Source organism: Amycolatopsis plumensis, assembly GCF_042652605.1.
In the GTDB taxonomy this organism is placed as follows: Bacteria; Actinomycetota; Actinomycetes; order Mycobacteriales; family Pseudonocardiaceae; genus Amycolatopsis; species Amycolatopsis plumensis.
Window position 1 is genome coordinate 3894721 of record NZ_JBHSJY010000001.1, and the last position, 55386, is coordinate 3950106.

The following is a 55386-nucleotide window of genomic DNA, read 5'->3' on the forward strand; positions in this document are numbered from 1 at the left end:
GGCCAAGGCGAGGAGGGGGACCGCCGCGGCGGCGTCGGTGATGAGCGTGGAGACCATGCCTGAGCGGAGGACCGCGTCGACCGCGGCCGCTTTCGGGCGGCTGTAGCCGAGGGCGATCACCTCCGGGACCGCCATCAGCTCTTCGTGGCTGATCGCCAGGACGTGGTGGGCCAAGCCGGTGGAGAGAGCGTTTCCCGACGCGTCGAAGAGGCGGGCCGCGACCTCCGCCGTCGCCCCGCGGGCCGCGATCGCCGCCCGCTCGGCCTCGTCCAGGGCGTCGTACACCGTCGACTCGCCCGGCTGCCACGCGCCGATGCTGACCACCGCCTTGGTCAGGTTCTTGAACTGGCCGAACGTCTCCGCGATCCCCGGCTGACGCCGCAGCGTCTCCGTCGTGCGGCGGTCCGGCAGCACCAGCGGGCCGAAGATCGGGTACGCGTCGCCGCCGGACACCGACGTCACGCGGCTGACCGTCTCCACCGAGCGACCGCGCATGTCCATCCCGGCCTGAACCCCGCAGAGCTGCACGATCGGGCAGCGCGGCAGCGACCGCACCGCCTCCGCCATCGCGTTCACCGACCGCGCCCACGACAGCCCGATGACGTCCGACGGGACTGCGATCTCCTCCAGCAACCGCGCCGCCAGCGAGCCGATCTTCGCCCGGACGACCTCCTTCGGCTCGCGCTCGGTTGAGCGTTCGAGCACGAGGGCCCGCTCCAGGCCGTACGCCGAGCGCACCTCGTCCGACAGCGCCAGGTCCACCGGCGCCGGCAGCGAGAACTCCACCCTGACCAGGCCGGACTCCGTGGCCGTGTCGAGCATCCGCGCCACCTTGAACCGGCTGACGCCGAACTCGCCGGCAATCTCCAGCTTGGAGCGTCCCTGCACGTAGAAGCGCCGGGCGACGGTGGCGAGCAGCATCGCTTCAGTGAGCGAAGCGCTCTTACGAGATGCGCTCATCTGAGCATAGTAGCGCGAATTCCAGCCGAAAGGTTGACGTAATACCGACGTCAGACCTGTAATGCCTTCACATGTTCTCGACGCGATAGGTCAATGTTGCTCATATGAGCGGCGAGGAAGGGGTAAGGCATGCGTGCCGCCATCGTCGACCGGCCCGGTGAGATCAGGGTCGGCGAGGTGCCCGATCCGAAACCCGGGGAACGTCAGGTCGTCGTCAAGGTCGGAGCGTGCGGCATCTGCGGCACCGACCTGCACATCGCGGACGGGCACTTCCCGCCCACCCCGTACCCCATCGTCCCCGGGCACGAGTTCGCCGGGGAGATCGTCGAGCTCGGCGCGGACGTGCCGGGCGAGTGGAAGGTCGGCGACCGCGTCGCCGTCGACCCGTCCCTGTTCTGCGGCTACTGCGGCCCGTGCCGCGCCGGCCACGGCAACCTCTGCGCGAACTGGGGCGCCACCGGGGACACCGTCAACGGCGCCTTCGCCGAGTACGTCGCCGTCCCGTCGTCCACCTGCTACCGCATGCCCGACGCGATGACGTGGGAACAGGGCGCGCTGGTCGAACCCGTCTCCTGTGCCGTGCACGGTGTCCGCCGCGTCGGCGTCGAGGCCGGCGAACGCTTTCTCGTCGTCGGCGCCGGCACCATGGGCCTGATCATGCAGCAGCTGCTGCAGCGTTCGGGCGCGCAGGTCACGGTGGTCGACCGCAACGAAGCCCGGCTGCCGCGCGCGACGAGTCTCGGCGCGGTCGCCACGGCCGCCGACGTGAAAGACCTGAACGACGAGAAGTTCGACGTCGCCGTCGACTGCACCGGCGCCGCCCCCGCCATCGAAGCCGCCTTCGACGCGATCCGCCGCGGCGGACGGCTGCTCGTCTTCGGCGTCGCCCCGGCCGAAGCCCGCGTCGCGCTTTCGCCGTTCCGCATCTACAACGACGAGATCACCGTCGTCGGCTCGATGGCCGTGCTGCACAGCTTCGGCGCCGCCCTCGACCTCGTCGCGTCCGGCGCGATCGACACGGACGCGCTGCTCACCGACACCCTGCCGCTCGAGCAGTACCCCGAGGCGCTGGCCAAGATGCGCAGCGGCGCGGGCCTCAAGGTGCAAGTCCTCCCCGGAGGTGGCCGTGCGTAAGCTCCTCACCCTCTTCGCGGCGACGTCGCTGCTGGTCACCGGCTGCGCGGGCGCCGGCTCGCTCGGCACCGGCAGCAGCACGCTCGTCATCGCGATCGTGTCCAACCCGCAGATGAAGGACGCGATCGCGCTCGCGCCGGAGTTCGAGAAGGCCACCGGCATCGGGCTGAAGTTCGTGTCCCTGCCGGAAAACCAGGCCCGGGCGAAGATCACCGCGTCGACCGCCACCGAGGGCGGCGAGTTCGACGTCGTCATGATCAGCAACTACGAGGCCCCGCAGTGGGCGGCCAACGGCTGGCTCGAGAACCTCGAACCGCACATGGCGTCGACGCCGGGCTACGACGAAGCCGACTTCATCCCCAGTATCAAGACGTCGCTGTCGTACCGGAACCAGATGTACGCGGTGCCGTTCTACGGCGAATCGTCGTTCCTGGCCTACCGCAAGGACCTCTTCGAGAAGGCCGGGCTGACCATGCCGGCCAAGCCGACGTGGCAGCAGATCGCCGACTTCGCCGCGAAGCTCGACGACAAGGCCAACGGCGTCGCGGGCATCTGCCTGCGCGGCAAGCCCGGCTGGGGCGAGAGCCTCGCGCCGTTCACGACGGTGGCCAACACCTTCGGTGCCCAGTGGTTCGACCAGGGCTGGAACGCCAAGCTGACGTCGCCGGAGTTCACCGAGGCCGCGAAGTTCTACGTCAACCTCATCCGCGAGCACGGCGAGGTCGGCGCCTCCAGCGCCGGGTTCTCCGAATGCGGCACGCGCTACACGCAAGGCAACGCGGCGATGTGGTACGACGCGACGGTCATGGCGGGCACCAACGAGGACCCGTCGAGCAGCAAGATCGTCGGCAAGTCCGGCTACGCGCCCGCGCCCGTGGTCAAGACGCAGGCCAGCGGCTGGCTCTACACCTGGGCGCTCGGTATCCCGAAGGTGGCCAAGGACAAGGACGCGGCCTGGAAGTTCATGGCGTGGATGACCGACAAGGCGTACGTGCAGAAGGTCGGCCACACCTACGGCTGGAACCGTGTCCCGCCGGGCGTCCGCCAGTCGACGTACGCGATCCCCGAGTACGCCGACGCGGCGAAGGCGTACGCGAAGCCGACGTTGGACGGCATCGCGGACGCGAACCAGCAGAAGGTGATGGCGAACCCGGTGCCCTACCCCGGCATCCAGTTCGTCGGCATCCCCGAGTTCCAGGACCTGGGCACCCGGGTGAGCCAGCAGCTGTCGGCCGCGATCGCTGGCCGCGAATCCGTCGAAGACGCGCTGAAGCAGTCCCAGGACTACGCGCAAACCGTGGGTGACTCGTACAAGGCGGTGCAGTGATGTCCACGCTCTCCGTATCCACCCCCACCTCGACCTCGCGGACGCAGGTCGAAGAGAAACGCGGCCTGAGCACCGCGGCCAAGCGGCGGCTGCCGCTGCTGCCCGCGCTGATCTTCGTCATCGCGGTGACGCAGCTGCCGTTCCTGCTCACCGTGTTCTACTCGTTCCAGTCGTGGAACCTGGTGCGGCCCGGCTCGCGGCACTTCGTCGGCCTGCAGAACTACGTCGACGTCTTCAGCGACACGACGTTCCTGGTCGCGCTGCTCAACACGGTGCTGCTGACCGTGGTGTGCGTGTTCGTCGCGCTGCTGCTCGGCCTCGGCCTGGCCATCCTGCTCGACCGGAAGTTCCTCGGCCGCGGCGTCGTCCGGACGCTGCTGATCACGCCGTTCCTGATCCTGCCGGCGGCCGGCGCGCTGCTGTGGAAGACGACGATGTTCGACCCGACCTACGGGCTGCTGCACTTCGTCTTCGGCACCGACGTCGACTGGCTTTCGGAGTTCCCGCTGGCGTCGGTGATGGCCCAGATCGTGTGGCAGTGGACGCCGTTCATGATGCTGCTCATTTTGGCCGGCCTGCAGAGCCAGGCCAAGGACGTCCTCGAAGCGGCCAATGTGGACGGTGCGGGCCGGTGGCGGACGTTCGTCTCCATCACGCTGCCGCACCTGTCCCGGTTCCTGCAGCTGGCGACGCTGCTGGGCGCGATCTACATCGTGAACAGCTTCGACGCGATCTTCCTGATGACCCAGGGCGGTCCGGGCACGGCGAGCACCAACCTGCCGTACTACATCTACCAGCGCGCGTTCGAGGGCTTCGACGTCGGCCAGTCGTCGGCGATGGGCGTGGTCGTGGTCATCCTGACGATGATCGTCGCGACCTTCGCGCTGCGCCTGATGTTCCGGACGTTCTCGGTGAGCGGAGGGATCAAGTGACCACGGTGGCGCCCCGCAAGCGGGCTTACGGCAAGGGGTCGCTGACCGTCGCGACCTGGGTGATCGCGATCCTGTTCGTCTTCCCGCTGCTGTGGATGATCCTCACGGCGTTCAAGCAGGAGGCGGACGCCTACACGGACCCGCCGAAGCTGTTCTTCACCCCGACGTTCGAGCAGCTCGGCAACGTCCTGAGCGGCGGGTTCCTGCCGTACCTGTCGAACTCGGCGTTCGTGACCATCCTGTCGACGGTGCTGGTGCTGCTCTTCGGCGTCCCGGCGGCGTACGCGCTGTCACTGGCGCCGGTGAAGGGCACGTCGAACGCGCTGGGGTTCTTCCTGTCGACGAAGATGCTCCCGATCGTGGCGGCGATCATCCCGCTGTACGTGATCTCGCAGAACACCGAGCTGCTGGACACGGTGTGGGCGCTGGTCATCCTGTACACGTCGATGAACCTGCCGCTGGCCATCTGGATGATGCGGTCGTTCTTCCTCGAGGTGCCGCACGAGATGATCGAGGCGGGCCGCATCGACGGCGCCAACCTGCCGACGCTGCTGCGCAAGATCATCATGCCGGTGGTCGCGCCCGGAATCGCGGCGACGGCGCTGATCTGCGTGATCTTTTCGTGGACGGAGTTCTTCTACGCGGTCAACCTGACGGCGGCGCGGGCGGGGACGGTGCCGGTGTTCCTGGTCGGGTTCATCACCAGCGAGGGTTTGTACTGGGCCCAGCTTTCGGCGGCGGCTCTGCTGGCTTCGCTGCCGGTGATGATCGTGGGGTGGATCGCGCAGAACCACCTGGTCCGCGGCCTCTCCATGGGCGCGGTCAAGTAACGGGTGAAGGCCACCTCGAGCACCTCGAGGTGGCCTTCACGCCGGGTTACTCCTGGAGGGAGAGGGCCTGGCTGGGGCAGATGTGCACCGCTTCGCGGGCCTTCTCGACCAGTTCGCCCTCCGGCTGGTCGTTCAGCACGATGACCGTGCCGTCGTCCTCGCTCTGGTCGAACAGGGCGGGCTCGGTGAGCACGCACTGACCGGCGCCGACGCACTTGCCGGTGTCCGCGATGATCTTCATGGTCCTTCTCTCCTGTGGTGGGATGGCAGTTCGTTCTCTACCAGGTCACCGGCAGCCGGTACAGGCCGTAGATGTTCGCGTCGTCCTTGAACGGCAGGTCGTCCACCGGGGTGGCCAGCTGCAACGACGGCACCCGGCGGAACAGCGTGTCGAAGACGATCTGCAGTTCCATCCGGGCGAGGTTCTGGCCGAGGCACTGGTGCGGCCCGAAGCCGAAGGCGACGTGGTTGCGCGCGCCGCGGTCGATGTCGAGGTCGTCCGGGTTCGCGAACACCCGCGGGTCGCGGTTGGCCGAGTACCCCAGCGCCAGCACGCCCTCGCCCGCGCGGATCAGCTGGCCGCCGATCTCGATGTCCTCGACGCACAGGCGCGCGGTCGCCGCGTCGACGATCGTGAAGTACCGCAGCATCTCCTCGACGGCGTCGAGCGTCTTGTCCGGGTCGGCGCGGACCGCCGCGAGCTGCTCCGGGTTGTGCAGGAACGCCACGGTGGACAGCGAGATCATGTTCGCCGTCGTCTCGTGGCCCGCGAGGAGCAGCAGGAAACCGGTCGCGGCCAGCGCCGCCCGCCGGTAGGTGCCCTCCTCGCGCAGCTTGACGATCTGCCGGCCGAGCAGGTCGTCCGGCGGGTTGTCCTCCTTGCCGGCGATGAGGTCGCTCATGTAATCGCGCACGGCCTCGACCGCGGCCCGCCGTTCCTGCGGGGGCGTGTCGCGCTTGATCAGCTTCGCCGTGTTGGTCTGGAAGAAGTCGTGGTCGCCGTACGGCACGCCGAGCATCTCGCAGATCACCAGCGACGGCACCGGCAGCGACAGCGTCTCGACCAGGTCGCCCGGCTTCGGCCCGGCCAGCAGCGCGTCGACCTGCCCGTCGACGATCTCCTGGATCCGCGGCCGCAGCGCCTCCATCCGGCGCACGGTGAACTCGCCGAGCACGGCCTTGCGGGCCGGGCCGTGCTCGGGCGCGTCCATGGTGATCATGGTGCGCTCGTCGTCCGGCCGGCGGAACCCGGGCACCAGCTGCGGGAAGTCCGGGTGCTGCCGGTCGGCGCTGAACCGGCGGTCGTTCAGCACGGTCCGGACGTCCTCGTGCCTGCTGACCACCCAGGCCTGCTTGCCCTCGGGCAGCCGTACCCGGGTGACCGGCTCCTCCTCGCGGATCTCGGTGTAGGCGGGCGGCGGCGCGAACGGGCAGGTCCGCGTCATCGGGAACTCGTGGACGGCGGTCATGGCGTCCCCCTCACCAGGTCACGGGCAGGCAGTAGAGACCGAAGATCGACGAGTCGTGCTTGAACGGCAGCTGGTCGACCGGCGCGGCCAGCTTGAGCTCCGGGATGCGGCGGAACAGCGTGTCGAAGACGATCTGCAGCTCCATCCGCGCCAGGTTCTGGCCGAGGCACTGGTGCGGACCGAAGCCGAAGGCCACGTGGTGCCGCGCGCCGCGCTCGAGGTCGAGCTCGCCGGCGTTTTCGAACGCGGTCTCGTCGCGGTTGCCGGAGTAGCTCAGCCCGAGCACCCCCTCGCCTTCGCGGATCAGCTGCCCACCGATCTCGACGTCCTCGGTGGCGACGCGCGAGGTCGCGAACTCGGCGATGGTGAAGTACCGCAGCAGCTCCTCGACGGCGTCGAGGGTCTTGCCGGGGTCGTTCTTGATGAGCTCGAGCTGGCCGGGGTTCTCCAGGAGCGCGACCGTGCCGAGCGAGATCATGTTCGCCGTCGTCTCGTGCCCGGCGATGAGCAGCAGGAACGCCAATGAGACCAGCGAGTCGTGGTCGGCCTCGCCGTGCTCCTCGCGCTGCTTGAGGATCTGGCGGCCGAGCAGGTCGTCGGTCGGGTCGGCCTCCTTGCCGGCGACGAGCCGGTCGAGGTACTCCTGCAGCTCGTCGACCGCCTTGACCCGGGTGTCCTGGTCGACGTCCCGGTTCAACAACGTGGAGCTGCGCACCTGGAAGAACTCGTGGTCGGCGTAGGGGACGCCGAGCAGCTCGCAGATGACGAGCGACGGCACCGGCAGGCTCAGCGCGGAGACCAGGTCGGCGGGCTTCGGCCCGGCCAGGATCGCGTCGATGTGCTCATCGACGATCTGCTGGATCCGCGGCTCCAGGGCCTTCATCCGCCGGACGGTGAACTCGCCGACGACCTCGCGGCGGGCCGCGCCGTGCTCCGGCGGGTCCATGTTGATCAGCGACGCGGTGAAGTTGGTCCGGCGGACCGGACGGCCCTGCTTGGTCAGGAACGGGAACCCGGGGTTGAACCGGTCGGAGCTGAACCGCGGGTCGGTGAGCATCTGGCGGACGTCTTCGAGCCGGGTGATCGCCCAGGCTTCCTGGCCGGACTGCAGCTTGACGCGGTGGACCGGACCGCTTTCGCGCAGCTTCTCGTACGCCGGCGGCGGGGCGAACGGGCAGCTCCGCACGAGTGGGAAGACGGCGTCGGCGGTGGCGGGTTCGGCGACTTCGGTCATTTCGGGCCCCCTAAATCGGACGGAAAGTATGCGGAGGATTACATTCCGGTTCTGTGGTCCAAGGTACCGAAGCGGAAGGAAGTCGTCCACTAGCTAACGGGTGACCGGCTGCGGGCGCGGTGCGTGGCCGTCTGACCGTGCGAGAATCAGCTCGCGCGATTCAGCGGAAGGCGAACGGCATGACGGCAGACCCCGAGACCACCCTGCGGGCGGACGCGCGGCGCAACCGCGACCAGATCCTGGCCGCCGCGAAGAGCATCTTCGCCGTATCCGGTCCCGAGGTGCCGATGGAGGAGATCGCCCGCGCGGCCGGCGTCGGCGTCGGCACGCTGTACCGCCGCTTCCCGGACCGGGACGCGCTGGTCCGGGCGGTCGCGATGGACAACTTCGAGCGGGTGCTGATCGACGCGCGGGTGATCGCCGCCGAGGAGACGTCGTCGTGGCACGCGCTGGAGCGGCTGCTGCGGCAATCGGTGGAGCTGCAGCTGAGCGTGCAGCTGGCGATGGTGTCGCACCGGGCGCTGGTGATCCTGAAGAACGATCCGGAGGTCCGCCGGCTGCGCGACGAGATCCTGGCGGTCCTCGACGGCTTCGTCGACGGCGCGCAGGCCGAGGGCAAGCTGCGGCCGGACGTCGGGGCGGGCGACATCGCCATCCTGTTCGCGACCCTGCTGCGCCAGGCGCGCGCGAAGACGCCGGAGGTGGCCGAGATGGCGGCCCGCCGGTGCGTCGGCATCATGATCGACGGCCTCAGCGCCCGGCCGGGCAGCGACCTGCCGGGGCGTCCGATCACCTCCGGAGACCTCGACCCCGACTGAATTCGCCGATTTTCGTGTTAGGGTTCGCCGCACTCTGCCGGAATTGCAGCTGCGGGCGGGAAAATGCGACGAAGAACGCTGGCCGTGTTGTTGGCGATTTCCTTCCCGGTGCTCGCCGGGTGCGGCGGCACGCCCGTCGACGGCGCGGCGGCCGCGCCGGCGTCGCTGCCGGCTCCGGTGCCCCCGTCTTCATCGGCGACGACGCCCGCTCCTTCTTCGTCACCGCCGCCTTCCCCGTCCCGAACTGCGCCTCCGGCGACTCCGACACCGCCGTCGACCACGCCGGTGCGCAGCTGCCGCACGCCGGAGTTCACCACGAGCGACGCCGACGGCGGCTGGTCCGACGGCGGTTACTACGTCCACAACAACATGTGGAACGCCGCGGAAGCGGGCCCGGAAACGCTGCGGGCGTGCGCGTACGACAACTGGTACGTCGATTCCGTCCAGCCCGATTCGACGTCGGTGAAAACCTATCCGAACGTGCACAAGGACATCAACAACCAGAATGGGAAACCGTTCAACGACTATTCGGTGATCCAATCCACCTTCGCCGGCCGCGGCCCGGGCACGGGCGTCTACGACGTGGCGTACGACCTGTGGCTGAACGGCGTGGGCGACGGTCGCGGTGTCAGCGAGCTGATGGTCTGGACGGAGAACCGCAAGCAGGTCCCGGCGGGCGACAAGCTGACCACGTACACGGCGGCCGGCTTCACGTACGACGTCTGGGCGGACGACGAGGGGTACGTGGCGTTCGTGTCCCGGTCGACGCAGTATTCGGGCAGCGTGGACCTGAAGGCGATGATCGCGTGGGCGATCGGCAAGGGCCTGATCCCGCCGAACCCGACGGTCAACCAGATCGGCTACGGGATCGAGTTCTGCTCGACCGGGGGTGGGAAGGCCCGGTTCACGCTGTCGGACTTCTCAGTGACGATGAGCTAGTGGTGAGTGGTAAAGAGGGTTAGAACCCTCCTTACCACTCACGACCGGCGGGAGCGGGATTCGGCGACAGCTCAGACGCCCAGCGGGTGCCAGACCGTCTTGGCCTCCAGGTACCGCCGCAGGCGGGTGAGGTCCGGTGCCGTCGTCCAGTCCGGCTCTGCCTCCGGGACCGTCAGCACCCGCTTCACCGTGTTCGCCGCTTCGCGCGCCAGCTCAACGCGGTCCGCCGGGGTGGCTCCCGTCGGGTCCAGGGCGTTGACGTCTCCGTGCGAGGCCAGCCAGGGGCCCAGTTCCGCGGCCCGCCCGGTGAGGATGTTCGCCACGCCGCCCGGGACGTCGGACGTGGCCAGGACCTCCGACAGCGTGATCGCCGGCAACGGCCGCTCCGCGCTCGAGACGACCACCGCCGTCGAGCCCGTGGCCAGGACCGGGGCCAGCACCTCGACCAGGCCCAGCAGCGACGACTGCTGCGGCGCCAGGACGCCCACCACGCCCGTCGGCTCCGGGACCGTGAACGAGAAATACGGGCCCGCGACCGGGTTCGCCGCGCCGAGGACCGTGGCGATCTTGTCCGTCCAGCCCGCGTACCAGACCCAGCGGTCGATCGCCGCGTCCACAAGGGACTCGGCCTTCTTCGCCGCCAGGCCCTCCGAAGCGGACACCTCCGCGACGAACTGGTCGCGGCGGCCCTCCAGGACCTCGGCCACCCGGTAGAGGACCTGGCCGCGGTTGTACGCCGTGGCCGCCGACCAGCCCGGGAAGGCCTTGCGGGCCGCGACCACCGCGTCGCGGACGTCCTTGCGGGACGCGTGGGCCGCGTTCGCCAGGAACTTGCCCTTGCCGTCCGTCACCGGGTACACCCGGCCGGACTCCGAACGGGGGAACTTGCCGCCGATGTACAGCTTGTACGTCTTCGCGACGGAAATCCGGTCAGACATTGAGGTACGCCTCCAGCCCGGTGCGGCCGCCTTCGCGCCCGAAGCCGGATTCCTGGTAGCCGCCGAACGGGGCGGCGGGGTCGAAGCGGTTGAAGGTGTTGGCCCAGACCACGCCGGCGCGCAGCTGGTTCGCCATCCACAGGATCCGGGAGCCCTTTTCGGTCCAGATGCCGGCCGAAAGCCCGTACGGCGTGTTGTTCGCCTTCGCCACGGCCTCGTCCGGCGTGCGGAACGTCAGCACCGACAGCACCGGGCCGAAGATCTCCTCGCGCGCGATCCGCATCGACTGGTGCACGTTCGCGAACACCGTCGGCGCGAAGAAGAACCCGCGGTCCGGGACCGGGCACGGGCTGGTCCAGCGCTGCGCGCCCTCGGCGTCACCGGATTCGACGAGCCCGCGGATCTTGGCCAGCTGCTCGGCCGAGTTGATCGCGCCGACGTCGGTGTTCTTGTCCAGCGGGTCGCCGACGCGCAGCGTCGAGACGCGGTAGCGCAGCTTCTCCAGCACCTCTTCGGCGATCGACTCCTGGACCAGCAGGCGCGAGCCCGCGCAGCAGACGTGCCCCTGGTTGAAGAAGATGCCGTTGACGATGCCCTCGATCGCCTGGTCCAGCGGGGCATCCTCGAAGACGATGTTCGCCGCCTTGCCGCCCAGTTCGAGGGTCAGCTTCTTCGGCGTGCCCGCGACCTGGCGCTGGATCGCCTTGCCGACCTCGGTCGAGCCGGTGAAGGCGATCTTGTCGATGTCGGCGTGCTCCACGATGGACGCGCCGATGTCGCCCGCGCCCGGGAGGATGTTCACCACGCCCGGCGGCAGCTCCGCCTGCTGGCAGATCTCGGCGAAGACGAGCGCGGTCAGCGGCGTCGTCTCGGCCGGCTTCAGGACCACGGTGTTGCCGGTGGCCAGCGCCGGGGCGATCTTCCAGGCCAGCATCAGCAGCGGGAAGTTCCACGGGATGATCTGGCCCGCGACACCCAGCGGCTTCGGCGACGGCCCGTACCCCGCGTACTCCAGCTTGTCCGCCCAGCCCGCGTGGTAGAAGAAGTGCGCGGCCGCCGTCGGGACGTCGGAGTCGCGCGACTCCTTGATCGGCTTGCCGTTGTCCAGGCTCTCCAGCACGGCGAGCTCGCGCGAACGCTCCTGGATCAGCCGCGCGATGCGGAAGAGGTACTTCGCGCGCTCGGTGCCCGGCATCTTCGACCAGACACTCGTGTACGCCTTGCGCGCGGCCTTCACCGCCACGTCCACATCGGACTTCGACGCGGTGCCGACCTCGGCCAGGACCTCCTCGGTGGCCGGGTTGATCGTCTTGAGCGGCTCGCCCGAGCCGTCGACGAATTCGCCGTTGACGAACGGCTTGTAGGAGTCCTTGAGGTTCGCGATGGCCCGGGATTCCGGTGCGGGCGCGTATTCGAAAACGGGCATCAGTCCACCGTCACGTAGTCGGGGCCGCTGTAGTGGCCGTCCACCTGGGTGCGGCGCTGCAGCAGCAGGTCGTTGAGCAGGCTGGACGCGCCGAAGCGGAACAGGTCCGGGGTCAGCCACTGCTCGCCGGCGACCTCGTGCACGGCGACCAGGTACTTGATCGCGTCCTTCGTCGTCCGGATGCCGCCCGCGGGCTTGACGCCGCGCAGCTCGCCGGTCTGCACGTGCCAGTCGTGGACGGCCTGCAGCATGATGTGCGTGACCGGCAGCGTCGCGGCGGGGGAGACCTTGCCGGTGGAGGTCTTGATGAAGTCGCCGCCGGCCAGCAGCGCCAGCCACGACGCGCGCCGCACGTTGTCGTAGGTCGCCAGTTCGCCGGTCTCGAGGATGACCTTCAGGTGGGCGTCCCCGCAGGCAGCTTTGACGGCTTGGATCTCTTCGAAGACGTCCATGTAGCGGCCCTCGAGGAAGGCGCCGCGATCGATCACCATGTCGACTTCGTGCGCACCGGCCTCGACGGCGATCTTCGTGTCGGCCAGCTTGATCTCGCGGCTGGTGCGCCCGGCGGGGAAGCCGGTGGCGACGCTCGCGACGTGCACCCCGCTGCCCTTGAGCGCTTCGACGGCCGTGGCGACCAGGTCGGGGTAGACGCAGACGGCGGCGACGCGCGGGGTGTCCTGGCGTTCGGGATCCGGCCGCACGGCCTTCGCGGCGAGCGCGCGGACCTTGCCCTGGGTGTCGGCGCCCTCCAGGGTGGTCAGGTCGACCATGGAGATGGCGGTGTCGATGGCCCACCGCTTGGCGTCCTTCTTGATGCTGCGCGTGCCGAGGCCCGCCGCGCGCTGCTCGACGCCGACCTGGTCGACACCGGGCAGCCCGAGCAGGAAGCGGCGCAGGCTCGCGTCGTCGCGAGTCGCGTCCACCAGCGGTGCCGGGGTGGCCGGCGCCGCTGACGTGCTGGTCGTGGCTGTCATGCGCCTGAGTCTAGGCGGCGGGTCCGACAGTTCGAGCCCCCATTGGTTGTGACGCTGGGTGCCGAACGCGTCACAAACCGGTGGTCAGGCCCCCTCGATCTGCGGCGGCTCCACCCGCTTCGCCGGCTTCCGGTACACGACGACGCCGCCCCAGAACGCCAGCCCGTTGATCTTCACCGTGGGAGCCGTCGGCGGAGCGGGCGGGGCGCCCGACTTGTCCTCCAGCGTGAACCCGCCCATCAGGCCGAGGCCGGTGACGTCCACGTTGACGTCGTCCGGGACGGTGATCGTGATGCCGCCCATGATCGCCACCGCGGTGATCGTGCAGTGCCGGTCCGCGAAGCGGGCCTGCCGCAGGTCGATCTCCGCGCCGCCCCAGAACGCGAAGCTGTTGTGCTGCGGCGGCAGGACCCAGCTGCCCTTGCGGACCGCGCCCGACAGCACGCCGATCGACACCGGCGAGCCCGGGTGGCCGCCGATGCGCTGGTCCGGGTGGCCGAGGGCCCGTGTCGGCGCCGGTTCGAGGGTCGCGGCGGCGGACGGCAGGTCCGCCGTCACCGGCTTCAGCTCGCCGAGTGTCTTCGCCGCGTAGACCGTGGTGAGCCGCTCTTCCAGCTCGTTCACCGTGATCCGCCCCTCCGCGAGGGCGTTGTGCAGCACCTGGGCGACGCGTTCACGGTCCGCGTCGGAAGCCCGCATCTGGTCGGGCGTCAGTTCGCTCACCCGGCGCAGCTTATCGGCGAAAACCACCCTGCGTGTCCCTCTTCCGGAGGACACTGGCCCCATGGTCGAGTTTCCGGACGGCACCCGCGTGCACGGACGCGGGCTGCGGCGCCCCCGCCCCGACGGACCCGCGCCCGATTTCGGGCTCTACCTGGGCACGAGCCGGCTGCGGCGCAAGCACGGCGGCGGCATCTCCTGGCCGCACGAGTGGGTCACCTGGCCCGACTTCCTGCTGCCGGCCCGCCCCGCCGACGCCCGCGAGAAGATCAAAGCGCTCCACGAACGGGCGAAGACCGAGACGGTCGAAGTCGCCTGCTACGGCGGTGCGGGCCGGACCGGCACGGTGATGGCCTGCCTGGCGGTCCTCTCCGGCGTCCCCGCCGAGGAAGCCGTCGCCTGGACGAGACGGCACTACCACGAACGAGCCGTCGAAACGCCCTGGCAGCGCGGCTGGGTGAAGAGCTTCGCCGAACGGCTAGATTGACCCGCATGGATGTGCACGTCGTCGATCACCCCCTCGCGAAGGCCCGGCTCTCCACGATGCGCGACGCACGCACCGACAGTGCCGCCTTCCGGGCCGCGCTGCACGAGCTGACCGTCATGCTGGTCTACGAAGCCACGCGCACCGTGCCGGTGAAGATCGAGAAGATCCACACGCCGGTGGCCCGCACCGACGGCTACAAGCTGGCGAAGCCGCCGCTGCTGGTGCCCGTGCTGCGAGCCGGGCTGGGCATGGCCGACCAGGCGCACAAGCTGATCCCGGACGCGCAGATGGGGTTCGTCGGCCTGGCGCGCGACGAGGAGACGCTCAAGCCGACGCCGTACCTCGAGTCGCTCCCGGAATCGCTCGCCGACCGGCCGGTGCTGGTGCTCGACCCGATGCTCGCCACCGGCGGCTCGATGGAGTACACGATCCGCCTGCTCACCGACCGCGGGGCCGACGACGTCACGGCGATCTGCGCGCTCGCGGCCCCCGAAGGCCTGGCGCACCTGGAGAAAACCGGCCTGCCGGTCCGGGTGGTCACGGTGAGCATCGACGAGCGCCTCAACGACTCGGGCTTCATCGTCCCGGGCCTCGGCGACGCAGGTGACCGCCAGTACGGCGCCGTCTGAGCCGGTGCCGGTCCTGAAGTGGCGGTGGATCACCGTCACCGCGGTCGCGGCCGTCACCCGCACGCTGGAGCTGCAGCTGACCGAGACGACCCGCGACCTGGAGGACGTGCGGATGCCTCAGGACGGCACCAGGTAGAGCTCCTGCTTCCCCAGCGTCGGGGCGTCGAGCGTCCAGTGCGCGAGCGCGTCCGGTGGCGGGCTCGGCAACCGCCGGAGCACCAGGTCGGGACGGCGCGGCCGGACGCCGAAGTCGAAGAAGGCGTAGTCCACGCGCAGCGCCGCGCGGACCCAGCGGTTCCCCGCGCTGCGGGCCTCGATGGCCGCGGGGAGCAGGCCGCGGTCGGCGAAGACGTCGACGATCGCACACTCGCACGTGTAGGCCAGCACGCCGATTTCCCCGGCGCTGCCGATCACGCGCGACCCGGCCAGCACGCGAAGGTCGCGGCCGATCTCGGTGTACTTCGCCGTCGAGGCGTAGTTGGACGTCAAGGGCGCAAACTCGCGCGGCAGTCCCGGAACCGCGTACGCGACGACGGAAGCGCAGACCAGCGCGAGCACTCCGCCGGCCGCGAGCCGGCCCGAAGCCCACGCGCAGAGGAAGATCGTCGCCGTCGTGATGCCGGGGCCGTAGTACCAGTGGTACGGCGGAACCGTCAGCAGCACGTAAGTCCCGTGGTAGAGCACGCCGCCGAGGGCCAGGAGCGCGAACGGCCGCACTTCCGGGGCGCGTTTCACCGCCAGGGGGAGCGCCGCGAGCGGCAGGAACGACAGCACGGTCGTCCACGGAGCGGTCCGGGCGTAGAAGAGCGGGCCGTTGCCGAACTGCCAGTCGCCCCACGCCCGTTGCGCGCCCTGCAGCGTCTTGATCACGAACGTGTCGGGCACGGCCGCGCCGAGCACGATCCAGCTGAACGCGAACCACGGGAGGGCGACCGCCGCGGCCCCGAGCACCGCCCGCCAGGAACGGACGGTGAAGCCGAGGACGACCACGAGGATCAGCAGGTCGAGCCGCACGAGCGCGACCGTGCCGGCGGTCAGCCCGAAAGCCAGGGGCCGCCGCTCGACGGCGAAGACCGTCAGCCACCCGAGCCCGGCCGCCCCCAGCGCGACCTCCAGCCCGATCGACGACAGCAGCAACGGGTTCGCCGTCAGCGCCGCGAAGGCCAGCGCGGGGAACCAGCGCGGCAACGCGGTGCCGAGCCGGCGCAGGGCCAGGACGAGCGCGACCTGACTCAGCACGTACAGCACCCCGGCCGCGAAGACGGCGTCGCGCACGACGAACGTCAACACCGCCAGGGCGAGGACGTTCGCCGGCGACGTCGCCGAGTTCGACGTCGCGTCGGCCAGCAGCCCCCAGTGCCCGTGGAAGGCCAGGTTCCGCGCGTAGGAGAGCGTGATGAACGTGTCGTCGACGAGGTGCGGGCGCGCCAGCAGGAACACGACCGCCGACACGCACGCCGTGGCCGCCGGCAACCGCAGGCGAAGGTGGTCCGTGGTCCGGACCTGCTCCATGATCACGACCGGAAGTGGCCGCCCGGTTCGCGGAAGTTGCGCGCAACATCCGTTCCGGTGCCGGCCACTGAGGAGTGTGACCAGCCATGCGACGGGGGCGCCGGTGGGTGACCGGACACTCGGTGATCGGGCGCTGTGGGACCGGGCGTCCGGCGGCGACGAAGCGGCCTTCGGCGAGCTCTTCGAACGGCACGCCGAGGCCGTCTGGAACCACGCCTACCGGTTGACCGGGTCGTGGAGCGCCGCCGAGGACCTCACGTCGAGCACCTTCCTGACCGCCTGGCGCCGCCGCGCCGACGTGACGCTCGTGCGGGACAGCGCCCTGCCGTGGCTCTACACGGTGGCCGCCAACGCCGCCCGCGACGAACACCGCGGCACGAGACGGCGACTGCGGCTGCTCCGCAAGATCCCGGACCCGCCGGTGGTGTCGGACCACGCCGACGCGGTCGCCGCGCGGATCGACGGCGAGCAGCGGCTCCGCGAGATCGTCGAAGCCGTGGGGACGTTGCCGAAGTCGCAGCGGGAGGTCGTCGAGCTGTGCCTGCTCGGTGACGTGAGCGTCGCCGACGCGGCCGCGTTGCTGACCATCGCCGAGGTCACCGTCCGCGCCCAACTGTCGCGGGCCCGCGCCCGCTTGCGCACGCTGCTGGAGGAGAAATGAGCGACGGCTTCGGCCTCCCGCCCCGGCGCGAACTGCCCGACGACGTCCGCGACCGGCTGCGCGCCGGGCTGCATGAGGGCATGGCGAAGCGACGGCCGTCGCGGGTCTGGTACGCGGCGGCCGCCGCGGTGCTCGTCCTGGCCGTCGGTGCGGTCGTCGTGACGCGGCAGCTGCGGCAGCCCGCCGACGTGCCGCCGGCGGTCCCGAACGGGCTGAAGCTCGACGGCGCGCTCGCGAAGACGGCGCTGGACCGGTGCTGGGCCGCGGTCCAGGCCGAGGGGAAGACCGGCCGGGTGGCCCCGCGCGAGGACTGGGTGCCGCTGTTCACCGACGAGCTGGGCGGGGACGCGGTCGTCGCGGCCACGGCCGCGGGCAAGCCGATGTTCTGCGAGACCACCGGGACGACCGTGACGCTGTCGGACCCGGCGGCCACGCCCGCCTACGCGCCGGGCAGCCGGTCCGGGCTGCTGCTGCGAAGCGCGACCGGGCTGGTCGGCGGGGTACTGGACCCAGGGTGGAAGAAGGCGAGCTTTGCGGTACTGACGCCGCGGGGGTCGAGCGGGAACGATCTCGAGGCCTCCCCGGTCAGCCGGCAGTTCGCGGCGTTCACCCGGGTCGCGTCGGACCAGGCGAGGTTCGCGCTCATCGACACCGGCGCCGGGCCGCCCCGGCAGGTGGACCTGCCGGCCGCGCCGGCGCCCCTGCTCGCGGTGACCGATCGCCCGGAGCCCGCCGATCGCACCTCGACGGCGGGCCGGGTGCTGGGCGACTGCCTCGCCGACGCCGAGGAGGCCGTCCCGGACGCCGCGGCCTACCGGCCCGGGCCGCTGCTGCAGGAGGACGGCTACCAGGTGATCATGGGCCGCCGGGGCGACCGGGTGATCGTCTGCACGCGGGAGCCGGACTACCAGCGGCCGGGGCGGACCCAGGCCCGGGCCTACCCCGATCTGATGGGCGACCGGCGGGCTGCGGCCCGCCACCTCTCGGTGAGCACCCTGGGCGCGACCGAGGCGGGTGGCGAGCCGGGCCGGTCCCGGACGCCCTTCGCGGCGGTCGTGCCGTCGACGGCGGCCGGGGTGTCGGTCGGTTTCGGCGGCGGAATGAGCGCCGAAGGCGTGGTCGTCGACGGGATGTTCGTCGTCTGGGTGCCGAAGGAGCGGCCCTGGACGGGGGTGACCGTGAACGTGGTGGCGCGGGACGTGCGGGGTGCGGTCGTCTACGAAGGGGAACTGCCGCTCTGAGGCCGAAGCCAGCCGGAGGCGTTCGCGCGCAGGGCCGCTTCGTAGGCGCTCGTGACGTCGAACTCCTCCGGCAGGTTGCCGGTCAGCTCGAGGGACACCAGGCCGTGCACGATGGCCCAGCAGCCGACCGCGACGGTCTCCGGCGGGACGTCGAGGAAGACGCCGTCGGCGATCGCCTGGCGGATGATCCGCTCCAGCGGCTTGAGCGTTTCGCGGGCGAGCTTCTCGGCGTCTTCGTTCGGCTCGAACCCGGGCACCGACTTGGTGAACATGATCCCGTACAGGTTCGGGTCGGCCAGCGCGCTCGTGCGGTAGGCGCTGCCGAGCGCGACGAGGTCCTCGACGGGGTCGCCGGTCAGCGGCGTCCCGGCCATCCGGGCGCCGAAGCGGCGGAAACCCTCGGTGTAGAGGGCGTTCACCAGGTCGGGTTTGCTGCCGAAGAGCGAATACACGGCGGTGGTCGACGTCCCGGCGTCGGCGGCCAGCTTGCGCAGGGAAAGCGCCTTCGGCCCGTCGGCCGCGAGGAGTTCGCCGGCCCGGTCGAGCAGCTTGAGCCGGAGCGCTTCGTCGTGCGTGCGTGGTCGCGCCATGCACTCAGCGTATCGGAACAGTGTTACGGAAGGCCAGGGTGAGGATTTGACCTGGAGTGCACTCCAGGTCGTAGCGTAGGGCGCATGAGCTACTCGATAGCGGAAGCCGCGCGACGTAGCGGACTGTCCATCGACACCCTCCGGTACTACGAGCGCATCAAACTGCTCGACCCGCCCGCGCGGGACGCCGCGGGCCGCCGGGCCTATTCCGACGACGACCTCAACTGGCTCGGTTTCCTGACCAAGCTGCGCACCACCGGGATGCCCATCAAGAGCATGCGCGAGTACGCGTCGCTGCGCCGCCACGGCGTCGCGAGCGCGGGCCGCCGCAAGGCCCTGCTGGTGGAACAGCGCCGGTCGGTCGCCGAGCGGATCGCCGAGCTGCAGGGCTGTCTCGACATCCTCGACTACAAGATCGAGAACTACGCCCAGGTCGAGCGCAACGTGCTCGGCGTGGAACCCGGTATGGAGGAGATTTCCGCGTGAAGAACAGGAAGCTGGGCGGCCTGGAAGTCGGCGCCCAGGGGCTCGGCTGCATGGGGATGAGCCAGGCCTACGGTGTCCGCGACAACGACGACGAGTCGATCGCCACGATCCACCGCGCGCTCGAACTCGGCGTGACGCTGCTGGACACCGCGAACGTCTACGCCAACGGCGTCAACGAGGAGCTGGTCGGCCGCGCGATCGCCGGCCGCCGCGACGAAGTCGTGCTCGCGACGAAGTTCGGGATCGTGTGGAACGACGGCGCGATGGGCGCCCGCGGTGACGCTGCCTACGTGAAGCAGAGCTGCGACGAGTCGCTGCGCCGGCTCGGCGTCGACCACATCGACCTGTACTACCAGCACCGCGTCGACCCGGACACCCCGATCGAGGAGACGTGGGGAGCGCTGGCTTCGCTGGTGGAGGCCGGGAAGATCCGGTACGCCGGGATTTCCGAGGCGAGCGCGGCGACGATCCGGGCCGCGCACGCGGTGCACCCGGTGACGGCGTTGCAGAGCGAATGGTCGCTGTGGACGCGGGGCATCGAGGGCGAGGTCCTCTCCACGTGCCGCGAGCTGGGGATCGGGATCGTCCCGTTTTCGCCGCTGGGGCGCGGGTTCCTGACGGGCGCGGTGACGTCGGTCGCCGACCTGCCGGAAGACGACATGCGCCGCGGCCTGCCGCGCTTCGCCGAGGGGAACTTCGAGCGGAACATGGCGATCGTCGACGCGCTGCGGAAACTGGCTTCGGACAAGGGGGTGACGGCGGGGCAGCTGGCGCTGGCCTGGGTCCAGTCCCAGGGCGAAGACGTGGTGCCGATCCCGGGGACCAAGCGCCGCAAGTACCTCGAGGAGAACGTGGCGGCGGCATCACTCGAACTGACGCCCGAGGACCTGGCCGCCATCGCCGCGGCCGCCCCCGCCGACGCCATCGCGGGAGAGCGCTATCCGGAACGGCTGGCTCGCGCGGCCGGCAAGTAACTTTCTTCTGAGGCTTTTCTGAGATCTCCGGAGCAGGCTCGGCGCCGATCATGCGATCGGTGCCGAGCTCCAGGAGGTCGTCGTGGCGGAGGAAGTGCTCGATTATCTGGTCGTGGGGGCCGGGCCGGCCGGGTTGCAGCTGGGGCAGCACCTCGGCCACGCCGGGCACCGGTACCTCGTGCTGGAGGCCGGGTCCGCGCCCGGGCACTTCTTCGAGACCTTCCCGCGGCACCGGACCCTCATCTCCATCAACAAGAAGCACACCGGGTACGCCGACCCGGAGCTGCGCATGCGAATGGACTGGAACTCGATCCTCGCCGACGGCGACGACGCCCCGGTCCTCTTCACCGACTACAGCGAAAAACTTTTCCCGGACGCACCGGACTTCCTGCGCTATGTCGCCGACTACGCGAAGAAGCACAAGGTCGACGTCCGTTACAACACCCGGGTGACGCGCATCCGCCGCGACGGCGAAACTTTCGTGCTCACCGCCGGCGACACCGAGTTCAGGGCGAACCGGCTGATCATGGCCACCGGCGTCACCAAGCCGTACATCCCGCAGTTCCCCGGCGTCGAGCTGATCGACCAGTACGTGGACGTCGACGTCGACCCGGCGCACTTCACCGACCAGCGCGTCCTCGTGCTCGGCAAGGGGAACTCCGCCTTCGAGACCGCGGACAACCTGATCGAAACCGCCGCGGTCGTGCACGTCGGCGGCCCGCGGCCGGTGAAGCTGGCCTGGCGCACGCACTTCGTCGGCCACCTCCGCGCCTACAACGCGGGCATCCTCGACATGTACCAGCTCAAGCTGCAGCACGCGATCCTCGATGGCGACGTCCGCGAAGTCCGCAAGGACGCCGACGGCTACCACGTCAAGTTCGCCTTCGCCCGCGCCGACGAAGTCATCAAGGAAATCCGCTACGACCGCGTGATCGGCTGCACCGGCTTCCGGTTCGACGCCTCGCTGTTCGACGAGGACTGCCGCCCCGAACTCACGATCAACGACCGGTTCCCGGCGCAGACCTCGAGCTGGGAGTCGGTCAACGTGCCCGGCCTCTACTTCGCCGGCACGATCACGCAGGTCCGCGACTTCAAGAAGGCCACCAGCGCCTTCATCCACGGCTTCCGCTACGGCGTCCGCGCGCTCGCGAAGGTGCTCAACGAGCGCCACCACGACGTCCCGTGGCCGCACACCGAGCTGCCCGCCAAACCGGACGCGCTGACCGACGCCGTCATCACCCGGATCAACCGGACTTCCGCGCTGTACCAGCAATTCGGCTTCCTCGCCGACGTCGTGGTCGTGGACGGCGACACCGCCCGCTACCTCGAAGAGGTGCCGGTCGACCGGGTGCTGGAAGACCCGCCGTCCGACGCCTACGTCGTCACCCTCGACTACGGCCCCGACCACGACAAGGTCGACCCCTTCGACTTCGTCGCCCGCGCCGCCCAGGACAAGGCCAACGACCACGGCGAAGGCCACTACCTGCACCCGATCGTCCGGCACTACCGCCGCGGCGAGCTGGTCGCCACCCACCACGTCACCGAGAACCTCGAGAACGAGTGGGACAAAGAGGTGCACGTCGAGCCGCTGACGGCGTTCTTCACGCGGGAGCTCTGATGCGGACGATCGCGGAGTTCGAGGCGGCGGCCCGGGAACGCCTCGACCCGGCCCACTACGACTACTTCGCGGGCGGCGCGCAGGACGAGATCACCCTGCGGGACAACGAAGAAGCGTACAAACGCCTCCGCTTGGTCCCCCGCGTGCTGCGCGGCAGCGACAAACGGGACCTGAGCGTCGACCTGCTCGGGACGCCGTCCTCGATGCCGATCCTCGTCGCGCCCACGGCGTTCCACCGGCTCGCGCACCCCGACGGCGAGCTCGTCACCGCGCGGGCGGCGGCGCGGGCGGGCACGATCATGATCGTCAGCATGGCCTCGACCACGGCGATCGAGGACATCGCCGCGGCCGCCCGCGAGGTCGCGCCGGACCCGGGCCTGTGGTTCCAGCTCTACCTGCAGCCGGACCTGGAGTTCACCGAGGCGATCGTGCGGCGCGCGGAGAACGCCGGGATCAAGGCGTTCGTGGTGACGGTTGATTCGCCGGTGCTCGGCCGCCGCGAACGCGACGACCGCAACGCCTTCCACGACCTGCCGTCCGGGTTGTTCGTCGAGAACCTCCGCAACATCGGCGAAAACCGCAGTGGCGGCAACACCAGCCATTCCATCCATGCCCCCGCCACCACCCTCAACGGAGGCGCTTCGCGCCGCAGCCATGTTCGCGAGATCGTCATGTCGGCCGGGCTGAACTGGGACCACATCGCGTGGCTGCGGTCGAAGACCAAGCTTCCGGTGCTCATCAAGGGCTTGCTCCACGCCGAAGACGCGCGGCTGGCCGTGCACCACGGTGTCGCCGGGATCGTCGTGTCCAACCACGGCGGCCGCCAGCTCGACACCGTGCCCGCCACCATCGACGTGCTGCCGGAGATCGCGGCGGCCGTCGGGGGAGCGCTGCCGGTGCTGCTGGACGGCGGGATCCGCCGCGGCACCGACGTCGTCAAGGCGCTCGCCCTCGGCGCGGACGCCGTCGGCGTCGGCCGCCCGGTCGTGTGGGGGCTGGCGGCGGGCGGCCGCGAAGGCGTCTCGGAGGTGCTGGAGATGCTGCGGGCCGACTTCGACCAGGCCCTCGCGCTGTGCGGCGGACGGCACCCGGCCGATCTCACCCCGGACCAGGTGCGGCGATGATCGGCAAGGTCCTCGCCTGGCTGCCCGAGCGGGTCGTCGCCTTGCGGATGCGGATCTTCGCGCTGGTCAACGGCCAGGACGTGGTGACCATCCCCGGCCCGCAGGTCGGTGCCGCCGACTTCCGGCGCGTCTACGCCGACCCGGCGGCGAACGGCCGCAGCCGGGGCGCCGCGCTGTCCGACCTGTTCTGGTACTGGCTCTCGCCGGGGCCGCAGGTGCACCAGGAGCACCTCGAAGCCGGCCCGCGCTACGACGAGGTCGCCAAGTGCACCCGGCACATCCTGGTCAAGTCCAAAAAGGAGTCCGAAGAGCTGACCCGGCGCGTCGCCCGGCACGTCCTGGACGGCGTCCGGCCTGGGCTCGTCCGGCTGCGGGACGAGATGATGCCGATCTGGGCCGAGCTGTACTACGAGCTGGTGTTCGACGAGCCGTGCCCGCCGCGGGCCCGCGAGCTCATCGTGGCGCACGCGGACGACGTCGCCTCGGCCCTGAAGTGCGTGCGGCCGCGGAACATGCGCCGCCGCGCGCGGCTGACGAAGTACCTCAGGCGGCGCCTCGCCGACGTCCCGCACCTGCTCCCGCCGTCCCTGACGCCGGAGGAGCAGGCGTATTACCTGCAGGGCACGTTCTTCACCACCGCCGTCGTGCAGATGTCGGAGGCGATGGCGCACCTGCTGATGATCATCGCGCAGGACGAGGGCCTCCAGCGGCGGCTCGCCGAGCACCCGGAGGACATCGACCGCGTCATCGATGACGGGCTGCGCGCCTACCCGCTCTTCGGCATCGCGCACCGGATCTCGACCGCGGACATCGAGCTGGACCACCTCACCATCCCGGCCGGGACGGTGCTGTGCTTCAGCTACCCCGGCTTCGCCGAGCAGTCGGCCAAGGAGGACTTCATCCCGTTCGGCGTCGCGCAGAACCGCGCCTGCCCGGCCCGGGGACTCGCGCCGCCGACCATGCGGGTCGTGACCGAGGAGGTGCTGCGCCGCTTCAGCCTCGCCTCGACGGCCGCGCACACGCGCTCGATCCCCAACCGCGGCCCGGCGCTGCTCACGCCCCGCGGAGCCCGTCCGCGGCGCGCGCCCCTGGTGTGGCTCGGGGTCCGCGACCGCTGGGAAGACGTCTGGCGCAGCTTCGCCCAGCTCGTGTTCGGCACGTACATGGTCCTCGACGCCCGTCGCCAAGCCCTGTGCTCGACCTACTTCGCCGGAGGCAACCGATGAGCCCGTCCGAAGCGGCACCGGTGTTCTTCCTCGCCGTCGTGGCGATCCTCGTGGTGGTCCGGGTGGTCTGCCTGGTCGCGGTCAAGCTCGGCCAGCCGCCGGTGGTCGGGGAGATGATCGCCGGCGTGCTGCTCGGCCCCTCGCTGTTCGGGCTGCTGCTGCCCGACGTCCAGGCGGCGCTGTTCCCGGACGCGATCCGCCCGCTGCTCTACGTCGGCGGCCAGATCGGCCTGGTCATCTACATGTTCGGCGCCGGCTACGAGTTCAACCTGCGCAGCATCATGAGCTCGCGCAAGTCGGTCGCGGCGATCTCCTCGGCCGGGACACTGGTGCCCCTGGCGCTCGGGGTCGGCGTCGCGGTGCTGGGCACGTCGTGGGTCGGCATCGGCAAGGACGGCGTTTCGCTGGTGACGTCGGCCGCGTTCGTCGGGGTGGCGGTGGCGATCACGGCGTTCCCGATGATGGTGCGGATCATCACCGAACGCGGGATCGGCTCGACGCGGTTCGGCTCGCTCGCGCTGGCCTGCGGCGCGCTCGACGACGTCCTCGCGTGGCTGCTGCTGGCGGTCGTGCTGGGCATGCACGCCGGGTCGCTGGGACCGATCGCGCTCGCGCTCGGTGGCGGGCTGCTGTTCGCGCTGCTGGTGTTCATCGTCGGGCGGCGCCTGCTGGCCCGGGTGATGGGCAGCGACCGGGTGAGCGTCGACCAGCGGGTGCTCATCACCGCGATGACGTTGTTCGCGGCCGCCTGGTTCACCGACACGATCGGGCTGTACGCGGTGTTCGGCGCGTTCACCGTCGGGGTGGCGTTCCCGCGCGGTGCGGCCTCCGACGCCGTGCTCGCGAAGATCATGCCGATCGGGTCGATCGTGTTCGTTCCGCTGTTCTTCACCTATTCGGGCCTCAACACCCGGTTCGCGCTGCTCGCCGACCCGAAGCTGCTCGCCTTCGCGCTGCTGACGGTGGCGGTCGCGATCATCGGCAAGCTGGGCGCGTCCTGGGGCGCGGCCCGGCTGGCGGGCGAGCCGCCGGCGATCGCCACGCGCGTCGGCGTGCTCGTCAACGCCCGCGGGCTGATGCAGCTGATCGCGCTCAACGTCGGGCTCGCCGCGGGGATCGTCTCCCCGGCGTTGTTCACGGTGCTGGTGCTCGTCGCGCTGGTCACCACGATCATGACCGCGCCGGTGCTCGCCTGGCTCGACCGGCGCGATGCGCGCAAGGGGAGCACCGAGGTACTCCTGACGGCCGAACCTGTGCCGGTGACCGGGAAAAGTTGATTCTTCAAGTTCGGAAATAACTGCCAAGATGGATCGGTGCGCGACGGGGTGGCGAAGCCGAGAGTGCTGCTGGTCGAAGACGACCGCGAACTGGCGGGCATGCTGGGGGAGCTGCTTGCGGACGAGGGCTACGAGACGGAGGTGGCGCACGACGGCCAGCGTGGTCTGCACCTCGGGCTCACCGGGAGCTACGACGTGATGGTCATCGACCGCCGCGTCCCGGTGCTCGACGGGCTGGAGCTGCTGCGGCGGCTGCGGGCCCGCGCGGTGACCACGCGGGTCCTGGTGCTCTCGGCGCTGGGGGAGGTGGCCGACCGCGTGGCGGGCCTGGACGCCGGCGCGGACGACTACCTCGTCAAGCCGTTCGAGGCCGAGGAACTGCTCGCGCGACTGCGCGCGCTGGGCCGTCGTGACCTCGACGGCGCCGAGTGCCTGCCCCTCGGCACGGCCGCCCTCGACCTGCGGCGGCACGAGGTCGTGCTGCCGCGCGGCGAGCGGATCACGTTGTCCGGCCGGGAGTTCGAGCTGTTGCGGACGCTGGCCCAGCGGCCCAAGGCGATCCACCCGCGGGCCGCGTTGCGCACGCGCGTGTTCGCCGACTCGACCGGCGAGTCCATTGTGGACACGTACGTGTACTACCTGCGGCGCAAGCTCGGCCGGGACGCCGTGCGGACCGTGCACGGCCTCGGGTACCAGATCGGCGTGGTATGAGCCCCGCTCCCGAGGACCGGGTCCTGCGGCGGGCGCGGTGGGTGATCACCGCGCAGATCGCCGTGGTGGTGTCGCTGCTCGTGGCCGTCGCGGGCGCGATCGCGTACGGGATCCTGCTCTCGGGCCAGCACGCCGACGCGGACCGGCTGCTGGCCAGGACGATCCAGCTCGGCCCCGGCACGACCCCGCCCGGCTGCGTCTGGCTGTTCACGCCGGGGGCGCACGCGCCGGCGGGGCCGCCGCCGGCGGGGATGCCGATCCCGGAGCTGAACGCGTTCGTGCCGTCGCCCGGCGACGTCCACACCGAACGGCGGTCGATCGACGGGATGACGTACACGTTCCGGGTGGAGAACCGCGGCGGTGTCGTCTCCCAGGCGTTCTTCGAGGAGCGGTACCAGATGCAGGACCGGGCGTCGCTGGTGTTCGGGCTCGGCGTCGCCGAGGCGCTGGCGCTGCTGGCCGCGCTGGGGTCCGGGCGGGTGCTGGCCCGCCGGGCGATCCGGCCGCTGGAGGACGCGCTGCGGCGGCAGCGGACGTTCGTCGCGGACGCGTCCCACGAACTGCGCGCCCCGCTGACCCGGCTGCACACGCGCGCGCAGCTGCTGGCCCGGCGGGCGTCCGGCCGCGACGCGGCGGAGCTCGACCACCTGGTCCGCGGCACGCGGGAACTCGGCGAGGTCGTCGAGGACCTGCTGCTGTCGGCGCAGGCGTGCGGCGAGCGGCCGTCGCTGGAACTGGTCGAGCTGGGCGTGCTGGCCGAGGAGGCGGTGGCGGCGGAAGCGGTGCGCGCTTCGGAGGGCCAGGTCCGGTTGGCGGTGACGCGCGAGCGGCGACCGTACGTCGTCCAGGGCGTGCCGACGGCGTTGCGCCGCGTGCTGTCGGCGTTGCTGGACAACGCGCTCGGCCACACCCCACCGGGCGGTTCGATCGAGGTCTGGCTCGGCGTTCCGGACGAGCGGCACGTGGAGCTGCGCGTCCGCGACACGGGCGTGGGCTTCCCGGCCGCCGACGCCGACCGCATCTTCGAGCGATTCGCCCGCGGCTCCGACGGCGACGGCCGCCGCTTCGGCCTCGGCCTCGCCCTGGTCCGCGAAGTCGTGACGGGCCACGGCGGCACGATCGCCGCGGCCACCCGCCCCGGCTCCGGAGCCACGTTCACCCTCCGCCTCCTCCGCGCCGACCCCTCGTGATCAGCAGGTCGACACGCGTGATTGCCGGGTCGACACGCGTGATCGGGGCGACGACACGACACGCCACGCCCGGTTTCGTCGTGTCGACCCTTCAATCACGCGTGTCGGCTGCTCAATCACGCAAGTTGACCCTTCCCGCACGCCGGCTCGGGAGGGCGAAGCGGGTCTATCCCGTGATCGGTGTTTCCGGCGTTGTTGATCAGTAGGTTTCGGCTCCCGGCCAGCGGTCACCGAACGTGATGGCGAACGCGTTGATCACTGGCTTCCAACGCATCGTCCACCGGGCGCGGCCTGTCCCGGTCGGGTCCAGGCTGCGGGTCACAAGGTACAGGCACTTCATCGCGGCCTGCTCGGTCGGGAAGTGCCCTCGTGCACGGACTGCCCGCCGGTAACGGGCGTTCAATGATTCGATCGCGTTCGTGGAGCAGATCATCGTCCGGATCTCGACGTCATAGTCAAGGAACGGCGTGAACTCATTCCAAGCGTTGCGCCACAAACGAATCACCGCTCCATGCTTCGCCCCCCATTTCTCCTCAAATTCGTCGAGAGCGACCGCGGCGGCGTCCGGGCTGGGTGCGGTGTAGATGGGTTTGATGTCGCGTTTCACCGCCTCCCAGTCCCGGCGGGACACGAGCCGGAACGTGTTGCGAATGAGGTGGACGATGCAGGTCTGCACAATAGTTTGCGGCCACACGTTCGTCACCACCTCGGGCAGGCCTTTGAGGCCGTCGCAGACGAGGAAGAACACGTCCCGGATGCCGCGGTTCTTCAGGTCGATCAGCACGCTCATCCAGAACTTCGCGCCCTCGCCGCCGGTGCCCATCCACAGGCCCAGGACGTCCTTGTGACCGTCGATGGTGACGCCGATGGCGGCATAGACGGGCCGGTTGGCGACCTGGCCGTCGCGGACCTTGACATGGATAGCGTCGATGAACACCGCCACGTACACCGCGTCGAGGGGACGGTTGGACCATTCCTGCATCTCGGCGACGACCTTGTCGGTGATCCGTGAGATCGTTTCCTTGCTGACCGAGGATCCGTAGATCTCGGCGAAATGCGCCGAGATATCCCCGCTCGTCATTCCCTTCGCATACAGCGACAGCACGATCTCATCCACTTCGGTGAGCCGCCGCTGCCGTTTCTTCACGATCTGCGGTTCGAACGTGCTCTCCCGGTCCCGTGGTACGTTGATGCCGACCTCACCCGCAGCGTCCGAGATCACCGTTTTCGGGCGTGTGCCGTTGCGCACGTTCGTCGACTCCCGGTCCGGGTCGGCCTGGTTCTTCTCGTGCCCGAGGTGCTCGGTCATCTCCTCGTTGAGGGCGGTTTCCAGCACGTTCTTGGTGAACAGCTTCAGCAACCCGTCCGGCCCGGTCAGCGCCAGCCCGCGGGCCTTCGCCTCGGCCACCATCGCCGCCGCGGCGGCCTGCTCCGGCGACAGCTCCCGCGTCGGCTTGGACTCACTCTTGCGTGGACTCACAAGGTCCGATGTCATCACTCACAGTGCCCATCCCGCCGGACCTCAGCCCGGCGTGTCGGGCCGGAAACACCGATCCTGAGACAGTCCCGGCGAAGCGGATTTCGCGGGCTGTTTCGGGCGGGAGACGGCCGAGGTGGGCCTCGATTTCGGTGGTGAGGGTGGGGGAGGGGGTGGTGTAGGTGGCCGCGGAGTGCTGGAGCCAGGCGTGGATGTCCTGGTGGGCGTCGGCCGCGAGGTCCGGGTCGGCCAGGAGGGTGAGGTCCGTGTGCAGGCGCAGCCAGGTGCCGTGGTCGCGGAGGAGGGCCGCGGCCGCGCGGCGCGTGTGGAGCGGGTGGGCCCGGGCCAGGAGGGGCCGGAGCGTGGCCGGGTCGATAAATCGGCCGCGCAGGAAGGCCACCACCTCGCGGGTCACCGCGGGCGACGGGTCCGTCAGCAACGGCCGCACCGCAGCCGACTCCGGGGCGATCCGGCGCAGGCCGCGGACGGCCGCCCGGCGGATGCGGGGACGCTCGTCGGCGAGGTGACGTTCCAGGAGCGGGGCGTCGGCGGCAGTGCCGGTTTCGCCGAGCCCGGCGAGGGCGCCGAACGACACCGGCAGCGTGCGGTAGTGCGCCGCCGGGTCCGGAACGAGGACCTGGGCCATCGCGCGCACGGCCGACGACCGGTCCGCGAGGCGGGCCACGGCGGCTTCGGGACCGAGCAGCGTCAACGCCCGCACCCGGACCTTCGGTGCCCCGGCCGCCAGCAGCTCCTCGACGCACTCGCCGCGGTCGAGCAGCGCGTCGCCGCAGATCGCGCGCACCACGAAGTCGGGGTGCGTGGACGCGATCTCCAGCAGCCGCTCGCGGGGCAGCAGCCCGAGCGCCTCGCGGTGGGCCCAGCGGCGGCTTTCCCGGTCGTCCGCGGCCAAGGCGGCGTCGAGCACGCTCGGCAGTGCGTCGCGCAGCAGCGTGGTCATCCAGTCGTCGACCGCACGCCGCCGCAGGACACCGAGCAGCGGCAGCATCGCGCGCAGGGCCGCATCGTCCAGTTTGGACAGGACAGCCGACCGGGCGCGTTCCCGGACCGGCCGGACCCAGTCGACGCACCGGATCAGCAGCAGCGGGAGCGCTTCGGGATCGGTGCTGACCGCGAGCCGCTCGACGGCGGCCTCGCGCAGGTACCCGTCACCATCGCACGCGGCTTCGGCCAGCTCTTCCCGTGAGGGCCGGCGGCTCAGCCGTCGCCCGCGGCGGTACCCCGACTCCCGCCGCACGGTGAGGTCGAACTCGACCCACTGCCGCACATCTTCGAACTCGATCATCGGCCTCCCCCTCCGCCGCCCAGGATGCCCGGACGCCGGAGGGGGAGTCGAACCGATTTACGCCAGCAGCGCCCGCACCGCCGCCGGGGCGTCGGCGACCGCGACCGGGTTCTGCTCCCGGGTCGCCAGGCTGCGGACCGTCACGTTCCCCGCGGCCCAGTCCTCCTGGCCGACGATCACCACCGCGACCGCGCCCGCCTTGTCCGCGCGGGTCAGTTCCTTGCCCAGCTTGCGGTGCTCGATCGGCGTCGACGTCCGCAGGCCCGCGCCGCGCAGGGACGCCGCCACCGACCGGGCCGCGTCGAAGAGGTCCTCGGTCACCGGGATCACCATGACGTCGACCTCGCTGCGCGGGGCCGGGGTCAGGCCGTGCGTGTCGAGGAAGTCGATCAGCGTGACGTCGCCCATGCCGAACCCGATGCCCGGGATCTGCTGCGGCGTGAACATCGACGCGAGGTCGCTGTAGCGGCCGCCGCCGAAGAGGGCACGGCGGTTCTCCGGCGAGGTGTCGAAGACCTCGAACACGGTCGACGTGTAGTACGCCAGCCCGCGCACGATCATCGGCTCGTACTTCACCAGCGAACCCGCGCTGCTGTTCAGCACCCGGACCAGGTTCGACTGCTCCCGCACGTCGGCCGGCAGCTCGTCGAGCAGCGCCTCGCCCGCGTCGAGCGTCTCGGCGAGCTTCTCGAACTGCTTGTCCGAGAGCCCGATCTCCCCGGCGCTCTCGGCCAGCTTCTCGCGCGGGTACTTCTCCCAGCGGTCGACCAGCGCGAACACCTGGGCCAGGTGGTCCGCCGACACACCGGCCACGTCGGTGAGCGCGGACGTCAGCAGGTTCCGGTCGTTGACGCGCAGCACGAACATGTCCGGCGTCGCGCCCAGCGCGGCCATCAGGTCGTGGACCAGCTCGAAGATCTCGATCTCGCAATTGGCGCTGTCCGAGCCGAAGATGTCCGCGTTGATCTGCCAGTGCTCACGCACGCGGCCGCGCTGCGGCGCTTCGTAGCGGTGGCAGTTCGGGTGGCTGTACCAGCGGACCGGGAACGACAGCGACTTCGCGCTCCCGGCGATCATCCGCGCCACCGATGGCGTCATCTCCGGCCGCAGCGCCAGCCGCCGCCCGCCCTTGTCAGTCAGCGTGTACAGCTGCTTGTCGGCGATCTCCTGGCCGGACTTCCGCTCGTAGATCTCGGCCGATTCGAGGATCGGGCCGTCGTAGCGGAGAAAGCCGCGGCGCTCGAGGACGTCGTAGAGATGACCGAACACCTGGGTACGCACGGACATTTCGGCGGGCAGGAAGTCCCGGGTCCCCTTGTAGGGCGCGGTCGGCAGGTATTCAGGCACGTCACCAGCTTAACGACCGGCGCTCAGGCGAAAGCGACCCCGTACGCGGTGAGGAGCGTGGCCGCGGCCAGGAGAACTGCGCCCACGGACGTCACGCGGCCGCCGAGCTTGCCCTTGTTCGGCAGCAGGTGGAGGAAGAAACCACCCGATTGGGCAAGGATGCCGAACAGCAGCAGGAAGCAGGCGACCCACAGCGCCGGGTCGGACAGCGTCGTGCGGCTCAGGATCTGCAGCGCGACCAGGGCGAGGATCAGCAGGACGCCGGCGTGGGCGTGGCCGGCCCGGAACATCGCCCGCTGGTGTTCGGTCAGCTTGCGGTCGCGCAGGACGCCCATCAGCGCGTAGCCGCCGTACATCACGGTCGGCAGCGAGACCAGGGCGATCACCGTGAACAGCTGAATGGGTCCGTGCATCGGGGGCTCCTTCGAGGTGGCTGCGGTTACTGTAACACTGTTTTAAAACGCCGTCACGCAAGCGGGCATTCCCCGATCGGGGACCTAGGTGGACCGGCCCTGGGCCAGGACCAGCAGCGGGTTGCGGAGCGCGGCCAGCGACGCGAGGGGATCGCCTTCGACGACCAGGACGTCCGCCGCGAGCCCGGCTTCGAGCCGCCCGGTGACGGCGCTCAGGCCCAGCCCGGCCGCGCTGTCCTCGGTCGCGATCTCCAGGATCCGGCGCCGCGGGAAGCCGAGCCACTCGTACAGCTCCAGCGCGCCGACCGGGTCGTCGAACACCGAGCCCGGCAGGCCCGCGTCGGTCCCGGACAGCAGCCGGACGCCGTGCTCCTCGAGCCACGGCAGCCGCCCGTACATCGCCTGCGCGACCTCGTCGCCGAGCTTCTCGACGATCACCCGCCAGTTGCGGCTGCTCGTCGAGCACGCGGAAATCCCGTCGGCCGCCATCCGTTGGGCGACCTTCGGGCGGCGGTCGAACGAGCGCGGGCCGGTCAGGAAGCTGCAGTGCTCGACCGTCGAGACCCCCGCCTCGACGGCGGCTTCGATCGCGTCGGCGCCGTGGGCGTGGGCCGCCACCGGCAACCCGTGCGACGCCGCGTGCGCGACGATCAGCGACAGCTGCCGCGCGTCGAACTGCGACTCCCACATGTCCGCGCCGCCTTCGGTGAGCTGGCCGCCGCTGGCCATCACCTTGATCACGTCCGCACCCGCGGCCGCGTTCGCGTCGATCAGAGCGCGGATTTCGCCGTCGGAAGCCGTTTCGCCGCCGAAAAAGTGGCAATGCCCGCCCGGCGCGGTGATCGGCGGACCCGACACCAGCAACCGCGGGGCCGCCGATCCCTCGAACGAATGCCGGACGGCCGCGCCGAGGTGTCCGCGGTCACCGAGGTCCCGCACGGTCGTGACACCGCTGCGCAGCATCGACGTCAGCCGTGAGCGCGCGCCGTTCAGGAGGTCTTCGGTTTCCGAGAAGTGGGCCAGCACCTCCCGGGAGGCGTCGAACGCCAGGTGCACGTGGACGTTGAAGAGCCCGGCCAGCGCGGTCCCGGTGGGAAAGTCGTGTTGGACCGCGTCCGGCGCGGCCTGCGCGACGACGTCCGCGCGCGGGCCCGCCGCGACGATCACTCCGTCGCGTACCAGCACGGCACCGTCGTCGACCGGGGTGGCCGGCCGCGGCAGCACCCGGCCGGCGGTGATCAGCGTGTCCACGTCACTTCCCCGTTCGCCATGGCGGCCGAGAGCGCGAGCAGCGGCCGGACGTCGGATTCGAGGTCGTCCGCCCCGGCGGGCAGGACCTGCTTGGCGCGGCCGTCGCTGGCCTCGCCGTCCGCGTGCCGCCGCAGCGCCGCCTTCAGTGCGGCCGCCGCGGCCGCGGGATCGGTGGCGACGACCTCGCCGAAGTCCGCGTCCAGGTACGGCGACAGCTGCACCAGGCCGTCGCGGATCTCGATCACCCGGCGGTAGTGCACGCGGTGGATGCCGCGCGGGGAGAGCCGGTCGCCGCGGCGCGGCGGCGTCCGCAGCACGATGCTGGGGAACGCCTCGACCAGGACCGTCCACAACGGAGCCAGTGCCGCGTGCTCCCGCCGGTGCTGGCGACGCCGCCGCAGCGCCGAGACGCGCGCCCGCACCCCCGGGTAGGTGACGCCGGCGAGGAACAGCATCCCGCCGACGATCACGAACGGCACGCCCAGCAGCAGCAGGATCTTGACCACGTGCCCGAACACCCACGCCACCACGATGTACAGCGCGCGGAAGATGCTGCCGGCGGCCGCGCTGGCCATGCCGATCGCGCTCAGCCGCAGCCCGATCCGCAGGTCGCGGTCGGCCACCCGCAGGTACCGCACGATCCAGGCCGTGCAGGCGACGAGCCCGTAGATCAGGTACAGGCCGGCGCCGAGGTAGAACGCCGCCACCCCGCTGTCGTGGATCGTCGACGGCCCCAGCGGCAGGCCCCGTAGCTGCGGCGGGGTCAGGGTCATCGTGACAACCATCAACGCGATCGCCGCCGCCAGTGGCACCAGCTCCAGCGCCACCCTCCGGTAGCGGCGGGGGCCCAGCGCCGAGCCGAGGAAGAAGATCACCAGCGCGCAGATGCCGCACGCGAGCAGGGCGTTGTTCGCCACCCGGGCCGCGCCCCGGCCCAGCAGCGCGTCCACTTCGTCGGAGACGACCGGCTGCTGCAGCAGGAACGCCGCGGCGAACCCGGCCACGCACGCGGTGACGGCCCAGTTCGGCACGGTCGGCGCGCGCGTCACCTGGTAGATCCGCCACGCCAGCGCGGCGGCGAACAGCACCAGAGCCAGCAGGTTGACCGGGCTGAAAAGCGTGCTCACAACCACCCTTGGTGATCGCCGAGCGCCCCTTGGATCCGGCGGAGATCCCGGTCCGCAGCGCGCCGCGGGATCGTGTAGTTCAGGACCGACGCCCACTCGAGGATGATGGTCGCGACGGTCTCGGCTTCCCACTCGTGCGCGTCATCGTAGGACGAGCGGCGCAGGGCGCGGTGTACGGCATCCGGGTCGAGATCGGGAGCCGGGCCGCGCAGGAAGTCCGTCGGCTCGGCGTCGCCGTGCGGGTGGTGGTCCGCCAGCATGTGCCCGAGCTCGTGCAGGATGATGTGGTCCTGGTGCGATTTCGTCGTTTCGGCCTGGTAGAAGATGTAATCCGCGGACGACGTCGCGATCCAGCAGCCGAACGGCCCCGGCACTTCGAGCGGGTACGCGAGCAGCCGGATCGGCTTCCCGCGCCGCTCGCCCAGCCGCGCGCACAGCACCTCGACGTCCAGCGGCGGCCCGATGTCCAGGTCCTTGAGCAGCTTCCGGCAGCGGCGGCGCAGCTCGCGCTCCTTCATCGCGAGGGGTCCTCCGGGTTCCGGCCCTCGCGTTCGGCCCGCTCGTAGCGCTCGACGAGTTCCAGCAGGTCCATCACCTGCCGGCGGCCCTGCGGGGACAGCTCCTGGGCGCGCATCGCCATCAGCTGCGCCTCACCCGCCGGCGGCGCGGCCGCCTCTTCGTCGAAGAAGTACGTCACCGGCACGCCGAACAGCCTCGCCAGCGCCTCGACGTAGTGGATCTTCGGGTTGACCCGCTTGCCGGTGGCGAGCTGCTGCAGGTACGCGGGCGACATCGCCGGGCCGCCCGCCCGCTCGACGGCGGCCGAGATCTCCCGGTAGCTGTGCGGCGCGCGGCCGTCCACCCGAGCGGCCTCGATCAGGGCGCTCAGGCGTTCCGCGAAGGTGCGTTGCCGTGCCATCTCCACCCCCTGGATTCGAGCCGCGGAAATTCTAGCCGCAAAAACCACTGTACGCACATGTTGACAGCCATCGTATGCAGTGGTTTACAGTTGGCTCGCCTCTCGCCTGGCTCTCCGTGCCCTGGGGGTGCACGGAACGGCCAAGGCGAGAGGTTGTCATGCCTTCGACTCGTCATGATCGGCCGTCTGTAGTACGCTTCAGGGGTCAAGGTCGATCGCCCTCGGGCGAACCCTTGACCACGGCCTGTTGCCGGAGGTCGACCCCCAGGGCTTCCGGTGACAGGCCCCTTTACGTTCAGGCCATCAGCGTCGCGGCCAGCGTGCCGCCGAGTTCGGTGCCCGCTTCGAGGGTCTTCTTGTCCGGTTCACCCGTGCTGATGACGGGTTCCGCCGCTTCAGCCCACGCCAGGCCGGTCGTGATGGCCAGCAGTTGCCGCTGCGTGCCCGGAATGTCGCTGTTGCCGTGAATCCAGTACCCGAACGGGCGACCTCGGGTCTCGTCCAGGCACGGGTAGTAGATCGTGTCGAAGAAGTGCTTCAGCGCGCCGCTCATGCTGCCGAGGTTCGCCGGGGTGCCGAGCAGGTAGCCGTCCGCTTCGAGGACGTCGGTGACCGTGGCCGCCAGAGCCGCGCGGCGGACCACGGTCACCCCCTCGATGTCGGGGTGCGTCGCCCCGGCCACGACCGCCTCGAACAGCGCCTGCGTCGACGGCGACGGCGTGTGGTGTCCATCCATGCCCCCGCCGCCACCCTCAACGGAGGCGCTGCGCGCCGCAGTGTCGATTCAACGCAGCCGCGGCATCAGGCCAGCAGCTCCTCGACGTCCGCGCGCAACGCCGTCAGCCGCTCCTGCGCCGCTTCGCGCGCGCTGTCCACCACCTGCAGGTACGCCTTCAGCTTCGGCTCGGTCCCGGACGGCCGGACGACCACGCGTACGCCATCGCCGGTGAGCCGCACCACGTCGGCGTCCGGCAGCAGGTCTTCGAGGGTGACGTCGACGCCGCCGAGCCGGGCCGGCGGGGTGGTGCGCACCTTCGTCATCAGCTGCCCGCGGACGGCGAGATCGGTGACCCGCAGCGAAACCTGGTCGGTCAGGTGGACGCCGTGGCGGTGCGCCAGCTCGTCGAGCACGTCGAGCGGGGTGCGGCCCTGCGCCTTGAGCTGCGCGGCGAGCCCCGCGGCCAGCGTCGCGGCGGCGATGCCGTCCTTGTCGCGCACGAAGCCCGGGTTCACGCACAGCCCGAGCGCCTCCTCGTAGGCGAACACCAGCCCTTCGCCGGCGCGGACCAGCCACTTGAAGCCGGTCAGCGTCTCGGCGTACCGGGCGCCTTCGGCCTTGGCGATTTCGCCGAGCATCGACGACGACACGATCGTGGTGGCCACCAGCGGGTCCGGCAGCGTCGTACGGTCCACTGTGGACAAGACGTACGAGCCGAGCAGCACGCCGGTTTCGTCGCCGCGCAGCATCCGCCACTCGCCGTTTCGTTCGCGCACGCCGAGCGCGCAGCGGTCGGCGTCCGGGTCGAGCGCGATCGCCAGGTCGGCGTCCACATCGGACGCCAGCGCGAGCAGCAGGTCCGTCGCGCCCGGCTCCTCGGGGTTCGGGAACGAGACGGTCGGGAAGTCCGGGTCCGGCGCGGTCTGGGCCTCGACCAGGTGCAGGTCGGTGAACCCGGCCCGCTCGAACGCCGCGCGCAGCGTGTCGGCACCGACGCCGTGCAACGCCGTCGCGGCCACGCGCACCGCGCGTTCGTGCCCCAGCGGCAGCGTCGCGACCTCGTCGAGGTACCGCGGCAGCAGGTCGACGACCTCGGCGCCGGGCGCCCGCGGCACGTCGGCGGCCGGCGGCGCGGCCTCGATGGCGCGCTCGATCTCGCCGTCGGACGGCGGGACGATCTGCCCGCCGGTCGCGTCGTAGAGCTTGTACCCGTTGTCCGCCGGGGGGTTGTGCGACGCGGTGATCTGGATCCCGGCCACCGCGCCGAGCCGGCCGACGGCGAACGCGAGCACCGGTGTCGGCAGCGGGCGGGGGAACACCTTGACGTCGAAGCCGGCCGCGGTCAGCACCTCGGCGGTCGCCGTCGCGAAGGCTTCCGAGCCGTGCCGCGCGTCGCGGCCGACGACGACCAGCGCGCCGGCGTGCCCGTGCGCCTTCAGCCATTCCGCGACCCCGGCCGTCGTGCGGGTGACGACGGCGACGTTCATCCCGTTGGGCCCGGCGCGCACCGGGCCGCGCAGGCCGGCGGTGCCGAACTCCAGGGGGCCGGCCAGCCGGTCGGCGAGGTCTCCGGCGGCCGCGGGGTCGCTGCCGGCCCTGGCCAGTACGTCCTCGAGCTCGGCACGGGTGGCGGGGTCCGGATCGGCGGCGATCCAGCGGGAAGCGGCGTCACGCAGGGTGGAATCCGATGTCACCGCGACAGCCTACGGGCTATGGTCGGGTAGGTGCGCTTACTCTTCACCTCACTGGGGTCCTTCGGTCACACGTTCCCGCTCGTGCCGCTGGCGATCGCCGCACGCGACGCGGGCCACGACGTCGTCTTCGCCACCTCGGAAGACTTCCTGCCACAGCTGACGAAAGCCGGGCTCGACACCGCGGCCGCCGGGCTCGCCATCAAGGACGCCTTCGGGCAGGCGTTCGGCGGAGGGCGCCCGCCCGGGCCGCCGGGGGACATCCCCCAGGAGGTGCTCCTCCCGATCGTCGCGAAGGTGTTCGGCGAGCTGATGCCGAAGCGGTTCCTCGCCGACCTGCTGCCGCTGTTCGAGCACGTCCGGCCCGATCTGGTGGTGAGTGAGGCGGGCAATTCGGGTGGGGCGTTCGCCGCGCTGAAGGCGGGAATCCCGGTGGTGGCGCACGGTTTCGGCCGCGTGTCGACCGGCGACCCGATGACCGGGAAGATCCGGGACGCGATCCGCTCGCACGCGGCCGAGCTGGGCATCGAGGTCGGCGAGGACCTGGCGTTCGGCGGCCCGTTCGTCGACATCTGCCCGGAGTCGGTGCAGGACCCGGAGTTCCTGGCGCGCACCCACCGGGTGCCGCTGCGCCCGGTCGGCTGGAGCGAGCCGGGCGAGCTGCCGTCGGGTGTCTTGGACAAGCGGCGTCCGCTGGTCTACCTGACGCTGGGCACGGCGATGGGCCACGCGGGCGTGCTCACCGAGGCGATCGCCGGACTGTCCGGTTTGGACGTCGACGTCCTGGTCGCCACCGGCCCGTCGCTGCCCGAGGGCGCGCTGGGCGAGGTGCCGGAGAACGTCCGGCTCGCGGCGTGGGTCCCGCAGGCGGCGCTGCTCCCGCACGTCGACCTGGTCGTCCACCACGGCGGCAGCGGCACGACGCTCGGCGCGTTCGGCGCGGCCCTCCCGCAGCTGCTGCTGCCGCAGGGCGCGGACCAGTTCACCAACGCGGACGCGGTCCTCGCGGCCGGCGTCGGCGACCGCCTCCTCGGCCCCGAAGTCACCGCCGAGGCCGTCGCCACCAAGGCCCGTCACCTCCTCACGGACACCTCGGTCCGCGACGCGGCCCCGACCCTGGCCGCCGAAGTCGCGGCCATGCCCTCCCCAGCCGAGGTGGCCGCCGAACTCCCCACCCTCACCTGACCAACCCCGTCACTTTCATAGGGAAAGTAATGCGGAGGAGTTGCCTCCGGATCACTTTCCCTATGAAAGTGACGTCCAGGGGTCAGGCGCGGGTGACCAGTTCGCGGAGCAGGGAGCCCATCTTCGTGGCCGCCGCGCGGCCGGCTTCCAGGACTTCCTGGTGATTGAGCGGCTCGCCGGTCATGCCCGCGGCGAGGTTCGTCACCAGGGAGAGGCCGAAGACCTCGACGCCGGCCGCGCGGGCGGCGATCGCCTCCAGCACCGTCGACATGCCGACCAGGTCGGCGCCCAGCGTGCGCAGCATCCGGATCTCCGCCGGCGTCTCGAAGTGCGGCCCGACCAGGCCCGCGTAGACGCCTTCTTCGAGCGACGGGTCGATCTCCCGCGCGATCTTCCGCAGCCGCGCGGAGTAGAGGTCCGTCAGGTCGACGAAGTTCGCGCCGACGATCGGCGAGCGCGCGGTCAGGTTCAGGTGGTCGGCGATCAGCACCGGCTGACCCACCTGGAAGCCCTCGCGCAGGCCGCCCGCCGCGTTGGTCAGCAGCACCGACCGGACGCCGGCCGCCGCCGCGGTGCGCACGTTGTGCACCACCGGGTCGATGCCCTTGCCCTCGTAGAAGTGCGTCCGGCCCAGCATGACCAGGACGTTCTTGTCCCCGATCTTCAGCGACCGGATGGTGCCGCCGTGGCCCACCGCGCCGGGCGTGGTGAAGCCGGGCAGTTCGGCGAACGGGATCTCCGTCTCGCACTCCCCGATGACGTCCGCCGCCGGGCGCCAGCCCGAGCCCAGGACCACCGCGATGTCGTGCGCGTCGACGCCGGTGCGCTTGGCGATGGCGCTCGCGGCCTCTTGTTCAGTCATGCGAGGGAGCGTATCCGGACCGCCCGGACCACCAGGAACACCACCAGCCCGAACGGTGACAGGAAGATCGTCAGCAGCAGGATCGGGCTCACGATCCAGGGTGAGATGTCCCGGGTCCGCCCTTCGAAGTACATCCAGCGGGCGATGAACAGGTCGAACGCGATGAGGTGCGCCCAGGCCAGCCCGGCGCCCCACGGCGTGGCCAGCAGCGTCTGCAGGACGTCGAGGTCGGGCCGCAGCATCGCCCGCCCCCACTCGCCGAAGTGCGGCAGCACGAGCGCGAAGTAGCAGATCAGCGGCAGCAGCGGCACCCACGGCGACTTCATGATCCGCTCGGTCCACCGCCACTTCGGGGCCAGGATCAGCAGCGCCCAGAACGGCGCGGCCAGCGGGAAGGCCAGGTCGAAGAGGGTCATCGGACACGCACCGCGGCCCACGAACCCAGCCCGACCGCGGCGGCCAGCACGGCGAACGCCCCGAGCGTCGCCGCGTCCGGGTGCACGATCGGCTGCGCCCGCAGCGCCTGCCAGGTGACCAGCGCGATCAGGCCCGCGTACCCGGCCGCGCCGATCAGGACGAGCCGGGCGCGCACGACGTCGTCACGCAGCCGCGGGAACCGCGCAGCCAGCGCCACCAGCGCGATGGCGAGCAGCGGCAGCGCCTGCAGCGCGTGCATCCCGACGAAGTGCGGGATCCGCAGGTCGCCACCCACCGTGCTCCAGCCGAGGATCGGCAGGCCGGGGCCGCCGTCTTCGAGCCCGACGGTGTGCCCGCCGACCATCGACGGCCGTCCGCCGCTCTTCCACTGCGCGAGCTGCTGCGCGGTCGGGTTCGTCATCAGCTGGCCGAGCGAGATCCCCGCCAGCGAAAGGACCGCCCCAGTCCGCACCGCCCAGCGCGACGCGCGGTCGGGCACCTTCGTGAACAGCACCAGCACCGTGAGCGCCAGGGTGGCGACCCAGAGCACGGCGATCATCGCGGCCATGGTGCCGAAGATCGCGGCGTCCTGCGGGGTCTCGACGTTGAAGTGGCTCGCGCGGCCGCGGGCCGCCTGGAATACCAGCAGGACGTACTCGGCGGCGAAGATGAGGACCAGGAGGTTCGTCAGCCCGGCCGCCGTGCGCCGGAACCGCGGCAGCAGCGAGACGAGCCAGCTCCAGGTGGCGAAGTAGAGCGCACCGGACACCGCGAACTTGAACGGCTTCGCCCAGAGCGGCGCGCCTCCCAAGGTCCGCTGGTCGAGCACCATGGCGGCGACGCACAGCAGCGCCACCACCGCGAGGGCGGCGGCCGCGACCGCGGACGGCCGGTGCCACGTGTGGGTTCTACTCCGGAGATCGGCAAGGATGGTCACGGTTCCTCCCAGAACGGATAGTTAAGCTCTCCGTTTTGGGAAGTTAAACTATCCATGCTGAGAAGTCTTCAGGGTTGTCCCCGAGGCGGACCCCGGGATCGGAGCGGAAACGCATGCGGATGGCCGAGCTGAGCGCCGAGTCCGGGGTGCCGGTCGCGACCGTCAAGTACTACCTGCGCGAAGGCCTGCTGCCGCCCGGCGAGCGCACCAGCCCGAACCAGGCGCGGTACTCCGCGGCGCACGTCCAGCGGCTGCGGTTGATCAAGGCGCTCACCGAAGTCGGCGGCCTGCCGCTGGCCTCGGTCGGCGCCGTGCTGAGCGCGATCGACGGCGACGAGACCCCGCACCGGACGATGGGCGTCGTCCAGCAGGAGCTGGCCGGGACGCCGCCGAAGGTGTCCGACGAGGCCGCCGAGTGGGCGTCCGGCCGGCTGGCCGACGTCATGCGCCGCCACGGCTGGAAGGTGCACCCGCCGGAACACCGCACGATGGCGAACCTCGTCGCGGCGCTGGCTACGGCCAAGGAGCTGGGGCAGGAGAAGCTGACCGAGCGGCTGGAGGAGTACGCCGAGCTGGCCATGCGCGTCGCGGAACTCGACGTCGACGTGGTGGCCGGCCTGACGTCGCTGGACACGATCATCGAGACCGGGCTGGTCGCCACCGTGCTCGGCGACCGGATCTTCGCCGGGCTGCGCCACCTCGCCCAGGAGCAGGTGTCCCGCAAGGTCCTCGGCGGTTAGTCCGAGACGCTCAGGGTCGGCGCGATGCGGCTGAAGACGTCCTGGCCCGAGCTCTCCTGCTCGGCGGGCACGGTGACCGACAGGATCCACAGGCTGGTGCCCGCCTGGACCAGGTTCATGAACGTCACGCGGGTGCCGCCGCCCCGGCCGGCTTCGGGGAGGGTGCCGCCCTCGGCCAGGCGGTAGGTCAGCGTCGAGCCCTTGCCACCCGGCAGCGGCGTCGGGTCGTAGAGCTGGAACGCGTTGGCCGGGTACGACCCCTTCAGCCAGGCGATGTACTCGCCGTCGCCGGGGAACTGGGTGAAGTACTTCGCCAGCCGTTCCACCCGCAGCGACCGGCGCCCGTCGGGCGAGACGTACTGGACCGCGGTGCTCGCCCCGAACTTCGTCGTCGTGTGCGGGGCGACGAACTTCTGCCAGCCCTCGGGCACCTGGAGGCCGAACTGGCCGCCGTTGCCGGTCACGTAGCTCGCGTCGCCGGACTGCTGCACCAGCGTCGGCGCCGGGACGTCGGTGACGCCGTTCGAAGTCTCCGGCGGGGCGGCGGCCGGGGGTAGCAGCGACTGCCCGCCGACCGTCCTGGCCAGCGCGAACCCGCCGCCCGCGGCGAGCAGGAAGAGAAGGATCGCCACCGCGACGAGCACGGCGGTGGCCGTGGAGCTGCGCCGGGCCGCCTTGGGCTGCGGGACGAACAACGTCGGCGGACCCGAGCCGGGCGCCGGCGCGGGCGCGGGCGCGGGCGGGCGCAGGAACGGCAGCGGGCCCGGGTCGGCGGCGAGCTCGCTGCTCGAGCCCTCGGCCTTCTTCTCCGCCTTGCCCTTGTCCTTTTCGGGCAGGACGGTCTTGATCACCTGCGTGTCGGTCGCGTCCGGCTGCGCGGACGTCTTCTTGCCGTCCGGGGTGTGGAACAGCTCGGACCCGAACAGGTCGAGCGGCGTCTTCGTCTGCAGCGGGTACAGCCGGTGCCGGACCTCGCGGAGCGTGATCCGGTTGCCGGGCTCCTTCTTCATCAGCGCGCCGATGACGTCGGCCAGCGGGCCGGCCTTCGGCTGCGGCACCTTCCCGTTGACGACCTTGCCGACCGTCTCCAGCGGGTCGCCGTCGGCGTCGTACGGCGGCGCGCCCTCGACCGCGGCGAACAGCGTGGCGCCGAGGCCCCACAGGTCCGCGGCCGGCGTGACGGCCCCGCCGGAGGCCACCTCCGGCGCGATGTAGGCGGGCGAGCCGAGCATGATCCCGGTGCGGGTCATGGTCGCCTCGGAGACGTTGCGGGCGATGCCGAAGTCGGTCAGCTTGATCCGGCCGTCGCTGGCCACCAGGACGTTGCCCGGCTTGACGTCGCGGTGGGTGATCCCGGCGGCGTGCGCGGCCTCCAGCGCGGACGCCACGGCGATGCCGACCGCGGCGGCCTGCCCGACGGTCAGCGGCCCGTGGTCGCGCAGGATGTGCGCCAGGCTGCGCGAGGGCAGCAGCTCCATCACCACGAACGGCTGGTCGTCCTCGCGGGCGACGTCGTGCAGGATGATCACGTTGGGGTGGGAGAGCACGGCGATGGCGCGGGCCTCGCGCAGCGTGCGCTCCCGCAGCTCGTCCGCCTGCGACGCCGGGATGCCCGGCGGCACCTTCATCTCCTTGACGGCCACCTGCCGGTGCAGGAACTCGTCGTAGGCCGACCAGACGGTGCCCATCGAGCCGGAGCCGAGCACCGAACGCAGCCGGTAGCGACCGGCGACCACTCGTGTCTCTTCGCTGGAGGGGGGCACCCCCTGATTGTGTCGTACCCGAATGACCCCGGATTGCCTAGGGGCGCGACTAGAGTCACAGGTCGGACGCGGCCCGTGCCTCTACCATCACTGGGTATGACTGAAGTGGCCGGTCCGGAGTCAGCGCCGATCTCCGAACTCGACCTGGGGGCCGAGTTTCCCCAGGCGACGCGCGAGCAGTGGCAGGAGCTGGTCGCCGGTGTCCTGCGCAAGAGCGGCAAGCTGCCCGAGGGCTTCGCGGGTGCCCCGGAGAGCAAGCTCGTCACGCGGACCTACGACGGGATCGAGATCCAGCCGCTGTACACGGCCGAGGACCTCCCCGGCGACATCGGCTTCCCGGGCCTGCCGCCGTACGTGCGCGGCGCGCGGCCGGACGGCCAGGTCGGCACCGGCTGGGACGTCCGGTCCCGGTTCACCGGCGAAGACGGGCGCGAAGTCAACAAGGCGATCCTCGCCGACCTCGAAGGCGGCGTGACGTCGATCTGGCTCTCGGTGCCGCCGCCGGCGCTGGCCGACGCGCTGAACGAGGTCTACCTCGACCTCGCGCCGGTGGTCCTGGACGCGGGGGCCGAGTACGAGGCCGCCGCTTCCGAGCTGCTGGCCCTGCTCGCCGAACGCGAGATCCCGGCGAGCGAGGCCACCGCCGTGCTGGGTGCCGACCCGATCGGGCTGGCCGCCCGGTCCGGCTCGGCCGTCGACCTCGAACCGGCTGCCGCGCTCGCCGCGCGTGTCGCCGCGAAGTACCCGAAGGTGCGCACCATCGTCGCCGACGGCCTGCCGTTCCACGAAGCAGGCGGGTCGGACGCGCAGGAGCTGGGCGCGCTGGTGGCGGCCGGCGTCACCTACCTGCGGGCCCTGACCGACGCGGGCCTCGACGCCGAGGCCGCGGCCGACCAGGTGGAGTTCCGGCTCGCCGCGACCGCCGACCAGTTCTCCACCATCGCGAAGCTGCGCGCGGCGCGGCGCCTGTGGGCCCGCGTCGCCGAGGTGTGCGGCTTCTCTTCGCCGATGCGCCAGCACGCTGTGACGTCGCCGTCGATGCTGACCCGGCGTGATCCCTGGGTGAACATGCTGCGCACGACGGTCGCGTGCTTCGGCGCGGGCGTCGGCGGCGCGGACGCGGTCACCGTGCTGCCGTTCGACGCGGCGATCGGCAAGCCCGACGCCTTCTCCGCGCGGATCGCCCGCAACACCCACGCCGTGCTGCTGGAGGAGTCCAAGCTGGCCGGCGTGGCCGACCCGGCGGGCGGCTCCTGGTACGTCGAGAAGCTCACCGACGACCTCGCGCACGCCGCCTGGGCCGAGTTCACCGCCATCGAAGGCGAAGGCGGCCTGGCGGCTTCGCTGGCCTCCGGCGAGCTGGCGGCCCGGCTGGCGGCGACGTGGGAGAAGCGCTCTTCGCGGATCGCGACGCGGCGCGACCCGCTCACCGGCGTCAGCGAGTTCCCGAACCTGGCCGAGAAGCCGGTGGTGCGGGAGCCGGTGGAGTCCACTGTGGAAGGCGGGCTGCCGCGGCACCGGTACGCCGAAGGCTTCGAGGCGCTTCGCGACGCTTCGGACGCGTACCTCGCTGAGCACGGCTCGCGGCCGAAGATCTTCCTCGCGACCCTCGGCCCGGTCGCCGCGCACACCACGCGGGCCGGGTTCGCCGCCAACCTGTTCCAGGCGGGCGGGATCGAAGCCGTCAACCCGGGCGCGACCGACGACCTGCCCGGCGCTTTCCGCGAATCCGGCGCCCGCATCGCCTGCCTCTGCGGCACCGATGACGCCTACGCGGCCCAGGCGGCCGATGTCGCCGCGTCCCTCGGGGCCGAGTACGTCCTGCTCGCGGGGAAGGGCGACTACGACGGCGTGGACGCGAACGTTTTCGCCGGTTGCGACGCCCTGGAAGTCCTGAACGGCCTGCACGCCAAGCTGGGAGTCACGCGATGAGCATCCCGAACTTCGCCGGTCTCGACCTCGGCACGCCGTCACCGGGCGACCGCGACACCTGGGCGCGCGCGGTGGAGAGCGCCACCGGCAAGGGCCCCGACGCCCTGGCCTGGGAAACGCCCGAAGGCATCGGCGTCAAGCCCGTCTACACCGCCGCCGACCTGTCCGATGTGGACTTTCTCGGCACGTACCCCGGCATCGCGCCCTTCCTGCGCGGGCCGTACCCGACGATGTACGTCAACCAGCCGTGGACCATCCGCCAGTACGCCGGGTTCTCCACCGCCGAGGAGTCCAACGCCTTCTACCGGCGCAACCTCGCCGCCGGGCAGAAAGGCCTCTCGGTCGCCTTCGACCTGGCCACCCACCGCGGCTACGACTCCGACCACCCCCGCGTGTCGGGTGACGTCGGCATGGCGGGCGTCGCGATCGACTCCATCTACGACATGCGGCAGCTCTTCGACGGGATTCCCCTCGACAAGATGTCGGTGTCGATGACGATGAACGGCGCGGTGCTGCCGGTGCTCGCCCTGTACGTCGTCGCGGCCGAAGAGCAGGGGGTGAAGCCGGAACAGCTCGCGGGGACCATCCAGAACGACATCCTCAAGGAGTTCATGGTCCGCAACACCTACATCTACCCGCCGCAGCCTTCGATGCGGATCATCTCCGACATCTTCTCCTTCACTTCGCAGCACATGCCGAAGTACAACTCGATCTCCATCTCCGGCTACCACATGCAGGAAGCCGGGGCGACCGCCGACCTGGAGCTGGCCTACACGCTCGCCGACGGCGTCGAGTACATCCGATCGGGGGTCGCCGCGGGACTCAGCGTCGACAAGTTCGCGCCGCGGCTGTCCTTCTTCTGGGCGATCGGCATGAACTTCTTCATGGAGGTCGCGAAGCTGCGCGCGGCCCGCCTGCTGTGGGCGAAGCTGGTGAAGGGCTTCAGTCCGACGTCGTCGAAGTCGCTCTCGCTGCGGACGCACTCCCAGACGTCCGGCTGGTCGCTGACCGCGCAGGACGTCTACAACAACGTCGTCCGCACCTGCGTCGAGGCGATGGCCGCGACCCAAGGACACACCCAGTCGCTGCACACGAACGCCCTCGACGAGGCTCTGGCGCTGCCGACGGACTTCTCCGCGCGGATCGCCCGCAACACCCAGCTGCTGCTGCAGCAGGAGTCCGGCACCACCCGCGTGATCGACCCGTGGGGCGGCAGCGCGTTCGTCGAGAAGCTGACCTACGACCTCGTGCGCAAGGCGTGGGGCCACATCACCGAGGTCGAGCAGGCCGGCGGCATGGCCAAGGCGATCGACGCGGGCATCCCGAAGCTGCGCATCGAGGAGGCCGCCGCGCGCACCCAGGCGCGCATCGACTCCGGGCGGCAGCCGGTGATCGGCGTCAACAAGTACCAGGTCACCGACGACATCGACATCGAAGTGCTGAAGGTCGACAACGCCGGCGTCCGCGCGCAGCAGCTGGAGAAGCTGCGGCGGCTGCGGTCCGAACGCGACTCCGCGGCCACCGAAGACGCCCTGCGGCGGCTCACCGAGGGCGCCAGCAACGGGGGCAACCTCCTGGAACTGGCCATCGACGCGGCCCGCGCGAAGGCCACCGTCGGCGAGATCTCCGACGCGCTGGAGAAGATCTGGGGACGGCACTCCGGCCAGATCCGGACCATCTCGGGGGTGTACCGCGAGGAGGTGGGGAAGACGCAGAACGTCGAAAAGGCCCGTCAGCTGGTCGAGGAGTTCGCCGCCGAGGAGGGCCGCCGCCCGCGGATCCTCGTCGCGAAGATGGGCCAGGACGGCCACGACCGCGGCCAGAAGGTGATCGCCACCGGCTTCGCCGACCTCGGCTTCGACGTCGACGTCGGCCCGCTGTTCTCCACCCCGGCCGAGGTGGCGCGGCAGGCGATCGAGGCGGACGTGCACGTCGTCGGCGTCTCGTCGCTGGCCGCCGGGCACCTCTCGCTGGTGCCCGCGCTGCGGCACGAGCTGGCCGAGCTGGGGCGCGAGGACATCATGGTCGTCGTCGGCGGCGTCATCCCGCCGCAGGACTACCCGGCGCTGCGCGAGGCCGGGGCGGCGGCGATCTTCGGGCCCGGCACGGTGCTCGCGGACGCCGCCATCGACCTGCTCGGCCAGCTGTCGGCGCAGGAGTCCTGACCGTTGCCGCGCAAGATCGACGTCACCGCCTACGCCAAGGGCGTCCTCGCGGGGGACCGCGGGACGCTGTCGAAGGCGATCACGCTGGTCGAGTCGCAGCGGGAGGACCACCGGACGCTGGCGCAGGAGCTGCTGGTCGAGCTGCTGCCGTCGGCCGGCGGCGCCCGGCGGGTCGGCATCACCGGCGTGCCCGGTGTCGGCAAGTCGACATTCATTGACCAGCTGGGCACCGACTTGACCGCGGCGGGGCACCGCGTCGCCGTGCTGGCGGTGGACCCGTCGTCGACGCGGACCGGCGGGTCGATCCTCGGCGACAAGACCCGGATGGCGCGGCTGGCGGTCGACCCGCGGGCGTTCATCCGGCCGTCGCCGACGTCCGGGACGCTGGGCGGGGTCGCGCGGGCCACGCGCGAGACGATCGTGCTGATGGAGGCGGCCGGCTACGACGTGGTGCTGGTCGAGACGGTCGGGGTCGGACAGTCCGAAGTGACCGTCGCGAACATGGTCGACTGCTTCCTGTTCCTGACGCTGGCCCGCACCGGCGACCAGCTCCAGGGCATCAAGAAGGGCGTGCTGGAGCTCGCCGACGTCATCGCGGTCAACAAGGCCGACGGCGACCACGAGCGGGACGCCCGGCGCGCGGCGCGGGAGCTGGCCGGCGCGCTGCGGATGATCTACGGGCCCGAAGCGTCGTGGACGCCGCCGGTGCTGACCTGCAGCGGGCTGCACAACCTGCGGCTCGACGAGGTCTGGGGCGCGATCGAGCAGCACCGCGAGACGCTCACGGCGTCCGGCGAGTTGGACGCCCGGCGGCGGCAGCAGCAGGTCGACTGGACCTGGGCGATGGTGCGCGAGCAGCTGCTCGGTCGGCTGGCGGTGCATCCGGACGTGCGAACGGTCGTTCCCGACGTCGAACGGGCGGTGCGGGACGGTGAACTGACGGCTACCCTCGGTGCACAGCGGATCCTCGACGCGTTCGGTGGCTGACGTGCGGGCGATGCGTGGGCAGAATGCCTGGTCGTGGCGAAAGGATGACATGGCGAAACTGCGGGGTCTGGTCCTGGTCGGGCTGCTCGGGGCGGTGCTGTTCACCGCGTCACCGGCAGTGGCGCTCGCGCGGCCGTCCGCCGTCACGGTGAGCGTGGCGCACGCGTCCGTGGCCCCGGTCCTGGCGCAGACCCAGCCACCGGGCCCGGTGCTCGACCCGGCGCAGACGGACAAGGCCAACAGCGAGAAGACCAAGAACAAGCTGGTCGCGGGCCTGCTCGCGGTCGTGCTGCTCGGCATCGTGATCTGGGGGCGCAAGATCCGTTCGAAGCGGGCCAAGGGGTCCTGAGGTTTTCGGCTTTGCCGAACTAGCGCACGCCGTTCAACGCAGATCCGGTACCGGCCGTCTCGGACGGCCGTTTTCGAGGCGCGGCTTGCCGCCTGCATGGTGCACGATCGTCTGCAAATGCGTACGACAGATCGATCGGCACGACGCGTGACCCCAGCCGCTGCGCGGGTTACCCGTGTTGCGGGAGGAGGTGCGGCGTGACGGTGCTCGACTCACGGCCGGACGTTCCAGGCGACCCCCAAGGGCGCATCATCAACCCCATGGAGGGGTCCGAAGCGCTCATCTCCGAAGCGGGCGTAAGCATGGCTCCCGTGGAGGACCTTGGTGCGGGCCGTGGCCCGTTCTGGCTGGACGACTGGCTGCGCGCCAACGCGACCGACGTGCTCGCCTGGCGGCGGCACATCCACGCGCACCCGGAGCTGTCGCGGCACGAGTTCGCGACCACGGAACTGGTCGTCACGCTGCTGCGCTCGGTCGGTCTCAAGCCCTGGGTGCTGCCGGGCGGCACCGGCGTCGTCTGCGACATCGGCAGTGGTGAGCGGTGCGTCGCGCTGCGCGCGGACATGGACGCGCTACCGCTGACGGAGGCGACCGGGCTGCCCTACGCGTCGACGACCGAGGGCGCGGCGCACATGTGCGGCCACGACGCCCACACGGCGATCCTGCTGGGCGCGGCCCGCGCGCTGGCCGGGGCGCCGGAGCTGCCGGGCCGGGTGCGGCTGATCTTCCAGCCGGCCGAGGAGGTCATGCCCGGGGGAGCCCTGGACATGATCGCGGCCGGCGCGCTGGACGGCGTCGAGCGGATCTACGGCCTGCACGTCGACCCGCGGCTCGAAGTGGGGTCGGTGGGGATGCGCGTCGGCGCACTGACGTCGGCGGCGGACCTGATCGAGCTGCGCCTGACGTCGCCGGGCGGCCACACGTCCCGGCCGCACCTGACGGCCGACCTGGTGCACGCGCTGGGCACGGTGATCACGTCCCTGCCCGCGGTGCTCTCCCGCCGCGTCGACCCGCGGTCCGGGACCATTCTGGTGTGGGGAGCGGTCCACGCGGGCCAGGCGGCCAACGCCGTCCCGCAGGACGGCGTCCTGCGGGGGACGCTGCGGACGGCCGACCACGAGGTCTGGACGGCCCTGGAGCCGCTGGTCGCCTCGTCGGTGGAGTCCCTGCTGGCTCCCACGGGTGTCGGCTTCCACCTGGACTACCGCCGCGGCGTCCCACCGGTGGTCTCCGACCCGGAGTCGACGGCCCTGATGCGCGCCGGCGTGGAAGCGGCCCTCGGCGAGGGCGCGGTGGCCCCCACGGAGCAGTCCTCGGGCGGCGAGGACTTCGGCTGGTACCTGGAGCACGTCCAGGGAGCCTTCGCCCGCCTCGGCGTCTGGTCCGGCCCGCCCGCCCCCCAATCGGACATCCACCGCCCCACGTTCATCCTCGACGAGCGAGCCCTCCTCTGCGGAGTCCGAACCCTCGTCCACACAGCCCTAACCACCCTCGCCTAACCGTGTCGACCCTCCAATCACGCGTGTCGACCTTGTGATCACGCGTGTCGACTGCTCCCGCACGGGCAGTTGTGCACAAGTTATCCACAGGCCAGTAGTTATCCACAGATCGAGGACGAGCCCCTTTCCTCTTCGCCCGAGAGGGCCTCATCCTCGATCTTGTGACCGAGTGGGCAAGGCGACACGGAGTGCTCTCGCGAGCCGACGCCGACAGGCTTTTAGGGCGACGCAAGGTCCTCGAGGGGCTCGAGCGCGGGGTGCTTTCGCAGCCGTGGCGAGGTGTCGTCGTGCACGCCACCGACCTGCTGAAGTTGCCGACGAGGGCTGCGGCTGCGCTGCTCGCTGTCGGCCCTCCCGTCGCGCTGGCCGGCGCTACTTCCCTTGCGCTGCATGGCATTTCGGCTGCCGACGAGCGCGAGATCCACGTGATGGTGCCCTACTCGCGGCGCATCCGATCCCGTGCCGGCCTGGTAGTGCATCAGGGCGGCTTCCGCGATCACGATGTCATCGAGATCGACGGCCTCGCGACCTTTCTGCTTGACCGTGCCCTGGCCGATTTCCTGTGCGATGGAGACAAGCGGGTGGCCTTTCCGGCGGTCGACGAAGCCATGCGAGGACTCCCGGCGGACCATTGCGCAAAGCTCCGGGAGAACGTCCGCGACCGGCTCTCCGAGCGCCGGGACCGGCGAGGTATCCACAGGGCTCTGATGCTCTTGGATCTCGCCACGGGCAAGGCGGAATCCCCGCCCGAAAGCGTGCTCCGGCTGCTCGTGGTCGAGGCTGGCTTCCCGGTGCCCGAGCCCCAGTACCAGGTCACCACGATCGATGGCCGCAAGCTTTACGTGCTCGACATGGCGTGGCCGAGCAGACAGATCGCGCTCGAGTACGACGGATTCGCAGCTCACGAGGAGCGGCGCGAGTACGACTTGGAACGCGACCAGCGGATGGCTGCCCGTGGCTGGATCACTGTCCGAGCCGCCGCAGCCGACCTCCGGGAACCGAGCCGCCTTCTGACCGAGTTGCGGGCAGCCTTCGACCGGCGATCCGGGCGGGCGGCGTGATCAGACCGACGACACACGTGATTGAAGGGTCGACACGCGTGATTGAAGGGTCGACACGCGTGATTGGAGGGTCGACACGGTTAGCCGGTTATGCCGGAGCAGGGGCGGGTTCGGAGGTCGTCGACGTAGTCGGCGGGGGCGCCGGCTGCCTCGGCGGCGTCGGCCAGGACGCCCAGGTAGCGGGCTGAAGGCAAGCCGCCTTCGTAGGCGTCGAGGACGTAGAGCCAGGCCAGGACGGAGCCGTCCATCGTCTGGACTCGGAGGCGGATCTTCGAGTGGATGCCCAGCTCGCCGCCTTCCCAGCGGTCCAGGCCGTCCTCGTCCAGCGGCGTCACGTCGTACAACACGACGAAGACGCGGGACGCCGGATCCTCGACGATCGTCGCCAGGGCACCTTCCCACCCCAGGTCCTCGCCGCCGAAGGTCAGGCGCCAGCCCTCCAGCCAGCCGGTGCCGGCCATCGGAGAGTGCGGCGCGCGCTCCAGCATCTGGGCGGGCTCCATGTTCGATCCGTACGCGGCATACAACGGCACGCCCGACAGCGTAGCGATACCTCCCTCACCCGAGTGGACGCACTCGCCGTGTTCGCCCACTTCAGTGTCCGGTCACCTTCGCCGCGTACGGTGAGAGCACCGCACGAACAGCCCAGAGGAGGACCCAGGTGACCAGGATCGTGATCATGGGCGGGGGCCCGGCCGGCTACGAAGCGGCGCTGGTCGCGGCCCAGCACGGAGCCGACGTCACGATCGTCGAGCGGGACGGCCTCGGTGGCGCGTGCGTCCTCTACGACTGCGTTCCCTCGAAGACGTTCATCGCGAGCTCCGGCGCACTGGCGAAGATGCATGACCTCAGCGAGCTCGGCATCAACACCGACCTGGCCGACACCAGCATCGACCTCCCGACCGTCCACGGCCGGGTGAAGGGGCTGGCGCTCGCCCAGTCCGCCGACATCCGCGCCCGCGTCCAGCGCGAGGGCGTCCGCGTCATCGCCGGCGAGGCCCGCTTCTGCGACGAAGAGCCCGGCCTGGCGACGCACAAGGTCGCCGTCACGACGAAGGACGGCACCGAGAAGCTGCCCGCCGACGTCGTCCTCATCGCCACCGGCGCCACCCCGCGCGTGCTGCCCGGCGCCGTGCCGGACGGCGAGCGCATCCTCGACTGGCGCCAGCTCTACGAGCTCCGGGAGCTGCCGGAGCACCTCGCCGTGATCGGCTCCGGCGTCACCGGCGCCGAGTTCGCGTCCGCCTACACCGAGATGGGTGTCAAGGTCACCGTCGTCTCCAGCCGTGACCGCGTCCTCCCGCACGAAGACGCCGACGCCGCCGCGGTGCTCGAAGAGGTCTTCTCCCAGCGCGGGACGACCGTCGCCAAGCACGCGCGCGCCGACCGCGTCGAGCGCACCGAAAAGGGCGTCGAGATCCACCTCGCTGACGGCCGCGTGATCGAAGCCAGCCACGCGCTGATGACCGTCGGGTCGGTGCCCAACACGAAGGACATCGGCCTCGACAAGGTCGGCATCGAGGTCGGCCCCGGCGGGTTCATCACCGTCGACCGCGTTTCACGCACCTCCGTTCCCGGGATCTACGCCGCCGGCGACTGCACCGGCGTGCTCATGCTCGCCTCGGTGGCGAGCATGCAGGGCCGCATCGCGATGTGGCACGCGCTCGGCGAAGGTGTCGCGCCGATCAAGCTCAAGACCGTCGCCGCCAACGTGTTCACCCACCCGGAGATCGCCACCGTCGGCATCAGCCAGCAGGCGATCGACTCCGGTGAGGTGCCCGCGCGCACCATCATGCTGCCCCTGGCCACCAACGCGCGCGCGAAGATGGAGGGCCTCCGCCGAGGCTTCGTGAAGCTGTTCTGCCGCCCCGCCACCGGCGTGGTCGTCGGCGGTGTCGTCGTGGCGCCGCAGGCGAGCGAGCTCATCCTTCCCATCGCGCTCGCCGTCCAGAACCAGCTCACAGTGGACCACCTGGCACTGACATTTTCGGTTTACCCGTCGCTGTCGGGCTCGATCACCGAGGCCGGGCGCCAGCTCATGCGCCACGACGATCTCGACTGACGACGGCACGCAACCCCGGCGCACCCGTCGCGTCTTCTCGGTTGTCAGGCTGAAGGACGCGAAGGGTGCGAGAGTGCGCAAGACGGTGGTTTTCGTTGCGGCAGCGGTGATCGGGGCGACGGCGCTGACGGGACCGGCGATGGCGCAGAGCACCACTCCGGCGCCGGGCACGAGCGCGGCCCCGAAGGCGGGCAGCGTTCAGCTCAACGTGAACACCGCGATCAACCAGACGCTGGTGGACAAGTACGTCCGCGACGCGCCGAACGTCGCGCTGGCGAAGTGCGAAGGCCCTTCGCCGGCGTTCTCCTCGCCGGTGCTGACGTTCGCCAACTACACCCCCGGCCCGTTCATGGGCGCCGACGCGAACATCAGCGCCGACGCCGAGCTGAAGCCCGGCACCGCGGCGGGCACGTACCCGCTGACCGTGACCTGTGGCGGCCAGACCTACACCACGCAGTTCACGGTGCCCGCCGCGCAGGTCGCGAAGGTGCCCTCCGGCGCCGCGAAGGCGGGCGACGGCAGCATGGCGGGCTGATTTCCGAAATCGCCAGGACCGCCCCGGAGCCACGCTCCCGGGGCGGTTTTCTTTCGGTCCGGAGGCAACCTCTCCGCAGGTAGGGCGTCTTTCGAAGCAGAAGTCCCGGGGGAGGGGAAAAGGGATGGAAACGAAAAAGATCCTGGCCGTCGCCGCCGTTTCGGGTGGCTTGCTGCTCTCGGCGCCGGCGGCCTTCGCCGCGACACCCACCGAGCACGCGGGAAATCCGAAGGCCTACTTCCGCGTCATGCCGACCGCGGCCCGTCCGGGAGCGAAGGTGGAGATCCGGCTCGGCTGCGAAGCCGCGAGCACGCACGACCCGGTGTCGCCGGTCCTCAAGATCGGGGCGCTCCGGCGGGTCGGCCCGCAGAACGACCCGGCCAAGGCGCCCGCCGCGGCCGCGTCGGCGATCGTGCAGCCCGCGAAACCCGGCGTCTACCCGGTGTCGTTCTCCTGCGGGGGCGCCGAACTGACCACGAAGTTCACCGTGCTGGGTGAACGTCATCAGGTGGCGAAGGTACCGTCGGGGGCACCGCAGACCGGGGGCGGCCCGGCCGGCCACGGGCCGCTCGCCGCCGCGGGCGCCATGGGCGTGCTGGCCCTCGGCGGGGGCGGTCTCGTGCTGGCCCGGCGAGCCTGGCGCCGCTGACTGCGGCCCGGCTCAACCAACGGAACCACCCGGACGTGTGAACTTTGTCAGCGTTGGTCAGGGGGAGAGCATGAGCACGAAGACAACGGGCGGCAGGCGGGGCTTCCTGATCGCCTTTATCGTGGCGTTGGTCGCCGCGCTGGTGGTGGTGCTGGTGCTGACCCTCGACGGCGGCAGCGGCCCGGACACCGCGCAGCCGCCGCCCGCCCAGCCGGTCGCCGTCGCCCCGGAGCCGCAGGCCGCGAGCCAGGACGCCGGCGCGGCGCTGCCCGAATCCGAGCCCGTTTCGATCGACATCCCGAAGATCGGCGCGCACTCGACGCTGGTCCCGCTGGGCCTCAACCCGGACAACACCGTCGAGGTACCGCCGGTGACCACGCCGCTGCAGGCCGGCTGGTACACCTACGCGCCGACGCCGGGCGAGACCGGCCCGGCCGTCGTGCTGGGGCACGTCGACGGCAACCACCAGAAGGGCATCTTCTTCCGGCTCAAGGAGCTGGCCGCGGGTGACCGGGTCTCGATCGCCCGCAAGGACGGCACCACGGCGGTGTTCGAAGTGACGAAGGT

56 protein-coding genes (2 of these 56 cut by a window edge) are annotated in these 55386 nt (G+C 70.9%); 31 read left to right on the forward strand and 25 right to left on the reverse strand.

The window, feature by feature from the left end; genetic code table 11:
- Positions 1-960, reverse strand: partial view of a sugar-binding transcriptional regulator gene (locus ACFPLC_RS18880; protein WP_378189107.1) — the 5' portion only. 36 nt of this gene lie to the left of the window's left edge; 960 of the gene's 996 nt are visible here — the first part of the coding sequence; it begins with the start codon at positions 958-960; its stop codon lies off the left edge, out of view.
- 129 nt (positions 961-1089) lie between these two features.
- Between ACFPLC_RS18880 and ACFPLC_RS18885 the strand changes: the two genes are divergently transcribed.
- Genes ACFPLC_RS18885 through ACFPLC_RS18900 form a run of 4 tightly spaced genes read left to right on the forward strand, consistent with a single transcriptional unit; the run spans position 1090 to position 5183 of the window.
- Positions 1090-2094 carry a zinc-dependent alcohol dehydrogenase family protein gene (locus tag ACFPLC_RS18885; protein WP_378189106.1) on the forward strand — a complete coding sequence of 335 codons (1005 nt, stop codon included), beginning with the start codon at positions 1090-1092 and terminating at the stop codon, positions 2092-2094.
- Entirely contained in the window at positions 2081-3421 is a 1341-nt protein-coding gene (locus tag ACFPLC_RS18890; RefSeq protein ID WP_378189105.1) for an ABC transporter substrate-binding protein, read from the forward strand. The genes ACFPLC_RS18885 and ACFPLC_RS18890 overlap by 14 nt, the downstream gene beginning before the upstream one ends.
- Positions 3421-4353 carry a carbohydrate ABC transporter permease gene (locus tag ACFPLC_RS18895; protein WP_378189104.1) on the forward strand — a complete coding sequence of 311 codons (933 nt, stop codon included), beginning with the start codon at positions 3421-3423 and terminating at the stop codon, positions 4351-4353. The genes ACFPLC_RS18890 and ACFPLC_RS18895 overlap by 1 nt, the downstream gene beginning before the upstream one ends.
- A complete protein-coding gene (locus ACFPLC_RS18900; protein WP_191312179.1) occupies positions 4350-5183 on the forward strand; it encodes a carbohydrate ABC transporter permease in 834 nt (277 codons plus the stop codon). The genes ACFPLC_RS18895 and ACFPLC_RS18900 overlap by 4 nt, the downstream gene beginning before the upstream one ends.
- Before the next feature lie 46 nt (positions 5184-5229).
- On the opposite strand, the gene ACFPLC_RS18905 is transcribed toward ACFPLC_RS18900, so the two are convergent.
- Genes ACFPLC_RS18905 through ACFPLC_RS18915 form a run of 3 tightly spaced genes read right to left on the reverse strand, consistent with a single transcriptional unit; the run spans position 5230 to position 7886 of the window.
- Positions 5230-5424: a ferredoxin gene (locus tag ACFPLC_RS18905; RefSeq protein WP_191312177.1), complete on the reverse strand. Its 195-nt coding sequence runs from the start codon at positions 5422-5424 to the stop codon at positions 5230-5232.
- A gap of 37 nt (positions 5425-5461) precedes the next feature.
- On the reverse strand, positions 5462-6652 hold the full coding sequence (locus ACFPLC_RS18910; RefSeq protein WP_378189102.1) for a cytochrome P450: 1191 nt from the start codon (positions 6650-6652) through the stop codon (positions 5462-5464).
- Positions 6653-6662: 10 nt separating this feature from the next.
- Entirely contained in the window at positions 6663-7886 is a 1224-nt protein-coding gene (locus tag ACFPLC_RS18915; RefSeq protein WP_378189101.1) for a cytochrome P450, read from the reverse strand.
- 179 nt (positions 7887-8065) lie between these two features.
- On the opposite strand from ACFPLC_RS18915, the gene ACFPLC_RS18920 reads away from it, so the two are divergent.
- Both ACFPLC_RS18920 and ACFPLC_RS18925 read left to right on the forward strand, forming a co-directional pair.
- Positions 8066-8704 carry a TetR/AcrR family transcriptional regulator gene (locus tag ACFPLC_RS18920; RefSeq protein WP_378189100.1) on the forward strand — a complete coding sequence of 213 codons (639 nt, stop codon included), beginning with the start codon at positions 8066-8068 and terminating at the stop codon, positions 8702-8704.
- Between the two features lie 63 nt (positions 8705-8767).
- Entirely contained in the window at positions 8768-9643 is an 876-nt protein-coding gene (locus tag ACFPLC_RS18925; protein WP_378235874.1) for a GH12 family glycosyl hydrolase domain-containing protein, read from the forward strand.
- 71 nt (positions 9644-9714) lie between these two features.
- On the opposite strand, the gene ACFPLC_RS18930 is transcribed toward ACFPLC_RS18925, so the two are convergent.
- The 4 genes from ACFPLC_RS18930 to ACFPLC_RS18945 all read right to left on the reverse strand — a co-directional run bounded on the left by ACFPLC_RS18930 (position 9715) and on the right by ACFPLC_RS18945 (position 13680).
- On the reverse strand, positions 9715-10581 hold the full coding sequence (locus ACFPLC_RS18930; RefSeq protein ID WP_378189097.1) for an aldehyde dehydrogenase family protein: 867 nt from the start codon (positions 10579-10581) through the stop codon (positions 9715-9717).
- On the reverse strand, positions 10574-12007 hold the full coding sequence (locus tag ACFPLC_RS18935; protein ID WP_378189096.1) for an aldehyde dehydrogenase family protein: 1434 nt from the start codon (positions 12005-12007) through the stop codon (positions 10574-10576). Before ACFPLC_RS18935 ends, ACFPLC_RS18930 begins: the two co-directional genes overlap by 8 nt.
- Positions 12007-12981: a deoxyribose-phosphate aldolase gene (deoC, locus tag ACFPLC_RS18940; RefSeq protein WP_378189095.1), complete on the reverse strand. Its 975-nt coding sequence runs from the start codon at positions 12979-12981 to the stop codon at positions 12007-12009. The genes ACFPLC_RS18935 and deoC overlap by 1 nt, the downstream gene beginning before the upstream one ends.
- Before the next feature lie 84 nt (positions 12982-13065).
- Positions 13066-13680, reverse strand: a complete 615-nt coding sequence (locus ACFPLC_RS18945; RefSeq protein WP_378189575.1) for a DUF1707 SHOCT-like domain-containing protein — start codon at positions 13678-13680, stop codon at positions 13066-13068.
- A gap of 85 nt (positions 13681-13765) precedes the next feature.
- Between ACFPLC_RS18945 and ACFPLC_RS18950 the strand changes: the two genes are divergently transcribed.
- From ACFPLC_RS18950 to ACFPLC_RS18960, 3 genes are read left to right on the forward strand one after another with little or no spacing between them, the layout of a single operon-like run.
- Complete coding sequence (locus ACFPLC_RS18950) at positions 13766-14188, forward strand: protein-tyrosine phosphatase family protein (protein ID WP_378189094.1); 423 nt, start codon at positions 13766-13768, stop codon at positions 14186-14188.
- A gap of 5 nt (positions 14189-14193) precedes the next feature.
- Entirely contained in the window at positions 14194-14817 is a 624-nt protein-coding gene (upp, locus tag ACFPLC_RS18955) for a uracil phosphoribosyltransferase (protein WP_378189093.1), read from the forward strand.
- A gap of 4 nt (positions 14818-14821) precedes the next feature.
- Positions 14822-14953 carry a hypothetical protein gene (locus ACFPLC_RS18960; RefSeq protein WP_378189092.1) on the forward strand — a complete coding sequence of 44 codons (132 nt, stop codon included), beginning with the start codon at positions 14822-14824 and terminating at the stop codon, positions 14951-14953.
- Here the strand turns inward: ACFPLC_RS18960 and ACFPLC_RS18965 are convergent.
- Positions 14935-16329, reverse strand: coding sequence for a hypothetical protein (locus ACFPLC_RS18965; RefSeq protein WP_378189091.1), 1395 nt, complete (start codon positions 16327-16329; stop codon positions 14935-14937). The two genes, ACFPLC_RS18960 and ACFPLC_RS18965, sit on opposite strands and share 19 nt — an antisense overlap.
- A gap of 103 nt (positions 16330-16432) precedes the next feature.
- Between ACFPLC_RS18965 and ACFPLC_RS18970 the strand changes: the two genes are divergently transcribed.
- Entirely contained in the window at positions 16433-16990 is a 558-nt protein-coding gene (locus tag ACFPLC_RS18970) for an RNA polymerase sigma factor (RefSeq protein ID WP_378189090.1), read from the forward strand.
- On the forward strand, positions 16987-18231 hold the full coding sequence (locus tag ACFPLC_RS18975; protein ID WP_378189088.1) for a hypothetical protein: 1245 nt from the start codon (positions 16987-16989) through the stop codon (positions 18229-18231). Before ACFPLC_RS18970 ends, ACFPLC_RS18975 begins: the two co-directional genes overlap by 4 nt.
- Here the strand turns inward: ACFPLC_RS18975 and ACFPLC_RS18980 are convergent.
- A complete protein-coding gene (locus tag ACFPLC_RS18980; RefSeq protein WP_378189087.1) occupies positions 18207-18821 on the reverse strand; it encodes a TetR/AcrR family transcriptional regulator in 615 nt (204 codons plus the stop codon). The two genes, ACFPLC_RS18975 and ACFPLC_RS18980, sit on opposite strands and share 25 nt — an antisense overlap.
- An 84-nt stretch (positions 18822-18905) precedes the next feature.
- On the opposite strand from ACFPLC_RS18980, the gene ACFPLC_RS18985 reads away from it, so the two are divergent.
- The 8 genes from ACFPLC_RS18985 (at position 18906) to ACFPLC_RS19020 (ending at position 27427) form a co-directional block, all read left to right on the forward strand.
- Positions 18906-19307: a MerR family transcriptional regulator gene (locus ACFPLC_RS18985; RefSeq protein WP_310971071.1), complete on the forward strand. Its 402-nt coding sequence runs from the start codon at positions 18906-18908 to the stop codon at positions 19305-19307.
- 50 nt (positions 19308-19357) lie between these two features.
- Positions 19358-20281 carry an aldo/keto reductase gene (locus ACFPLC_RS18990; RefSeq protein WP_378189573.1) on the forward strand — a complete coding sequence of 308 codons (924 nt, stop codon included), beginning with the start codon at positions 19358-19360 and terminating at the stop codon, positions 20279-20281.
- Positions 20282-20363: 82 nt separating this feature from the next.
- Positions 20364-21899: an NAD(P)-binding domain-containing protein gene (locus ACFPLC_RS18995; protein WP_378189086.1), complete on the forward strand. Its 1536-nt coding sequence runs from the start codon at positions 20364-20366 to the stop codon at positions 21897-21899.
- Positions 21899-23023, forward strand: coding sequence for an alpha-hydroxy acid oxidase (locus ACFPLC_RS19000; RefSeq protein ID WP_378189085.1), 1125 nt, complete (start codon positions 21899-21901; stop codon positions 23021-23023). Before ACFPLC_RS18995 ends, ACFPLC_RS19000 begins: the two co-directional genes overlap by 1 nt.
- On the forward strand, positions 23020-24249 hold the full coding sequence (locus ACFPLC_RS19005) for a cytochrome P450 (RefSeq protein ID WP_378189084.1): 1230 nt from the start codon (positions 23020-23022) through the stop codon (positions 24247-24249). The genes ACFPLC_RS19000 and ACFPLC_RS19005 overlap by 4 nt, the downstream gene beginning before the upstream one ends.
- Positions 24246-25526 carry a cation:proton antiporter gene (locus ACFPLC_RS19010; protein ID WP_378189083.1) on the forward strand — a complete coding sequence of 427 codons (1281 nt, stop codon included), beginning with the start codon at positions 24246-24248 and terminating at the stop codon, positions 25524-25526. The genes ACFPLC_RS19005 and ACFPLC_RS19010 overlap by 4 nt, the downstream gene beginning before the upstream one ends.
- Positions 25527-25589: 63 nt before the next feature.
- Positions 25590-26237 carry a response regulator transcription factor gene (locus ACFPLC_RS19015; RefSeq protein ID WP_191312290.1) on the forward strand — a complete coding sequence of 216 codons (648 nt, stop codon included), beginning with the start codon at positions 25590-25592 and terminating at the stop codon, positions 26235-26237.
- On the forward strand, positions 26234-27427 hold the full coding sequence (locus ACFPLC_RS19020; RefSeq protein WP_378189082.1) for a sensor histidine kinase: 1194 nt from the start codon (positions 26234-26236) through the stop codon (positions 27425-27427). Before ACFPLC_RS19015 ends, ACFPLC_RS19020 begins: the two co-directional genes overlap by 4 nt.
- Before the next feature lie 199 nt (positions 27428-27626).
- On the opposite strand, the gene ACFPLC_RS19025 is transcribed toward ACFPLC_RS19020, so the two are convergent.
- The 10 genes from ACFPLC_RS19025 to ACFPLC_RS19070 all read right to left on the reverse strand — a co-directional run bounded on the left by ACFPLC_RS19025 (position 27627) and on the right by ACFPLC_RS19070 (position 37679).
- A complete protein-coding gene (locus ACFPLC_RS19025; RefSeq protein WP_378235875.1) occupies positions 27627-28922 on the reverse strand; it encodes an IS256 family transposase in 1296 nt (431 codons plus the stop codon).
- Positions 28888-30210 carry a hypothetical protein gene (locus tag ACFPLC_RS19030; RefSeq protein ID WP_378235876.1) on the reverse strand — a complete coding sequence of 441 codons (1323 nt, stop codon included), beginning with the start codon at positions 30208-30210 and terminating at the stop codon, positions 28888-28890. Before ACFPLC_RS19030 ends, ACFPLC_RS19025 begins: the two co-directional genes overlap by 35 nt.
- Before the next feature lie 57 nt (positions 30211-30267).
- Entirely contained in the window at positions 30268-31557 is a 1290-nt protein-coding gene (gene hisS / locus ACFPLC_RS19035) for a histidine--tRNA ligase (protein ID WP_191312142.1), read from the reverse strand.
- A 23-nt stretch (positions 31558-31580) separates the two neighbouring features.
- Complete coding sequence (locus tag ACFPLC_RS19040) at positions 31581-31970, reverse strand: hypothetical protein (RefSeq protein ID WP_378204009.1); 390 nt, start codon at positions 31968-31970, stop codon at positions 31581-31583.
- A gap of 84 nt (positions 31971-32054) precedes the next feature.
- Complete coding sequence (locus ACFPLC_RS19045) at positions 32055-33221, reverse strand: amidohydrolase family protein (RefSeq protein WP_378204012.1); 1167 nt, start codon at positions 33219-33221, stop codon at positions 32055-32057.
- Positions 33209-34348, reverse strand: coding sequence for an MAB_1171c family putative transporter (locus ACFPLC_RS19050; RefSeq protein ID WP_378204015.1), 1140 nt, complete (start codon positions 34346-34348; stop codon positions 33209-33211). Before ACFPLC_RS19050 ends, ACFPLC_RS19045 begins: the two co-directional genes overlap by 13 nt.
- Positions 34345-34866, reverse strand: a complete 522-nt coding sequence (locus tag ACFPLC_RS19055) for a hypothetical protein (RefSeq protein WP_191312135.1) — start codon at positions 34864-34866, stop codon at positions 34345-34347. The genes ACFPLC_RS19050 and ACFPLC_RS19055 overlap by 4 nt, the downstream gene beginning before the upstream one ends.
- Positions 34863-35267 (reverse strand): helix-turn-helix domain-containing protein, encoded by a 405-nt coding sequence (locus ACFPLC_RS19060; protein ID WP_191312133.1) that lies wholly within the window; start codon positions 35265-35267, stop codon positions 34863-34865. The genes ACFPLC_RS19055 and ACFPLC_RS19060 overlap by 4 nt, the downstream gene beginning before the upstream one ends.
- Before the next feature lie 295 nt (positions 35268-35562).
- Complete coding sequence (locus ACFPLC_RS19065) at positions 35563-36003, reverse strand: flavodoxin family protein (protein WP_378204020.1); 441 nt, start codon at positions 36001-36003, stop codon at positions 35563-35565.
- 65 nt (positions 36004-36068) lie between these two features.
- The gene (locus tag ACFPLC_RS19070; protein WP_378204023.1) at positions 36069-37679 is read right to left on the reverse strand and encodes a phospho-sugar mutase; all 1611 of its coding nucleotides are present in this window, start codon (positions 37677-37679) and stop codon (positions 36069-36071) included.
- Between the two features lie 30 nt (positions 37680-37709).
- On the opposite strand from ACFPLC_RS19070, the gene ACFPLC_RS19075 reads away from it, so the two are divergent.
- A complete protein-coding gene (locus ACFPLC_RS19075) occupies positions 37710-38861 on the forward strand; it encodes a glycosyltransferase (protein WP_378204026.1) in 1152 nt (383 codons plus the stop codon).
- Between the two features lie 82 nt (positions 38862-38943).
- Here ACFPLC_RS19075 and ACFPLC_RS19080 read toward each other — a convergent pair whose 3' ends face one another.
- From ACFPLC_RS19080 to ACFPLC_RS19090, 3 genes are read right to left on the reverse strand one after another with little or no spacing between them, the layout of a single operon-like run.
- Positions 38944-39723 carry a purine-nucleoside phosphorylase gene (locus tag ACFPLC_RS19080; protein WP_378204029.1) on the reverse strand — a complete coding sequence of 260 codons (780 nt, stop codon included), beginning with the start codon at positions 39721-39723 and terminating at the stop codon, positions 38944-38946.
- A complete protein-coding gene (locus ACFPLC_RS19085) occupies positions 39720-40139 on the reverse strand; it encodes an ABA4-like family protein (RefSeq protein ID WP_378204032.1) in 420 nt (139 codons plus the stop codon). The genes ACFPLC_RS19080 and ACFPLC_RS19085 overlap by 4 nt, the downstream gene beginning before the upstream one ends.
- Positions 40136-41077: a hypothetical protein gene (locus tag ACFPLC_RS19090; protein WP_378204034.1), complete on the reverse strand. Its 942-nt coding sequence runs from the start codon at positions 41075-41077 to the stop codon at positions 40136-40138. Before ACFPLC_RS19090 ends, ACFPLC_RS19085 begins: the two co-directional genes overlap by 4 nt.
- Before the next feature lie 113 nt (positions 41078-41190).
- On the opposite strand from ACFPLC_RS19090, the gene ACFPLC_RS19095 reads away from it, so the two are divergent.
- The gene (locus tag ACFPLC_RS19095) at positions 41191-41817 is read left to right on the forward strand and encodes a MerR family transcriptional regulator (protein WP_378204037.1); all 627 of its coding nucleotides are present in this window, start codon (positions 41191-41193) and stop codon (positions 41815-41817) included.
- On the opposite strand, the gene ACFPLC_RS19100 is transcribed toward ACFPLC_RS19095, so the two are convergent.
- Positions 41814-43553, reverse strand: a complete 1740-nt coding sequence (locus ACFPLC_RS19100; protein WP_378204193.1) for a serine/threonine-protein kinase — start codon at positions 43551-43553, stop codon at positions 41814-41816. The two genes, ACFPLC_RS19095 and ACFPLC_RS19100, sit on opposite strands and share 4 nt — an antisense overlap.
- 123 nt (positions 43554-43676) lie before the next feature.
- Here ACFPLC_RS19100 and ACFPLC_RS19105 point away from each other — a divergent pair, with 123 nt between their 5' ends.
- The 6 genes from ACFPLC_RS19105 to ACFPLC_RS19130 all read left to right on the forward strand — a co-directional run bounded on the left by ACFPLC_RS19105 (position 43677) and on the right by ACFPLC_RS19130 (position 51573).
- The gene (locus tag ACFPLC_RS19105) at positions 43677-45512 is read left to right on the forward strand and encodes a methylmalonyl-CoA mutase family protein (RefSeq protein WP_378204040.1); all 1836 of its coding nucleotides are present in this window, start codon (positions 43677-43679) and stop codon (positions 45510-45512) included.
- Entirely contained in the window at positions 45509-47677 is a 2169-nt protein-coding gene (gene scpA, locus ACFPLC_RS19110) for a methylmalonyl-CoA mutase (protein ID WP_378204043.1), read from the forward strand. The genes ACFPLC_RS19105 and scpA overlap by 4 nt, the downstream gene beginning before the upstream one ends.
- A gap of 3 nt (positions 47678-47680) precedes the next feature.
- Positions 47681-48664, forward strand: a complete 984-nt coding sequence (gene meaB, locus ACFPLC_RS19115) for a methylmalonyl Co-A mutase-associated GTPase MeaB (protein ID WP_378204046.1) — start codon at positions 47681-47683, stop codon at positions 48662-48664.
- 49 nt (positions 48665-48713) lie between these two features.
- A complete protein-coding gene (locus tag ACFPLC_RS19120; RefSeq protein ID WP_191312116.1) occupies positions 48714-49013 on the forward strand; it encodes a hypothetical protein in 300 nt (99 codons plus the stop codon).
- Between the two features lie 197 nt (positions 49014-49210).
- Entirely contained in the window at positions 49211-50512 is a 1302-nt protein-coding gene (locus tag ACFPLC_RS19125; RefSeq protein WP_378204049.1) for an amidohydrolase, read from the forward strand.
- 287 nt (positions 50513-50799) lie between these two features.
- Positions 50800-51573 carry an endonuclease domain-containing protein gene (locus ACFPLC_RS19130; RefSeq protein ID WP_378204052.1) on the forward strand — a complete coding sequence of 258 codons (774 nt, stop codon included), beginning with the start codon at positions 50800-50802 and terminating at the stop codon, positions 51571-51573.
- Between the two features lie 80 nt (positions 51574-51653).
- Here ACFPLC_RS19130 and ACFPLC_RS19135 read toward each other — a convergent pair whose 3' ends face one another.
- Complete coding sequence (locus ACFPLC_RS19135) at positions 51654-52106, reverse strand: gamma-glutamylcyclotransferase family protein (RefSeq protein ID WP_191312112.1); 453 nt, start codon at positions 52104-52106, stop codon at positions 51654-51656.
- A 128-nt stretch (positions 52107-52234) separates the two neighbouring features.
- Between ACFPLC_RS19135 and ACFPLC_RS19140 the strand changes: the two genes are divergently transcribed.
- From ACFPLC_RS19140 to ACFPLC_RS19155, 4 genes are all read left to right on the forward strand, one after another.
- Positions 52235-53635 carry an NAD(P)H-quinone dehydrogenase gene (locus tag ACFPLC_RS19140; protein ID WP_191312111.1) on the forward strand — a complete coding sequence of 467 codons (1401 nt, stop codon included), beginning with the start codon at positions 52235-52237 and terminating at the stop codon, positions 53633-53635.
- A 73-nt stretch (positions 53636-53708) separates the two neighbouring features.
- Positions 53709-54170 (forward strand): hypothetical protein, encoded by a 462-nt coding sequence (locus ACFPLC_RS19145; RefSeq protein WP_191312109.1) that lies wholly within the window; start codon positions 53709-53711, stop codon positions 54168-54170.
- 124 nt (positions 54171-54294) lie between these two features.
- Complete coding sequence (locus tag ACFPLC_RS19150) at positions 54295-54819, forward strand: hypothetical protein (protein WP_378204057.1); 525 nt, start codon at positions 54295-54297, stop codon at positions 54817-54819.
- 70 nt (positions 54820-54889) lie between these two features.
- On the forward strand, positions 54890-55386 hold the 5' portion of the coding sequence (locus tag ACFPLC_RS19155; RefSeq protein WP_378204060.1) for a class F sortase. The gene runs 157 nt beyond the window's last position; 497 of the gene's 654 nt are visible here — the first part of the coding sequence; its start codon is at positions 54890-54892; the stop codon falls past the right edge of the window.

Bases quoted from the DNA above. Each gene is read 5' to 3' on its own strand.
- ACFPLC_RS18885 (WP_378189106.1), top strand. From the start codon at position 1,090: ATGCGTGCCGCCATCGTCGACCGGCCCGGTGAGATCAGGGTCGGCGAG.
- ACFPLC_RS18895 (WP_378189104.1), top strand. From the start codon at position 3,421: ATGTCCACGCTCTCCGTATCCACCCCCACCTCGACCTCGCGGACGCAG.
- ACFPLC_RS18905 (WP_191312177.1), bottom strand. From the start codon at position 5,424: ATGAAGATCATCGCGGACACCGGCAAGTGCGTCGGCGCCGGTCAGTGC.
- ACFPLC_RS18910 (WP_378189102.1), bottom strand. From the start codon at position 6,652: ATGACCGCCGTCCACGAGTTCCCGATGACGCGGACCTGCCCGTTCGCG.
- ACFPLC_RS18915 (WP_378189101.1), bottom strand. From the start codon at position 7,886: ATGACCGAAGTCGCCGAACCCGCCACCGCCGACGCCGTCTTCCCACTC.
- ACFPLC_RS18920 (WP_378189100.1), top strand. From the start codon at position 8,066: ATGACGGCAGACCCCGAGACCACCCTGCGGGCGGACGCGCGGCGCAAC.
- ACFPLC_RS18925 (WP_378235874.1), top strand. From the start codon at position 8,768: ATGCGACGAAGAACGCTGGCCGTGTTGTTGGCGATTTCCTTCCCGGTG.
- ACFPLC_RS18930 (WP_378189097.1), bottom strand. From the start codon at position 10,581: ATGTCTGACCGGATTTCCGTCGCGAAGACGTACAAGCTGTACATCGGC.
- ACFPLC_RS18935 (WP_378189096.1), bottom strand. From the start codon at position 12,007: ATGCCCGTTTTCGAATACGCGCCCGCACCGGAATCCCGGGCCATCGCG.
- deoC (WP_378189095.1), bottom strand. From the start codon at position 12,981: ATGACAGCCACGACCAGCACGTCAGCGGCGCCGGCCACCCCGGCACCG.
- ACFPLC_RS18945 (WP_378189575.1), bottom strand. From the start codon at position 13,680: ATGCGGGCTTCCGACGCGGACCGTGAACGCGTCGCCCAGGTGCTGCAC.
- ACFPLC_RS18950 (WP_378189094.1), top strand. From the start codon at position 13,766: ATGGTCGAGTTTCCGGACGGCACCCGCGTGCACGGACGCGGGCTGCGG.
- upp (WP_378189093.1), top strand. From the start codon at position 14,194: ATGGATGTGCACGTCGTCGATCACCCCCTCGCGAAGGCCCGGCTCTCC.
- ACFPLC_RS18965 (WP_378189091.1), bottom strand. From the start codon at position 16,329: ATGGAGCAGGTCCGGACCACGGACCACCTTCGCCTGCGGTTGCCGGCG.
- ACFPLC_RS18975 (WP_378189088.1), top strand. From the start codon at position 16,987: ATGAGCGACGGCTTCGGCCTCCCGCCCCGGCGCGAACTGCCCGACGAC.
- ACFPLC_RS18980 (WP_378189087.1), bottom strand. From the start codon at position 18,821: ATGGCGCGACCACGCACGCACGACGAAGCGCTCCGGCTCAAGCTGCTC.
- ACFPLC_RS18985 (WP_310971071.1), top strand. From the start codon at position 18,906: ATGAGCTACTCGATAGCGGAAGCCGCGCGACGTAGCGGACTGTCCATC.
- ACFPLC_RS18990 (WP_378189573.1), top strand. From the start codon at position 19,358: ATGGGGATGAGCCAGGCCTACGGTGTCCGCGACAACGACGACGAGTCG.
- ACFPLC_RS19000 (WP_378189085.1), top strand. From the start codon at position 21,899: ATGCGGACGATCGCGGAGTTCGAGGCGGCGGCCCGGGAACGCCTCGAC.
- ACFPLC_RS19005 (WP_378189084.1), top strand. From the start codon at position 23,020: ATGATCGGCAAGGTCCTCGCCTGGCTGCCCGAGCGGGTCGTCGCCTTG.
- ACFPLC_RS19010 (WP_378189083.1), top strand. From the start codon at position 24,246: ATGAGCCCGTCCGAAGCGGCACCGGTGTTCTTCCTCGCCGTCGTGGCG.
- ACFPLC_RS19020 (WP_378189082.1), top strand. From the start codon at position 26,234: ATGAGCCCCGCTCCCGAGGACCGGGTCCTGCGGCGGGCGCGGTGGGTG.
- ACFPLC_RS19025 (WP_378235875.1), bottom strand. From the start codon at position 28,922: ATGACATCGGACCTTGTGAGTCCACGCAAGAGTGAGTCCAAGCCGACG.
- ACFPLC_RS19030 (WP_378235876.1), bottom strand. From the start codon at position 30,210: ATGATCGAGTTCGAAGATGTGCGGCAGTGGGTCGAGTTCGACCTCACC.
- ACFPLC_RS19040 (WP_378204009.1), bottom strand. From the start codon at position 31,970: ATGCACGGACCCATTCAGCTGTTCACGGTGATCGCCCTGGTCTCGCTG.
- ACFPLC_RS19055 (WP_191312135.1), bottom strand. From the start codon at position 34,866: ATGAAGGAGCGCGAGCTGCGCCGCCGCTGCCGGAAGCTGCTCAAGGAC.
- ACFPLC_RS19060 (WP_191312133.1), bottom strand. From the start codon at position 35,267: ATGGCACGGCAACGCACCTTCGCGGAACGCCTGAGCGCCCTGATCGAG.
- ACFPLC_RS19065 (WP_378204020.1), bottom strand. From the start codon at position 36,003: ATGGATGGACACCACACGCCGTCGCCGTCGACGCAGGCGCTGTTCGAG.
- ACFPLC_RS19080 (WP_378204029.1), bottom strand. From the start codon at position 39,723: ATGACTGAACAAGAGGCCGCGAGCGCCATCGCCAAGCGCACCGGCGTC.
- ACFPLC_RS19085 (WP_378204032.1), bottom strand. From the start codon at position 40,139: ATGACCCTCTTCGACCTGGCCTTCCCGCTGGCCGCGCCGTTCTGGGCG.
- ACFPLC_RS19095 (WP_378204037.1), top strand. From the start codon at position 41,191: ATGCGGATGGCCGAGCTGAGCGCCGAGTCCGGGGTGCCGGTCGCGACC.
- ACFPLC_RS19105 (WP_378204040.1), top strand. From the start codon at position 43,677: ATGACTGAAGTGGCCGGTCCGGAGTCAGCGCCGATCTCCGAACTCGAC.
- scpA (WP_378204043.1), top strand. From the start codon at position 45,509: ATGAGCATCCCGAACTTCGCCGGTCTCGACCTCGGCACGCCGTCACCG.
- ACFPLC_RS19120 (WP_191312116.1), top strand. From the start codon at position 48,714: ATGGCGAAACTGCGGGGTCTGGTCCTGGTCGGGCTGCTCGGGGCGGTG.
- ACFPLC_RS19150 (WP_378204057.1), top strand. From the start codon at position 54,295: ATGGAAACGAAAAAGATCCTGGCCGTCGCCGCCGTTTCGGGTGGCTTG.